The sequence below is a fragment of the Deltaproteobacteria bacterium genome (assembly GCA_026712905.1).
In the GTDB taxonomy this organism is placed as follows: Bacteria; Desulfobacterota; Binatia; order UBA9968; family JAJDTQ01; genus JAJDTQ01.
This window is the reverse complement of record JAPOPM010000241.1, coordinates 1-54784: the sequence shown is the minus strand read 5'-3', so window position 1 is coordinate 54784 and position 54784 is coordinate 1. Positions and strand designations below refer to the sequence as shown.

Here is a 54784-nt window from a genome sequence, read left to right as displayed (position 1 = left end):
GGCCGACCCGGGCATTGGTCACCGTGAAGTTGACCTTGCGGATCGGTGAGAACACGGCATCCATGAAGATCGTGTCGACGGGCAGTTCCTCTTCCCGGTTACGCTCCGCGGGCACGTATCCCTGACCCCCGCGCACCACCATGTTGGCGTTCAGGCGTCCTTCCTTGGAAAGGAACGCGATGCGGTGATCCGGGTTGAGCACCTCCACCTGCGCGCTCCGGATGATATCCCCGGCCAACACCTCCTTGGGCCCCGTTGCTTCGATACGAACGACCTCACGGTCGGTATCGTGCAGCTTGAGGCGCACCTCCTTGAGGTTCAGGATGATCTCGGAGACGTCTTCCGTGGCGCCCGGGATGGTGGAAAACTCATGCAGGGCGTTCTCGATCTGTACGGAAGTAATGGCGGCACCCCTGAGTGACGAGAGCAGGATGCGGCGCAGACTGTTGCCGATGGTCTGGCCGAAGCCTCGTTCGAAGGGTTCGCCGACAAACTTCCCATAGGTCGAGTCCAGGCTCTTCTCGTCAACCTCGATGCCTTCCGGCTTGATCAGTTCACTCCAGTGCTTCGACATGGGATCTCCAACACGGTTCACCGCCGGTTACTTGGAATACAACTCAACGATGAGCTTCTCGTTGATGGGCGTTGTGATGTCGCCGCGGCTCGGGAGCATCCTGACCGTGCCGGAGAAATTCTCCCGGTCCACCTCGATCCAGTCAGGCACGCCGCGCCTCTGGGCCCCTTCCATGGCGGTCAGCACGCGCTCGGACTTGCGGCTCTTCTCCGCCACCGCCACGACGTCCCCGACGCCCACGCGATAGGAAGGGATGGTCACCCGCCGGCCGTTGACGCGGACGTGGCCGTGCCGTACGAGAAGGCGGGCATCGCCACGGGAGCACGCAAAGCCGAGACGGTAGACCACGTTGTCGAGCCGTCTTTCCAGGATCACCAGCAGATTCTCGCCGGTGATGCCGCGGGCCTTTTCCGCGCTCTCGAAGCTTCCCTTGAACTGCTTTTCCAGCAGCCCGTACATCCGCTTGACCTTCTGCTTCTCCCGGAGCTGGAGGCTGTACTCGGAAAACTTGAGCCGCCTCTGTCCATGTTGGCCTGGCGGATAGTTGCGCCGTTCGATGGCGCACTTGTCCGTGTAGCACCGCTCTCCCTTGAGAAACAGCTTCAGGTTCTCTCGCCGGCATAGCCGGCACACCGGGCCATGATACCTTGCCACTGACGATCTCCTCTCACACGCGCCGGCGCTTGGGCGGCCTGCAGCCGTTATGGGGAATGGGGGTCACATCCTTGATCAGGCTGACGTGCAACCCCGCCGACTGGAGCGACCGCAACGCCGACTCCCGCGCCGAGCCCGGACCGCGCACGTAGACCTGTATGGAATGCATGCCGTGATCCATGGCCTTGCGCGCCACGTTGTCCGCGGCCTGCTGCGCCGCGAAGGGTGTTCCCTTGCGCGACCCCTTGAAGCCGATGGCGCCCGCGCTCGACCATGCCACCACGTTGCCCTGGGGGTCCGTGATGGTGATGATCGTATTGTTGAAGGTGGAGTGGATGTGCGCCACCCCTTCGGCGATGTTCTTTCGTCCGCGCCGTTTCCTCGGCGCCCGCGCGTCGCGCGCTCTCTTCGCGGCCTGGGCCATGGATGCTCCTGTTCTGGTTTACCTAACCCTTGGACGGCGGCTTCTTCTTCCCGGCGATGGCACGCCGAGGTCCCATCCGGGTGCGTCCGTTGGTATGGGTGCGCTGTCCCCGGACCGGCATGCCGCGCCGGTGTCTCAGTCCCCGATAGGTGCCGATGTCCATGTGGCGCTTGATGTCAACGGTGACATCGCGCCGGAGATCACCTTCCACCTTGATATCCTGGTCGATGATCCGGCGTATCACGACCACTTGATCGTCCGTGAGGTCATCGGACTTGATCTGGAACGCGATCCCCGCTTCCCGCAGGATGTTGCGTGACGTGGTCGCGCCGATGCCGTGAATGTAGGTCAGCGCGATATCCATGCTCTTGTTCTTGGGCAAGTCTACCCCAGCAATGCGTGCCATGAATCCTCCTGGTCGATCAGCCCGGACCGGCGTGTTCCGACGGTGACCGGAGCTAGCCCTGCCGCTGGGCGTGCTTGCGGGTGACGCATATCACCCGCACGACACCCTTGCGCCGAACTACCTTGCACTTGTTGCAGATCTTCTTGACCGATGCTCTTACCTTCACTTCCGATCTCCTACAGCCGGCTCAGCACATACGGCCCGTCGGCGGTGACGGCGATGGAATGCTCGAAATGAGCCGCGAGGCTCCGGTCCCTTGTCACGGCCGTCCAACCGTCATCCAGGATCGCGATTTCCTTCTTCCCCGCGTTGACCATGGGCTCCACCGCCACGACCATTCCGGCGCGCAACCGATGCCCCTTGCCCGGGTCGCCGTAGTTGGGAACCGGCGGCTCCTCGTGCAGCTTCTTGCCGATGCCGTGACCGACGAACTCACGCACCACGGAGTAGCCGGAGCGCTCGGCGATGCCCTGAATGGTGCTGCCCAGGTCCCCCAGCCGGTTGCCCTCGCGCAGCAATTCGATGCCCTCGCTCAGGGCGGTCTCGGTAACCCGCATGAGCCGCTCGGCCTCGGGGCTCACCTGCCCCAGGCCCACGGTCACCGCCGAGTCGCCGTAGAATCCCTCGTACTCCACCCCGAAGTCCATCCCCAGGATATCGCCTTCCTTGAGGACACGCTTCGAGGGAACGCCGTGAACGATCTCTTCGTTGACGGAGGTGCACAGGCTGTGTCTGAACACCCTGCCGGCGACCGCGTATCCCTTGAACGCGGGTCTGGCCCCCTTCTCATGGGCCAGCCGTTCCGCCAACTCGTCGAGCTCCAGGGTCGTCATGCCCGGTCGCACCGTCTCCTTGAGCGCCTCGAGCACCTCCGCCACGATGATGTTGGCCCGGCGCATGGTCTCGATTTCCGCCCGGGACTTGAGATAGATCATGATCGAGCGCCCACGATTCCCGAACATCGAAACCTGGTCCGACGCGGCAACCGACCTTTATCCCCTGCGGCCACGTATGCGGCCCCGCCTCATGAAACCCTCATAGTTTCGCGAAATCATGTGGGTTTCCATCTGCGAAACCGTGTCCAACGCGACCCCCACCACGATCAGCAGCGCGGTCCCGCCAAAGAAGAACGGGACGTTGAACTGAGAGATCAGGATCGTGGGCAGCAAGGCCACCAGGGACAGATAGATGGCGCCTCCCAGGGTGATGCGCGACAGCACCCGGTCGATGAACTCCGCGGTCCTCTTGCCCGGGCGGATCCCCGGCACGTAACCGCCGTACTTCCTCATGTTTTCCGCCACGTCCACGGGATTGAACACGATCGCCGTGTAGAAGAAGCAGAAGAACATGATCAGAGCGATGTACAACAGGTCGTGCAGCCATTGCCCCGGTGCCATGGAGCCCGCCAGCGTCTGCGCCCACGGGTTCTGCACGAACTGGGCGACGGTGGCCGGGAAGATCAGGACCGACGAAGCAAAAATGACCGGGATCACCCCGGAGGTGTTGATCTTCAACGGCAAGTGCGACGTCTGTCCCCCGTACTGGCGCCTGCCGACCACGCGCTTGGCGTATTGCACCGGGATGCGCCGTTGTCCCCGCTCCATGAAGATGATGACGCCCACCACCAGCACGACGAAGAGCACCAGCAGGATCACGAAGAAGATGCTCAGCTCGCCCTCGCGCACGAACTGGAACGTGGAAGTCACCGCCGACGGCAGCGCGGCGACGATGCCGGCGAAGATGATCAGGGAGATGCCGTTGCCGATGCCTCGATCCGTGACCTGCTCGCCGAGCCACATGATGAAGGCCGTCCCAGAGGTCAGCGTCAGCACCGTCATGAGGCGGAAGTTCCACCCCGGCTCGAGCACGATGGCTTCGCCGTTGGGACCCCGCGTACCCTCGAGCCCGAAGCTGATCATCAGCCCCTGGATGACCGAAAGTACGATGGTCCCGTAGCGCGTGTACTGCGTGATCTTCTTGCGTCCGACGTCGCCTTCCTTGGACAACCGCTCCAGGTACGGGAACACCACCGTCAGGAGCTGCAGGATGATCGACGCGCTGATGTAGGGCATGATGCCCAGCGAGAAGACCGAGAACTGCTCCAGCGCGCCGCCCGAGAAGAGATTGAACAGTCCGAAGATCGTCCCCTCGACCTGGGCGAAGAACGCCGCCAGCCCGTCGCGGTCGATGCCGGGCGTCGGGATCGCCACGCCGATGCGATAGACCGCCAGCATGGCCAAGGTGAACAGGATGCGTCGCCTCAGCTCCGGGATGCGGCTCGCGTTCTGGAAACCTTCAAGCATGAGAAAGAACTTCGACCGAGCCGCCCGCGGCTTCGATCTTCTGCCTCGCGCTCTGCGAGACGCCGTGCACCTTGACGGTCAACGGCCTGTCGATTTCGCCGCGGCCCAGGATCTTCACCAGGCCGCGTTTGAGTAACCCCTTCTCTCGCAGGGTCTCGCGAGAGACCTCCGCCCCGGCCTCGAACCCGCCGAGCCCGTCGAGATTGACGGGGGTGTATTCCGTGCGGAACAGGTTGTGGAAACCGCGCTTGGGCACGCGCCGGATGAGCGGCATCTGACCACCCTCGAACCCAGGCTTCACACCCCCTCCGGAGCGGGAGCCCTGGCCCTTGTGCCCGCGGCCGCTGGTCTTGCCCGTCCCGGACCCTTGGCCCCGGCCCACGCGCTTCTTGGCGTGCCTCGTCCCCTTCGCGGGATGCAGTTCGCTCAAATCCATGAACCGTTTCCTCTATCGGATCTCGGCCAGCGGCTTGCCGCGCAGGTCGGACACCTGTTCCGGAGACTTGAGGCTCTTCAGGGCTTCGAACGTCGCCTTCACCAGGTTGTGCGGGTTGTTGGAACCGATGCACTTGCTCAGGACGTTGGGGATTCCCGCCGCCTCGACCACGGCGCGCACCCCGGCGCCGGCGATGACTCCGGTTCCGGGAGCGGCGGGCTTGAGCAGCACGTGCCCGGCGCCGTAACGGCCCGTGACCTCGTAAGGGATACTGTCGTCCACCAGCGGCACCCGCAGGAGCGTCTTCTTCGCGTGCTCGACGCCCTTGCGTATCGCCTCGGGCACCTCGTTGGCCTTGCCCAATCCGTATCCCACCACCGAGGCTTCGTCGCCTATCACCACCAGCGCGTTGAAGCTGAAGCGCCGCCCGCCCTTGACCACCTTGGCCACGCGGCTGATGTGGATGACTTTCTCCTTGAGCTCCAGGCCCTGCGCATCGACTCGTTCCAAAGCAACCCCCGAATCAGAAGGAAAGGCCGGCCTCGCGCGCGGCCTCTGCCAATGCCTTTATCCGACCGTGAAAAAGAAACCCGTTGCGATCGAAGATCACCCGTTTGATCTGGCGCGCCTCGCACAACTCCGCGATCTTGCGCCCTACCTCCCGGGCCGCGTCGACTCCCTTGGCCTCCTCGGCCGCCGCCGCTTCCCCGGACAGTGTCGACGCGCTCGCCAGCGTGACGCCGCGGTCGTCGGAAATGACCTGCGCGTAGATGTGCTTGGAACTGCGGAACACGCAGAGGCGGGGGCGGGCGTCGCTGCCCTTGATCCGCTTGCGCACGCTGTGCTGCCGCCGCTTGCGATCCAGAACCTTCTTGCTTGTCATCGGCATGCGTTCACCCGATCCCGCCGGCTTACGCGGCACCGCCCATGGCCTTGCCGGCCTTCCTTATGATCACCTCACCCTGATACCGGATGCCCTTGCCCTTGTAGGGCTCGGGGGGCCGGAAACGCCGCACCTCGGCCGCCGCCTGGCCCAGCACCTGCTTGTCGTGACTCTCGAGGGTGATCAGCGTCTGGCGTTCCACCGAGGCGCTCACGCCTTCCGGCAGGCGGTACTCGACGGGATGAGAGAACCCCAGGGTCAGGTGCAGCGACTGGTCCTTCAGCTCGGCCCGATAGCCGACGCCGTTGATCTCGAGCACCTTCTTGAAGCCCTCGCTCACGCCCTGGACCATGTTGGCCAGCAACTTGCGCGTCAAACCGTGGAGTGACCTCACGGCCTTGGTTTCCGCGGTCCGGGTCACTTCGAGCGTGTCACCGTCGACGTTCACCTCGATGCCTTGCGGAATCCGGTGCGCCAGCGTCCCCTTGGGACCCTGAACCCGTATTTCCGCGCCATCCATGGCCACCTTGACGGTTCCGGGCACGACAATCGGCAGTTTTCCTACACGAGACACGAGACAACCTCTCCAGGGCCGGGGCCCACTAGCTTATCGAGCACAGCAGCTCGCCGCCGACCTTCGCCTTCACGGCCTCCCGATCCACGATGATTCCCTTGGGCGTGGACAGGACATGAGTGCCGAGGCCCTTGCGCAACGGCTGGATGTCCTTGTAGCCGAGATAGACCCGCCGTCCCGGGCGGCTGACCCGCTTCAGGTGGCTCATCACCGGGTGATGTTCCCTGTCGTACTTGAGCTGGATGCGCAGCGTGTCCTGCACCTGCCCTTCCACCTGGATGCGCCGGCTCTGGCGCACGTACCCCTCCTCCACCAGCACCTTCACGATATTTTCCTTGAGGCGCGACCATGGAACATCCACGGTTTCATGCTTCGCCATCCCGGCGTTGCGCATCCGCGTCAGCAAGTCCGCTATGGGATCGGTCATACTCATGCGCGACAGCCCCTCCTACCAGCTTGCCTTGATCACCCCGGGGAGTTCACCGCGGCGCGCGTACAGCCTGAGACAAATCCGGCACATACGGAACCGGCGGTAAAACGCCCGAGCCCTGCCGCACAAGGGGCAACGATTGTATTGGCGAACCTTGAACTTGGGAGTCCCGGCCGCCTTGATGCGAAGACACTTCTTAGCCACTGGTCCTACTCCCATCCGTGGCGAACGGCATTCCGAGATGGCGCAGCAACGCTCTCCCCTCCTCGTCCGTCGCCGCGGTCGTCACGATGGACACCGTCAGCCCGTGGAGCCGTTCCGCCGAATCCGGCCTCACCTCGGGAAAGATGATCTGCTCCCGGATGCCCAGCGAGTAATTGCCGCAACCGTCGAACGAGCGGTCCGAGAGCCCCTTGAAGTCTCTTACCTGGGGAAGCGCCACCTGTATGAGCCGGTCCAGGAACTCGTACATGCGCGTGCGCCGCAACGTCACCATGCATCCGATGGGATTGCCGCGGCGCAGCTTGAAGTTCGAGATGTCCTTCCGCGCCCGCGTCACCACCGGCCGCTGACCGCTGATGGCGCCCAGCTCGGCCACCGCGGCATCCAGCAGCTTGGCGTTCTGCACGGCCTCGCCGATGCACACGTTGACGGAGACGTTCTTGAGCCGCGGCACCTGGTGCCTGTTGCGATAGGCGAAGTCCGCCATCATCGCCGGCACGATGTCCTCGTGATATTTCTGTTCCAGCCTTACCATCGTTTAATCCAAAAGTTGCGGGGTGCCTAGCCCAAGCCCTGACCGCAACGCCGGCAGATGCGTACCTTCTCGCCGTCCTCGAGAAACTTGTAGCCCACGCGCACCGGGGCGTTGCACGGATCGCACATGAGCATGACGTTGGAGACGTGGATGGAGGCTTCCTTCTCCACGATTCCCCCGGGCTGCTGGGCGCTGCGCGGCTTGGTGTGCCGCTTCACGAGATTCACCCGTTCGATGAACAGGCGGCTCTTGCCCGGCAACACCTTGATGACCTTGCCGGTCTTCCCTCGTTCCCTCCCGGTCACGACCATCACGGTGTCATCTTTGCGGACGAACAGGCTCATCGCTACAAGACCTCCGGCGCCAGCGATACGATCTTCATGAAGCGTTTCGCGCGCAGTTCCCGTGCCACCGGACCGAAGATGCGCGTGCCCACCGGCTCCTTCTGGTTGTCGATCAGGACCGCCGAGTTGTTGTCGAAGCGAATGTACGAACCATCCACGCGGCTGAGCTCCTTCGCGGTCCGCACCACTACCGCTCTGGCCACGTGGCCCCTGGGCACCTTGGAATTGGGCATTGCTTCCTTGACGGACACGACGATCACATCCCCGACGGAGGCGTACTTCCGCCTTGTCCCGCCGAGCACCTTGATGCACTGTACCCGCCGGGCGCCCGAGTTGTCCGCCACGTCCAACACCGTCCCCACTTGTATCATCGCCTGGACCTCTGTGTTCCGATAGCCTGTGTCAGTCCGCCGCCGTGCCCGTCACCGCGCGGTTCAGGATGCGGCTCACGCGCCAGCGCTTCTCGCGGCTGAGGGGCCTGCACTCGGTGATCATGACGCGGTCCCCCACCCGACACTCGTCGCGCTCGTCGTGAACCTTCACCCGGGTGCGGCGCCGGAGGTATTTCTTGTAACGGGCATGCAGAACGATCCGCTCGAGCTCGACCACCACGGTCTTGGCCATGCGGTCCGTTCTGACGACGCCCTCACGCTGTTTGGTGACACCACGCTCACTCATGATCGTCTTTCCGCTCCGCGGCGCGCCGGAGCTCTCCCACGATCGTCTCGAGGCGTGCCAGATCGCGGCGCGACTGGCGCAGCTTCATGGGGCTCTCCAACTGCCCCGTGGCACGCCGCAGGGTCAGGTGGAAGATCTCGTCCTTGAACTCCGTGCGCTTCTGCTGCAACTCGTCGAGACCCAAGTCCCGCATTTCCTTGGCCTGCATCAACTCTTCTCCCGCCGTCTGGTGTCCTCTCGGTGAGACACGACACTAGCGCTCCACGAACACGGTGGCCAGACCCAGCTTGCGCGAGGCCAGACGGAACGCTTCCCTGGCGTCCTCCCGCTGGACCCCTTCCATCTCGAACAACAGCTTTCCCGGCTTGACCACGGCCACCCACGCATGCAGCGGGCCCTTGCCCTTGCCCATGCGTACCTCGGCGGGCTTCTTGGTGATGGGCTTGTCCGGGAACACCCGGATCCACACCTTGCCGTGCCGCTTCAGATGACGAGTCAACGCGACTCGCGCGGCCTCGATCTGGCGCGCCGTGATGTAACCGCGGTCGACGCACTTCAGGCCGTAGTCGCCGAAGGACAACTCCGACCCGCGGCCGGCGGAGCCGCCCCTGCGCCCCTTCTGTATCTTTCGGAATTTGACCTTCTTCGGCTCAAGCATGGTTCACGCCCCTATAATCCCAGGGATGCCTTCTGCTGCTCTTCCTGCTTCGTCAGAATTTCGCCCCGAAAGATCCACGCCTTGACGCCGATGACTCCGTAGGTCGTCTTCGCCTCGGCCAAGCCGTAGCTCACGTCGGCGCGCAGGGTATGCAGCGGCACGCGCCCTTCCCGGTACCACTCCGTGCGCGCGATCTCCTGGCCGCCCAGACGGCCGCCGCACTGGATGCGGATCCCTTGCGCGCCCATGCGCAAGGCGCGCGAAACACTCTCCTTCATGGCGCGCCTGAAAGCCACGCGGCGCTCCAGTTGCAGCGCGACGTTCTCCGCCACCAACTGCGCATCGAGATCGGGCCTGCGCACCTCGTGGATGTTGATGAACGCTTCCCGCGGCGACAGCTTCGCCAATTCTTCCTTGAGCTTCTCGATCTCCGCGCCCTTCTTGCCGATGACGATGCCCGGGCGCGCGGTGTGGATGTTGATCTTGGCCTTGTTGGTGGCGCGCTCGATCTCGATCTTCGAGATCCCCGCGTGGTGCAGCCGTTCCTTGAGGAACTTCTTGATCTTGAGGTCCTCGTGCAGCAGTTCGGGGTAGTCGTGCCCCGCGTACCACTTCGAGTCCCACGTCTCGATCACGCGCATGCGGAAGATCTTGGGGTGCGTTTTCTGTCCCATCCTCAGTCCCTTTCATCCACCACGACGGTCAAATGGCTCAAACGCTTGCGGATCCGGTTGGCGCGGCCCATTCCGCGCGGCATGAAGCGTTTCCACATCCCTGCCTGACCGACCTGCGCGCTCTTGACGTACAAGAGGTCCACGTCGACGCTCTGCGTGTTCTCGGCGTTGGCCACCGCGGAACGCAGCGTCTTGGCGACGATGCCGGCGCAGCCCTTGGGCACGAACTTGAGGATCGTCAGCGCGTCCTCCACGGACCGCCCCCGAACCTGGTCCACCACCAGCCGCATCTTGCGGGGCGAGACCCGGGCAAACTTCGTGACAGCATGCGCCTCCATCGCCTATCTCCTCACGCCCCTGGCGTCGCCCCGGCGATCGCCCGCGTGACTGTAGAACGTGCGCGTGGGCGAGAACTCTCCGAGCTTGTGGCCGACCATGTCCTCGGTCACGAACACCGGGAGAAACTTGCGCCCGTTGTGGACCGCGATCGTGTGTCCGATCATGTCCGGGGTGATGGTCGAGCGCCGCGACCAAGTCTTGACGACCCGGCGCGCCTGGGCGCGGTTCATCTCCTCGATCTTGCGCATCAGGTGGTCGTCCACGAAAGGACCTTTCTTGATCGAACGCGCCATGCCTACTGTCCCTTTCTGCGCTTCACGATGTATTTGTCGGAGGGCTTGACGCCACGGGTCCGGTAACCCTTGGTGGGCTTGCCCCAGGGAGTCTGCGGGTGGTTGCCCTTGGACCGGCCCTCGCCGCCGCCGTGCGGATGGTCCACGGGGTTCTTCGCGATGCCCCGGGTCACCGGGCGGCGCCCCAGCCAGCGCGTGCGCCCCGCCTTCCCGAACGTGATGTTCTCGAACTCGGCGTTGCCCACCTCGCCCACCGTGGCGCGGCACTCGGAGCGAACGTTGCGCAACTCCCCGGACGGCAGCTTGAGCAGCGTGTAGAAGCCCTCCTTGGCCATCACCTGGGCGGAGCCTCCGGCGCTGCGGACGATCTGTCCGCCCTTGCCGGCCTTGAGCTCCACGTTGTGCACGAGCGTGCCGGTGGGGATGTTCTTCAGCGGCAGGGAGTTGCCCGGCTGAATGTCGATGCCCTGGTCCCCGGCGATGATCCGGCCGCCGACCCTGAGTTTCTCGGGCGCGAGAATATAGCGCCGCTCGCCGTCGAGGTAGCAGATGAGCGCCACCCGGGCCGAACGGTTCGGGTCGTACTCGATGGCCTCGACCCGGCCCGGCACACCCATCTTGTCGCGCTTGAAGTCGATGAAGCGGTAGCGCCGCTTGTGCCCGCCTCCGCGATGATCCTTGGTGATGCGGCCCGTGTTGTTCCGTCCGCCGTGCCCCCTGAGGGGCCGCAACAACGGCTTGTGCGGCGACTCCTTGGTGATGTCGTCGAACCCGAAGCCTGAAGCAAAACGGCGGCCGGGAGAAGTCGGACGATGGTTCTTGATGGACATGGACTACGACCCCATCCTTAACCGACACCGAAGAAATCGATGCGGTCACCCTCCTTGAGGGTCACATATGCCTTCTTCCACAACGGCAACCGTCCGGTATTCCTGCCCACGCGGCGCATCTTGCCCAAGTAGCGCGCCGTGCGCACGTCCAGCACCGTCACCTTGAACAGGCGCTCCACCTGCTGCCGGATCTCGATCTTGTTGGCATCCGGACGGACCTTGAAGATCACCTGGTTGGTCGATTCGGCCAACATCGAGCCCTTTTCGGAGATCAGCGGACCGAGGACCGCATCGCGAACACCTCTCATTGCGAGAACCTCTCCTCGATCTTCCCCAGCGCGTCCCGGGTCAGCACCAGATGCTCGAAGCGGAGCAGATCGTAGACGTTCAGTCCCTCTGCCCTCAAGACCTTGACGTGCGGCAGGTTTCGCGCCGACAACTCCATCCGATCGTCCCTTTCCGCGATGACGATCAGCGCGCTTTCAACCCCCAACGCGGCCACGGCCTCGGCCATGAGCCGGGTCTTGATCTCGGATACGTCGGCGGGCTCCACCACCACGACCTTTTCTTCCTGGGACTTCAGGCTGAGGGCCGAGAGCAACGCCTGACGGCGCGCCGACTTCGGGATGCGGTACGAGTAGTCGCGCGGGGCGGGACCGAACGCGGTGCCGCCTCCGACCCAGATGGGCGAACGCACGCTGCCCGCGCGGGCTCTTCCCGAGCCCTTCTGGCGCCAAGGCTTCCTGCCGCTGCCCTGCACCTCGCCGCGGGTCTTGGTGGAAGCCGTGCCCGCGCGCCGGTTGTTCAACTGCATGACCACCGCCTGGTGCAACAGGTGGGGACGCACCGGGACGCCGAAGATGGATTCCGGAAGCTCGGGCTCGACTCGACGCAGTTCCATGCCCCTATCCCTTGACGGCGCGCCGGATGAGAACCATCCCGCCGTTGGCGCCCGGTATGGCGCCCTTGACCAGAAGAAGGTTTCGTTCCGGGCGCACGCCCACTACCCGAAGGTTCTGCACCGAGACTCTCTCGTTGCCCCACTGCCCGGCCATCCTCTTGCCCTTGAACACCTTGCCCGGATAGGCGCAGGCACCGATGGAGCCGCCGTGGCGAAAATACTCGTGCGAACCGTGGGTGCGGGAGACGCCGCGGAAATCCCACCGCTTCATGACTCCCGTGAAGCCGCGCCCCTTGGAGGTGCCGGTGACGTCCACCAGGTCTCCGGGTTCCGCGAGATCCGCCACCGTGAGCTCCTGGCCCACGTCGTAGCCCGAGACGTCGTCCACACGGAACTCGCGCAGGAAACGGAAGGAGCCCTTCTCCGCCTTGGCCATGTGGCCGCGCAGAGGGCGGTTCACCCGCTGGTTCTTCTGCTTGCCGAAGCCCAGTTGCAGCGCGTTGTATCCGTCCCTGCCGACGTCCTTCTTTTGCACCACCACGCACGGCCCCGTCTCCACGACGGTCACGGGAATCACGTTGCCCGTGTCGTCGAAGACCTGACTCATGCCGATCTTTGTTCCAATGAGACCCATCATTTTGCTGATCCTATTGAAGCTTGATCTCCACGTCGACGCCGGCGGCTAGATCCAGTTTGCCCAGGGCGTCGATGGTCTGCTGCGTGGGTTCGAGAATGTCCAGTAGCCGCTTGTGCGTGCGCATCTCGAACTGCTCCCGCGACTTCTTGTCCACGTGTGGAGATCGATTCACCGTGAACCTTTCGATGCGTGTCGGCAGCGGGATGGGACCGGCGACCCGGCCGCCCGTTCGCTTGACGGTCTCGACGATCTCGCCCACGGACTGGTCCAGGACCCGGTAGTCGTAGGCCTTGAGTCGAATACGGATTTTTTCGTTCACGCCCTCACCCCTGTCGCGTCACGTCGCATGGCCGCGCGTCAGGCGCGCGCCTCCCGGACGGCCCGATCGTCAATCACGCCTTCCGGCACTTCCTCGTAGCGCGAAAACTGCATCGTGTACGTCGCCCGGCCCTGGGTCCGCGACCGCAAATCGGTCGCGTAGCCAAACATCCGCGACAACGGCACGCGCGCCTCGATGACCTGGGAGTTGCCCTTGGAAGTCATTCCCTGGACTTTTCCCCGGCGCGAGCTGATATCGCCGATCACATCGCCCATGAACTCCTCCGGCACCACCACTTCCACGTCCATCACCGGCTCCAGCAGCACCGGCGAGGCCTTGCCCAGCCCCTCCTTGAACGCCATGGAGCCGGCGATGGTGAACGCCATTTCCGAGGAGTCCACATCATGGTAGCTGCCGTCGAGCAGCGTCACCTTGACGTCCACCACCGGATATCCCACCAAGCCGCCGTTGCTCATGGCCTGGACGACGCCGTTCTTGACCGCGGGGATGTACTCCTGAGGAATGGTGCCGCCCTTGATGGCGCTGACGAACTCGAATCCGGTGCCCGTGGGTTGAGGCTCCAGGCGCAGGTACACGTGGCCGAACTGCCCGCGGCCGCCCGACTGCCGCACGAACCGTCCCTCCTGGTCCACCGCGCGCCGGATCGTCTCCTTGTAGGCCACCTGGGGCTTGCCCACGTTGGCGCCCACCTTGAACTCCCGCAGCAACCGGTCGACGATCACCTCGAGATGCAACTCGCCCATCCCCGAAATCAGGGTCTGCCCGGTCTCCTGGTCGACGTTCACCCGGAAGGAAGGGTCCTCCTTGGCGAGCTTCTGCAGGGAGGTGGCAAGCCGCTCCTGGTCGTCGCGGGACTTGGGCTCGATGGCGATGGCAATGACGGGTTCGGGGAAATCGATGGATTCGAGGAGGATGGGGTGGGCTTCGTCGCACAGCGTGTCGCCGGTCTTGGCGCTGCGCAGGCCGACGGCGGCGGCGATGTCTCCGGCGCAGACCTCGTCGATCTCCTCGCGCTTGTTGGCGTGCATCTTGAGAATGCGGCCGACACGCTCGCGCTGGCCGGTGGATGCGTTGTAGACGAACGACCCGGAACTCCGGCTTCCCGAATAGACCCGGAAGAAGGTCAGCGTTCCCACGAACGGATCCGCCATGATCTTGAAGGCCAAGGCGGCGAACGGCGCGTCATCGGAGGTCTCGCGCACGGCGTCGTCGCCGCGGTCGGGCACCGTCCCGCGGATCGGCGGAACGTCGAGCGGCGACGGAAGATAGTCCACGACCGCGTCCAGCAACGGCTGTACGCCCTTGTTGCGGAAGGCCGCGCCGCACAGCACCGGCACGAGGTCCAGCTTCAGCCCGGCGCCGCGAATGGCCCGGACCAGCCGCTCCTCGGAGATTTCCTCGCCCTGGAGATAGGCGGTCATGATCTCGTCGTCGCAATCGGACAGCGTCTCCAGCAGCAGATCGCGATAATCGTCCGCCTGGGCGCGCAACTCCTCCGGTATGGGTGCTTCGCGGTAGCTGGCGCCGAGATTCTCATTGTCCCAGAGGAGGGCCTTCATCCGCACCAGATCCACCACTCCCTGGAAGTGGTCTTCCGCTCCCACCGGGAGCTGGGTGATCAGCGGCCGGGCTCCGAGCCTGTCCTCGATCATCTTCACTACCCGGAAAAAGTCGGCGCCGACGCGGTCCATCTTGTTGATGTACGCGATGCGCGGGACGCCGTACTTGTCGGCCTGCCGCCATACGGTTTCGGTCTGGGGCTCGACCCCTCCCACGGAGCAGAACACCGCGATGGCCCCGTCCAGCACCCGCAACGAACGCTCGACCTCGATGGTGAAGTCCACGTGGCCGGGGGTATCGATGATGTTGATCCGGTGGTCATGCCAGTGACAAGTGGTGGCCGCCGACGTGATGGTGATCCCGCGCTCCTGCTCCTGGACCATCCAGTCCATGGTCGCGGTGCCGTCGTGCACTTCCCCCAGCTTGTAGTTGATGCCGGTGTAGAACAACACGCGCTCCGTCGTGGTGGTCTTGCCGGCATCGATGTGGGCCATGATCCCGATGTTGCGGGTCCGGTCGAGTGGTATCTGTCTGCTCATTGGTGGCGTCTTCTGGACGACGGCAAAAAAAGGAGGCGGTTCAACCGCCTCCTTTACTGGACGATGTTTGTACTGGTGGCTACCAGCGGTAATGGGCAAAGGCGCGGTTCGCCTCGGCCATCCTGTGCGTGTCTTCTTTCTTCTTGACGGCGTTCCCGCGCTGGTTGGCGGCGTCCATCAACTCGGCGGCGAGCTTCTCGTCCATGGACTTCTCGCTCCTGGACCGGGCGGCGCTGATGAGCCAGCGCAGGCTGAGGGACAGGCGCCGATCCGGACGCACCTCCACCGGCACCTGGTAGGTGGCGCCGCCGACCCGCCGCGACCGGACTTCCACCATCGGTTTGGTGTTGTCCACCGCCCGCTTGAACACTCCCAGCGGCTCCGTCTTGGCCTTGTCCGCGATGATGTCCAGCGAACGGTACAGGATGCCCTCGGCGGTGCTCTTCTTGCCGCGGTTCATCATGTTGTTGATGAACTTCGTGACGAGCTTGTCCCCGAACTTGGGATCGGGCAGCAGCTCTCTTCGCTTTATTTCACCCTTGCGCGGCATTTCCCTACTTCGGCCTCTTGGCTCCGTACTTGGAGCGGCCCTGACGGCGCTCCTGAACACCGATGGAGTCCAGCGCTCCGCGAATGATGTGGTAGCGCACGCCCGGAAGGTCCTTCACCCGGCCGCCCCTGATCAGGACGACGGAGTGCTCCTGGAGGTTGTGCCCCATGCCCGGGATGTAGGACGTCACCTCGCTGCCGTTGGTCAACCGCACGCGGGCGACCTTGCGCAACGCCGAGTTGGGCTTCTTGGGGGTCGAGGTGTACACGCGCGTGCACACGCCCCGTTTCTGGGGACAGCCCTGAAGCGCGGGCGCCGTATTCTTCTTTCTCTGGAGCTCGCGCCCCTTGCGCACTAACTGATTGATCGTAGGCATACACGTTTCCCGTGGCGGTGAGTCAACTTGCAATAAACCGCCGATTTTATCGGAACTTCCGTAAGTTGTCAACCATCAGGCCACTTCCACCTCGGAGACGTCGATCTCCTCCAGTTCCTCGTCGGATTCGACGCGCAGGGCGTTGTACTCGGCCAGACCCGTGCCCGCCGGTATCAGCTTCCCCATGATCACGTTTTCCTTCAGCCCGGAGAGCGGATCGAGCCTGCCGTTGATGGCCGCCTCCGTCAGGACCTTGGTGGTTTCCTGGAACGACGCCGCCGAGATGAAGCTGTCGGTGGACAGCGACGCCTTGGTGATCCCCAGGAGAAGCGGTTCCGCCACCGCGGGCTTGCCGCTTTCCGCCAGCACGCGCTGGTTCTCTTCCTCGAAGCGCCACTTCTCCACCTGATCGCCCGCCAGGAACTCGCTGTCGCCGCTCTCCTTGATGCGCACGCGCCGGAGCATCTGCTTGACGATGACCTCGATGTGCTTGTCGTTGATGCGCACGCCCTGCAGCCGGTAGATCTCCTGAATCTCGTCCACGAGGTACTTGGCCAGCGCCTTCTCCCCGAGGATTCCCAGGATGTCATGCGGATTGGAGGAGCCCTGCATCAGCGCCTCGCCCGCGCGCACCCGGTCGCCCTCGTGCACGCTGATGTGTTTCCCCTTGGAAATCAGGTAGTCGCGCGGTTCGCCGATGTCCGGCGTCACCACGACCTTGCGCTTGCCCTTGGTGTCGCGCCCGAAGGACACGACGCCGTCGATCTCGCTGATGACCGCGAACTCCTTGGGCTTCCGCGCCTCGAACAGCTCCGCCACGCGCGGCAGTCCACCGGTGATGTCCTTGGTCTTGGTGGTCTCGCGCGGGATCTTCGCCAGCACGTCGCCCGCGGTCACCTCCTGATGCTCGACGACGTTGATGTGGGCACCCACCGGCAGCATGTAGCGCGCCTCGGCGTTGTTCGAGAGCCGGGCGGTCTTGCCGCCGTCGTCCTTGATGGAAATGCGCGGGCGCTTGTCGATGTCCTTGAAGTCCACGATGACCTTGGTGGAGAGGCCGGTGCGCTCGTCCACCTTCTCTTCCATGGTGGTGGCTTCGAGGATGTCGCCGAACTTCACGGAACCGGAGAGCTCGGTGATGATGGGGATCGTGTACGGATCCCACTCCGCCAGCAACTCGCCCGCCTTGACCGCGAAACCGTCCGGTTTCTTGAGCCGGGCGCCGTAGACCAGCGGGTAGCGCTCCCGCTCCCTTTCCCGGGACTTGTCCGAGCCACCCTCGGGGTAGTCGACGATGGCGATCTCGCCATTCCGGTTCATGACCACCAGCTCGCCGTCCCGGTCCGTGACGGTGCTCACGTTGATGAGCTTCACGTATCCGTCCGTGCGCGGTTCCAGGGTGGTCTGCTCGGCGCGCCGGCTCGCGGTGCCGCCGATGTGGAAGGTACGCATGGTGAGCTGGGTGCCGGGCTCGCCGATGGACTGCGCGGCGATGACGCCGATGGCCTCGCCGGCGTTCACCATCTCGCCGCGGGCGAGATCGCGCCCGTAGCACATCACGCACACGCCCTTCTTGGACTGGCAGGTGAGCACCGAGCGGATCCATATGCGCTCCAGACCCGCGTCCTCGATACGCTGCACCAGGGCCTCGTCGATCTCCTGGTTGGCCTTGACGATGACCTCGCCGCTGAACGGGTCCTTGATCTCCTCGAGCGCCACCCGCCCCAGGACGCGGTCGCCCAGGGGCTCGATTACTTCGCCGCCCTCCATGAGGGGCGCCATTTCGATGCCGTCCAGGGTGCCGCAGTCATCGGAGGTGATAATGGCGTCCTGCGCCACGTCCACGAGCCGCCGCGTGAGATACCCCGAGTTGGCGGTCTTGAGAGCGGTGTCCGCGAGACCCTTGCGCGCTCCGTGGGTGGAGATGAAGTACTGCAGGACCGTCAGCCCCTCGCGGAAGTTGGCGGTAATGGGGGTCTCGATGATCTCGCCGGAGGGTTTCGCCATCAGGCCGCGCATGCCGGCCAATTGCCGGATCTGCTGCGCGCTGCCGCGCGCGCCCGAGTCCGCCATCATGAAGATCGGATTGAAGTTGGGCACCCGCATGGTACGGCCATCTTCATCCGTGACGGTCTCCGTCCCGAGGTCGCGCAGCATCTCGTCGGATATCCGGTCGGTGACCTCCGCCCAGATGTCCACGACCTTGTTGTACCGCTCGCCGTCGGTGATGAGGCCGTTGTTGTACTGCTCGTCGATTTCCTGGACGCTGCCGTACGCCTGCTTCAGCAGCCGCTCCTTGCTGGCCGGGATCACCATGTCCTTGAGCGCGATGGACGCGCCGGCCTTGGTGGCGTAGCCGTAGCCCATGTCCTTGAGCCTGTCCGCGAAGATGACCGTGGCCTTGTTGCCCGCGAGCCGGTAGCTGAGGTCGATGAGATTCCCCAACTCCTTCTTCTTCATCACGTGGTTGACTTCACCGAACGAAATCTGCGGCGGCACGATCTCGTAGAGCAGCACGCGCCCCACCGTGGAATCGTGCATCTGGCCTTCGATGCGCACGCGCACGCGCGCCTGCAGGTGCACCTCGCCCTGATCGTAGGCGATGCGGACCTCCGCCGGGCTCGCCAGCACACTGCCCACTCCCTTGACGTTCGGACGCTCGCGCGTGAGGTAGTAGAGGCCCAGGACGATGTCCTGCGAAGGCACGATGATGGGCTTGCCGTTGGCCGGCGAGAGGATGTTGTTGGTGGACATCATCAACGCGCGCGCCTCCACCTGCGCTTCCACCGACAACGGCACGTGGACGGCCATCTGGTCGCCGTCGAAGTCCGCGTTGTAGGCGGCGCACACCAGCGGATGCAACTGCACCGCCTTGCCCTCGATCAGGACGGGCTCGAACGCCTGGATGCCCAATCGATGCAGGGTGGGTGCGCGGTTGAGCAGGACCGGGTGCTCCTTGATCACGTCGTCGAGGATGTCCCAGACCTCGGGCCGTTCCTTCTCCACCGCCTTCTTGGCGCTCTTGATGGTGGTGACGTAACCCCGCTCCTCCAGCTTGTTGTAGATGAAGGGCTTGAACAGCTCGAGCGCCATCTTCTTGGGCAGACCGCACTGATGCAGCCGCAGCTCCGGCCCGACGACGATGACCGAGCGGCCCGAGTAGTCCACCCGCTTGCCCAGCAGGTTCTGGCGGAAGCGGCCGGTCTTGCCCTTGAGCATGTCGCTGAGCGACTTGAGGGGGCGCCGGTTGGGACCGGTGATGGCCCGGCCGCGCCGACCGTTGTCGAACAGCGCGTCGGCCGCCTCCTGCAGCATCCGCTTCTCGTTGCGGATGATGATGTCCGGCGCGTTCAGCTCCATCAGCCGCTTCAACCGGTTGTTGCGGTTGATCACCCGGCGATACAGGTCGTTCAGGTCGGAGGTGGCGAAACGCCCGCCGTCCAGCGGCACCAGGGGACGCAGGTCCGGCGGGATGATGGGGATCACTTCCAGGATCATCCACTCGGGCCGGTTCTTGGAGCTTCGGAACGCGTTGAGCACCTTCAGGCGCTTGGCGAGCTTCTTCCTCTTGACCTCCGAATTGGCGTCACGCAGCTCGGTGCGCAACTCCTCCGAGAGCTTGTCCACCTCGATGTGGCCCAACAGCTCCCGGATGGCTTCCGCCCCCATGTGCGCCGTGAAATCGCTGCCGTACTCCTCGACCGCCCTGCGGTAGCGCGCCTCGGTGAGCAACTCCTTGTACTGGAGCTTGGTGGAGCCGGGATCCATCACGATGTAGGACTCGAAATACAGGACCTTCTCCAGGTCCTTGAGGGTCAGGTCCAGCAACGCGCCGATGCGGCTCGGCAGGCTCTTCAGGAACCAGATATGCGCCACCGGCGTGGCCAGCTCGATGTGCCCCATGCGCTCCCGGCGCACCTTCGACTGGATGACCTCGACGCCGCACTTCTCGCACACGACGCCGCGGTGGCGCATCCTCTTGTACTTGCCGCAATTGCACTCGTAATCCTTGGTGGGACCGAAGATCTTGGCGCAGAACAGACCGTCGCGTTCGGGCTTGAACGTCCGGTAGTTGATGGTCTCGGACTTGCGCACCTCGCCGTGGGACCACGACCGGATCTTGTCCGGGGAGGCGAGGGCAATCTTGATTCCCTGGAAGCTGAGCGGATTCTTGGGTTTCTCGAAGAGACTGTATACTTCTTCCATGACGCCTCCTTATTCCACCAACTCGAGGTCGAGGCACAGACTCTGCAGTTCCTTGACCATGACGTTGAAGGATTCAGGCAAACCCGGCTCGAGAAAGTGATCGCCCTTGAAGATGCCCTCGTACATGCGCGTGCGCCCGGCCACGTCGTCGGACTTGACCGTCAGCATTTCCTGCAGCGTGTAGGCGGCCCCGTACGCTTCCAGCGCCCAGACCTCCATCTCGCCCAGCCGCTGCCCGCCGAACTGGGCCTTGCCGCCCAACGGCTGCTGGGTCACCAGCGAGTACGGGCCGGTGGAACGCGCGTGGATCTTGTCGTCCACGAGGTGGTGCAGCTTCATCATGTACATGACGCCCACGGTCACCTTCTCGTCGAAAGACTCACCGTTGCGCCCGTCGTACAGCGTGACCTGGCCCGTCACCGGCAGGTCCGCCTTCTTCAGAAGGTTGAAGATCTCGCCCTCGCGCGCACCATCGAACACGGGCGAGGCCAGATGAACGCCTTGGCGGTACTTGTCCGCCAGACGGCGCACGTCGGTTCCCGGCAGGGAGTCTAGGCCGACCTTGTCCGACTCGTCGTCGCCGAGGCAATCCTTGAGCCGAACCGCAAGCTCGGACGACTTCTCGTCGAGCAGCACCTCGATCTGGCGTCCGAGACTGCGCGCGGCCCAGCCGAGATGGGCTTCGAGGATCTGCCCGACGTTCATGCGGGAGGGAACTCCCAGGGGGTTCAGCACCATGTCCACCGGGGTCCCGTCCTCCAGGTACGGCATGTCCTCTTCCGGCAGGATGCATGAAATCACGCCCTTGTTGCCGTGCCGTCCCGCCATCTTGTCGCCCACCTGCAGCTTGCGCTTGATGGCGACCAGCACCTTGACCATCTTGATCATGCCCGGAGGCAGATCGTCTCCGCTGGTGATGCGGCTGATCTTGTCCTGAAAGCGCATCTTGAGGGCATCCACCTGAGCCGATGTGCTCGCGATGATGCGGCTCGCCTCGCCCTCCAGCTCCGCGTCCTCCAGCTTCAGGTCCCCCAGGAAGGAGAGGGGGATGCTCTGCAGCAACTCCTCCGTCAGCTCGTCACCCTTGGCGATCAGCACCTTGCGGTTCTCATCGGTCAGCCGCGCGCCGGCGCGCCGGCCCACCAGCAACTCCTTCAGGCGCTTGACCGCGCCATCCTGGACGATGCGGATCTGGTCGTGCTGGTCCTTGGTGAGGCGCGCCACTTCCTCGTTCTCGATGAGCATGGTGCGTTCGTCCTTGGGCATGCCCTTGCGCGAGAAGATGCGCACGTTGATGACCGTGCCCTCGACCCCGGGGGGAACCTTGAGGGACGAGTCCCGCACCTCTCCGGCCTTCTCGCCGAAGATCGCGCGCAGCAGCTTTTCCTCCGGCGAGAGTTGGGTCTCCCCCTTGGGGGTGATCTTGCCCACGAGCACGTCGCCGGGCTTGACCTCCGCGCCGATGCGGATCACGCCGCTCTCGTCCAGGTCCTTGAGGGCCTCGTCACCCGCGTTGGGAATGTCCCGGGTGATCTCCTCCGGACCCAGCTTGGTGTCCCGCGAGACGCACTCGAACTCCTCGATGTGCACCGAAGTGTAGATGTCCTCCTTGACCACGCGTTCGCTGATCAGGATGGAGTCCTCGAAATTGTAGCCGCCCCAAGGCATCAGCGCCACGAGCAGGTTCCGGCCCAGGGCGAGCTCTCCGATCTCGGTGGAAGGCCCGTCCGCGACCACGTCCCCTTCGCCGACGTGATCGCCCACACGCACGATGGGGCGCTGGTTGATGCAGGTGTTCTGGTTGGAACGCTGGTACTTGACCAGACCGTAGATGTCCACTCCCGTGTCGGCGTAGGCGCCGGATGGCGTGTCCGCCTTGATGACGATGCGCGTGGAGTCGACGCTCTCGACGGTGCCGCCGCGCTCGGACACCACCGTGGCACCGGAGTCACGGGCGACCACGCGCTCCATGCCCGTGCCCACCAGCGGCGCCTCCGTACGGAGCAAGGGCACGGCCTGGCGCTGCATGTTGGAGCCCATCAGGGCGCGGTTGGCGTCATCGTGCTCCAGGAACGGGATCAGCGAGGCCGCCACGCTCACAAGCTGGTTGGGCGACACGTCCATGAAATTGACGTCTCCCGGATGGGCCATCACGAACTCGCCGGCCTTGCGCGCGGACACCAGGTCCTGGGTGAACCCGCCCTCGTCGTCGAGGGCCGCATTGGCCTGGGCGATGACGTGGTCCTCTTCCTCCAGGGCCGACAGGTAGTGGATGCGGTCGGTCACCTTGCCGTCCCCCACCTCCCGGTAGGGCGTCTCGATGAAGCCGAACTCGTTCACCCGCGCATAGGTCGACAGGGAGGCGATGAGTCCGATGTTGGGTCCTTCCGGCGTCTCGATGGGGCAGACCCGGCCGTAGTGGGTGGGATGGACATCGCGCACTTCGAACCCTGCCCGTTCCCGGGTCAACCCGCCGGGACCGAGCGCCGACAGCCGCCGCTTGTGGGTGATTTCGGACAGCGGGTTGGTCTGGTCCAGGAACTGCGACAACTGGCTCGAGCCGAAGAACTCCTTCAACGCCGCCGATACCGGCTTGTGGTTGATCAGCTCCTGCGGCATGAGCGTGTCGATGTCCTGGAGGCTCATCTTCTCCTTGATGGCCCGCTCCATCCGCACCAGCCCGACGCGGAAATGGTTCTCGACCAGTTCGCCCACCGGCCTCACGCGGCGGTTCCCCAGGTGGTCGATGTCGTCCACCGAGCCGTTGCCGTTTCTCAGGGTGATGAGGTAGCGGACCACCTCCAGAATGTCTTCCTTGCGGAGCGCTCCGTGCTCCAGAGGCACGTCCTGCTTGAGCCGGTGATTCAGCTTCAGCCTCCCGACCCTCGAAAGGTCGTAGCGTTCCGCGCTGAAGAACAGGTTGTTGAAGAAGGTCGTGGCGGTCTCCATGGTAGGGGGATCGCCTGGCCGCAGACGGCGGTAGATCTCCAGCAAGGCCTCGTCGCAGGACTGCATCTTGTCCTGCAGGAGCGTATTGCGCAGGTACGGCCCGGTATCCGCGTCATCCAGGAAGAACAGCTCCAGCCGCTTGACGCCGCTGTCGCGGACCTGCTCCAGCTTCTCCTCCGTGATGGCCTCGTTGCACTCGACGATGACGTGGTTGGTCTCGGGGTCGACGATATCGTGCGCCGCCACGCGTCCCAGGATATCTTCCCAGGCAATGGGGATCTGGCGAATGCCGGCGTTGTCCAACTGGCGCAAGACCGCGCGCGTGAAGCGGCGGCCCTCCCGGACGATCAGGTTGTTGGACTCGGGATCCCTGACGTCGCGGGTGGCCCGGAGCCCCGCGAGCTGGGGCGGCTTGACATCGAGCATCGGGCGCTCGGCATCACACAGTACCGTATCCGTCTTGTAGAAGGTGTTGAGCAGCTCCTCGGGCTGCATTCCGAGGGCGCGCAGCAGAACGGTGACGTGGAACTTCCGCCGGCGGTCGATGCGCACGAAGAGGATGTCCCGCGGGTCGAACTCGAAGTCGAGCCACGAGCCCCGGTAGGGGATGACCCGAGCGGAGTAGAGGAACTTGCCGCTGGCGTGGGTCTTGCCCTTGTCGTGCTCGAAGAAGACTCCGGGAGAGCGGTGGAGCTGGCTCACGATGACACGCTCGGTGCCATTGATCATGAACGTGCCGTTGCGCGTCATCAACGGCACCTCGCCGAAATAGACTTCCTGCTCCTTGACGTTACGGATGCTGCGCGAGTTGGTCTGGGCATCGACGTCCCAGAGCACGAGCTGCACCGTGACCTTGAGGGGCGCGGCGAAGTTCATGCCGCGCTCGTGGCACTCGTCCACGTCGTACTTGGGCTCTCCCAGCGAGTAATTGACGTACTCCAGGGAAGCGGTGTCGTTGAAATCCTTGATAGGGAAGACGGACTTGAAGACGGCCTGAAGACCGATGTCCTGGCGCTGGTCTTCCGGAACATCCCGCTGCAGGAAAAGGTCGTAGGAGTTCTTCTGGATCTCGATGAGGTAAGGAAGATCGATGATCTTCTTGATCCGCCCGAAATCCCGGCGCAATCTCACATTGTTGGCCACGTGGACCGGCATGGGCTCCCCTTTCACTCGACCCTGACAAACGGCACCCGGCAACGTGTCGCCGGGCCGTTCCCGAAGAATTCGTTAGAATACGTTGTTACTTGACCTCGACGCTGCCTCCGACCTCCTCGATCTTCGTCTTGATCTCTTCGGCCTCGTCCTTCGAAACGCCTTCCTTGACGTTCTTCGGCGCCCCGTCCACGAGGTCCTTGGCCTCCTTCAGGCCCAGGCCGGTGATCTCCCGGACCACCTTGATGACCTGAATCTTCTTCTCGCCGGAACTGGTCAGCACCGCGTTGAACTCGGTCTGCTCCTCGGCCTCGGCGGCTGCCGCGGGCGCCGCGGCCGCCATGGCCACGGGAGCCGCCGCGCTCACCCCGAGCTCCTCTTCCAACTCCTTGACCAGACTCGCGGCCTCCAACAAAGACATGTTCTTGATGAAGTCCTTGACTTGCTCCCGATTCACTTCCATTGGTGCGCTCCCCCTTCTACTGTCATTGTGTACGGATTTCCCGGATTTCCCTAAGACCGCGTCGCGTGCCGGCCCGGCCCTAATCCTTGCCTTCCTTGAGCGCGTCGAGGAGACGGACCAGTTGGCTTCCCGGCTCCTGGATCGTGCGCAACAGCCGGCTCGCCGGCGCCTGCATCAACGACAGCAACTGCGCTTGCAACTCCGGCAGGCTCGGCAGCGTGGCCAAACCCTTGACTTGCGCCGGCTCGATCAAGGTCCCGTCCAGGACCGCGCCCTTGATGGTCAGCGCGTCGTTCGCCTCGGCGAACTTGACCAGCGCCTTCGACAGGCTGACCGGGTCGTCGTAGGCGAACACCCAACCGTTGGGGCCGGTCAAGAGGTCCTCGAGTGCCTGGTACGCCGTGTCCTGGATCGCCAGCCGCACCAGGTTGTTCTTGGCGACCTTGTACTCGCCGGCCGCCTCGCGGACGTCGCTGCGGAGCTGCGTCATCTTGCCGACCGACAAACCACGATACTCGGTCAACACCGCCATGGTGGCGCTCCTGAACTTTTCCTGGAACGCCCCGACGACTGCCGTTTTTTCCTCTCGAGCCACGCTGTTCTCCAATCGCCGCTCAGATCGCCATGGTGCGAATTTCCGCGGGATCGATCCTGACCCCCGGTCCCATGGTCGCGGCCACGGCCACGCTCTTGATGTAGGTACCCTTGGCGGCGGCGGGCTTGGCCCGCACCAGCGCCCCCACGACGGCCTTGGCGTTGTCCAGCAGCGCATCGGCTTCGAACGACACCTTGCCGATGGGCAGATGGACGATGCCTGCCTTGTCCACCCGGTATTCGAGCCGGCCGGCCTTGATCTCCTGCACCGCCTTGCCGATCTCCATGGCCACCGTGCCCGAGCGCGGATTGGGCATGAGTCCGCGCGGCCCCAGAATCTTGCCGATGCGGCCGACCGCGCCCATCATGTCGGGCGTGGCCACCACCTTGTCGAAGTCGAGCCACCCCTCGGTGATCTTCTTGATCAGATCATCGTTGCCGACGAACTCCGCGCCCGCCTCCTGTGCTTCCCGCTCCTTCTCGCCCTTGGCGAACGCGAGCACGCGCACGGGCTTGCCGAGCCCGTGGGGCAGACCCACGGAACCGCGGATGTTCTGGTCGGCGCGCCGCGGATCGACCCCGAGCCGCACCGACAACTCGACCGTCTCATCGAACTTCGCCGTGGCGGTCTCCTTGACGACACGGATACCCTCGTCCAGCGGATACTTGCGCGCGTGTTCCACCTTGTCGGCGACGTTCTGGTACTTCTTGCCCTTGGTTTTCATGGCGCTCCCCGATCACACGACCTTGAGGCCGAGACTCCTGGCGGTGCCCTCGACGGTGTTCATCGCGGCCTCGATGCTGGCACTGGTCAGATCGGGCATCTTCATCTGGGCGATCTCCCGCACCTGCGCCTTGGTCACCTGGCCCTTGGTCTCCTTGCCCGGCTCCGCGGCGCCCTTGTCGAGTCCCGCGGCCTTCTTCAGCAACACGGCCGCCGGCGGCGTCTTGGTGATGAAGCTGAAGGTGCGGTCGGCGTAAACGGTGATGATGACCGGAATGATCATCCCCGGCTGATTCTGCGTGGCCGCGTTGAAGGCCTTGCAGAACTCCATGATGTTCACGCCCCGCTGGCCCAACGCCGGTCCCACCGGGGGACTCGGGTTCGCCAGCCCGGCGGGAATTTGCAACTTGATCTCGCCGATCACCTTCTTGGCCATGCCCAAAACTCCTTACGACCGCGGGCGAAGCCCGCGCGACACTAGCTCCGCTCCACCTGAATGAAATCCAGCTCCACCGGAGTCGCCCGCCCGAAGATGCTGATCAGCACCCGCAGCTTGCCCTTCTCCGGCTTGACTTCCTCGACCACGCCGTTGAACTCGGAGAACGGTCCGTCGATCACCTTGATGCTCTCGCCCACGGTGAATACCACCCGCGGCCGCGGGCGCACGGCCCCTTCCTCCATCTGCTGGGTGATCGCCCGCACCTCCTCCTCGCTGACCCACGGCGGCTGCGTGCCCCCGCCGACGAACCCGGTGACCTTGGGGGTGGACTTGACCACGTGCCAGGTCTCGTCGCTCATCTCCATGTGCACCAGGATGTACCCCGGAAAGAACTTCCTGGAGGACGTCCGCTTCTTGCCCTTCACCAGCTCGACGACCTTCTCGGCCGGCACCAGGATCTCGCCAAACCAATCCGTGTGGTCCCCGAGCGTCTTGATGCGTTCTTCCAGGGCGGCCTTGGCCTTGTGCTCGAACCCCGCGAACGTGTGGACGACGTACCAGTTCTTTGCCATGGGCTATCGCTATCCGGTTTCCCGTCTCAACGCCTCGTCTCAACGTATCAGCCACTGCCGCATGTACGAGAGCAGGATGTCCACCAGCCCCAAGTAGATGGCGAAAAAAATCACCACCAGCACGACGACTCCCGTGGCGGCGTAGGTCTCCCGCCGCGTAGGCCAATGGACCCGCTTCAGCTCCTGCCAAGCCTCGCGCACGAAGTCTGTCAACCTCCCCACGGAGGCGAACGAATCGGTCAGTTTTTCCATAGGCGGCGAAGAACTGGCGGGTCAGGCAGGACTCGAACCTGCAACAGCCGGATTTGGAGTCCGGTGCTCTACCAATTGGAGCTACTGACCCGGTCCCGTTGACTCAAACCCGGATTTCCTTGTGCACCGTGTGACTGCGACAACTCCCGCAGAACTTCTTGAACTCAAGCTTGTCCGTGATTCGCTTCTTGTTCTTGGTGGTCGTGTAGTTCTTGCGTTTGCATCGGTCACAGGCGAGTCCTACCAAGTCACGCATCGGTCCAACCTCCGCCTACTGAACGATCTCCGTCACAACACCAGCTCCCACGGTGCGGCCGCCTTCGCGGATGGCGAAGCGCAGGCCGTCGTCCATGGCAATGGGCGTGATGAGATCCACATCCATGTGAATGTTGTCACCAGGCATGATCATCTCGGTGCCCTCGGGCAACGTCGCCACGCCGGTCACATCGGTGGTCCGGAAATAGAACTGCGGGCGGTAGCCGTTGAAGAACGGGGTGTGCCGTCCGCCCTCCTCCTTGGTGAGGATGTAGGCCTCGGCCTTGAACTTGGTGTGCGGCGTCACCGTCTTGGGCTTCGCCAGCACCTGCCCCCGCTCCACCTCGTCGCGCTTGACGCCCCGGAGCAGCACGCCGATATTGTCGCCCGCCTGCCCCTCGTCGAGCAACTTGCGGAACATCTCGACACCGGTGGCCACGGTCTTATGGGTCTCCTTCAGACCGACGATCTCCACCTCGTCACCCACGTGCAGGATGCCCCGCTCCACCCGGCCCGTCACCACGGTGCCGCGGCCGCTGATGGTGAAGACGTCCTCCACCGGCATGATGAAGGGCCTGTCCACGTCCCGCACGGGATCGGGGACGTAAGAATCGACGGCGTCCATCAGCCTGCCGATGGACTCGACCCCCAACTCGGTGGCCTCGCCCTCCAGGGCCTGGAGTGCGCTGCCGGTGACGACCGGAATGTCGTCGCCCGGGAACTGGTACTTGGACAGCAACTCCCGCACCTCCAGCTCCACCAGCTCGAGCAGCTCGGGGTCATCCACCATGTCCGCCTTGTTGAGGTAGACGACGATGGAGGGCACGCCCACCTGCCGGGCGAGCAGGATGTGCTCGCGGGTCTGCGGCATGGGCCCGTCGGCCGCCGACACCACCAGGATCGCTCCGTCCATCTGGGCGGCGCCGGTGATCATGTTCTTCACGTAGTCCGCGTGTCCCGGGCAATCCACGTGGGCGTAATGCCGCTTGTCCGTCTGGTACTCGACGTGCGCGATGTTGATGGTGACGCCGCGTTCGCGCTCTTCAGGCGCCTTGTCGATCTGGTCGAAAGGCACGAAATCCGCCGAACCCTTTTCAGCCAGTACCTTGGTGATGGCCGCCGTCAACGTGGTCTTGCCATGATCGACGTGGCCGATGGTGCCGATGTTGAGGTGCGGCTTCGTACGCTGGAACTTCGCCTTGCTCATCTTCTCCTCCTGTGCCAATCACAATTTCGCGTTTCAATGTCTCACATACAGGCAAAGCCCAGGAGCGGGCTTGAACCGCCGACCTCGTCCTTACCAAGGACGTGCTCTACCTACTGAGCTACCTGGGCATGGGCATGGAGCGGGAAACGGGATTCGAACCCGCGACCCCGAGCTTGGAAGGCTCGTGCTCTAGCCAACTGAGCTATTCCCGCGTAACCGACTCCGTCGCCACGGAGCCTAAACTCGCGCCCTGTCGACCTGACAGGACAGTGGTAACTGATGGTGGAGAGGGGAGGATTCGAACCTCCGAAGCCGATCGGCGGCAGATTTACAGTCTGCTCCCTTTGTCCACTCGGGAACCTCTCCGCATTTCACCCCGGAATACACCGCGCGGACCAAACGGGACTCGACAGGCTCGATTCAACGAGTTCGCTCACTTGGAGCTGGCGATAGGATTTGAACCTACAACCTGCTGATTACAAATCAGCTGCTCTACCGTTGAGCTACGCCAGCGGAACCGTCCGTCGCCATCGCGCACGCAAGAACAAACAACAAAAAGCCACACTTACCCTGCCCCTCTTTCGGAAAACAGGGTAAGAAGACACGTCAACGATATAAAGCATTTGGCGGACCAAATGTCAACGGGGACAGTCAACGGAGGCTGTCAACCGGGACGCGGCACGGACGCGTCCATTCGCTGTTTCGCGACCTCGTAGGCGAATATACCCCATGCCACGCCCACGTTCAACGATCCGACCCGTCCCTCCATGGGGATGGAGACCAGATAGTCACAGCCGCGCCGCACCAGTGGCCTCAGGCCCCGTTCCTCACCCCCCAGCACCACGGCCAGGCGCGCCGGATACGTCTGCTCCCAAACCCGGTCCGGCGCCTCCGCGTCGAGGCCCACGACCCAGAAGCCACGCTCACGCAGGGCGGCGAGAGCGCGCGGGAGGTTGGGAACGCGGTAGACCTCAAGATGATGCGCCGCCCCGGCCGAGGCCTTGATCACGGCGCCGGTAACCCCGGCGGCACGGTCCTTGGGCAGGACGACACGGCGCACGCCCATGGCCTCGGCCGTACGCAGAATGCTCCCCAGGTTGCGCGGGTCGACGACGCCGTCGAGGAAGAGAATACAGTCGCCGGCCGTGTCCGACGGCCGGGACAGGAGGTCGTCGAAGGTCCCGTAGGCGAAAGGGACGGCCCGGGCCATGACCCCCTGATGCCGGCCACCGCGTGCCAGGGCGTCCAGCGCGCGTCCGTCCGTCTCCTTCACACGGCAGCCTTCCCGGAGCGCGGCCTGCTCCACCCGGCGCAGCGCGGGACCGCGGTCGCCCCGGACCATGAGGATTTCCATGATGTCGCCGGGGGCGGCGCGAAGCTTCTCCAGAACGGGATGGATCCCGTAGATGAGCACCGCTTCCGGTCGCTGACCGCCCGGCGTATTCCGCGTTGTGGAATTCATCAAAGAAGGCTACCATAGCCCGTGTGCATCGGACCCTGAGCGCCTATGTGACCGGTCAGATCATCCCGCCTTTTCTGGTAGGCCTCCTCGCCTTTACGCTCGTTTTCCTGGCCGGCCGTATCACCCGACTCATCGAGTTGGTGGTGAGCCGGGGCGCCCCGCTGGATCAGATCGCGAAGCTCTTCGCGTTGATCCTGCCGACGCTACTCGAAACGACGATGCCGATGGCCTTCCTGCTGGGGATTCTCTACGGCTGCGGCCGGCTCGCGCGCGACAACGAGACCCTGGCGTTCAAGGCCTGCGGCGTCGGGCCGGTCCACTTCCTGATACCGGTGTTGCTCCTGGGCCTGGCCGTTTCTCTCCTCACCCTCGGGTTGTCCATGCTCGTCCGTCCGGCCGCCAACCTGGCCGTCAAGAAAGAACTCTACGCGGTGGCCACGAACCGCGCCGGATCCCTGCTCAGGGAAAAGGTGTTCAACGACTTCTTCCCCAAGGTCCTGGTCTACGTCGACAGGATCGTCCCGCCCGGCAATACCTTCCAGGGCATCCTGATCATCGATCAACGCGATCCGGACGCGGAGCATCTTATCATCGGAAGGGTGGCGCTGCTACATTCCGACAACGTCGCCAACTCCATCAGCCTGCGGCTGTACGACGGCATGGTCCATGAACGGCGGTCCGACCGGTCGCACTTCAGCCAGACCTCCTTCAACGTCTACAACCTCAACCTGAAACTGGATCAACTGCCGGCGCTGGACGACGAATCCGGGAATCCCGAGGAGATGTCCATGCGGAGCCTTCGCGAGGCGATTCGCGCGAAGACCGCTCAAGGTCTCGGTGCCATACCGGAAATGATGGAACTGCACCGGCGGTTTGCTTTCCCGTTCGCACCGCTGGTGTTCGCCGTCCTGGGTCTCGCCATCGTGCTCGCGCCCAGCCGTTCGTCCGCCGGGCGTTCCCACGGCGTGGCGGCGTGCATCGCCTGGCTGTTCGCCTACTATGCCCTGTTCGCCGTCGGCACCGCCGTGGGGGAGAACGGCAAGATTCCGGCCGCGCTGGCGCTGTGGCTTCCCAACCTCGTGGTGGGGTGCATCGCGGTCTGGCTGTTCATCCGAACGCTCATGGATGCGCCGTCGCCGTTCAGTGTTGGCGCGGGGACCCGGCTTCGCGGGAGCGGCCGGGTGGCGGCGGGACGGCCCAAGGTGTAGGAAACCGGTCCCTATGATCTTCCTCACGGACCGTCTGTCGGCACCAGCGTTCGGAAGCACGCTCGACATCTATCTGCTGCGCAGGTTCGTGAGTGCCTTTTGCGCGACGCTGGTCGTCGTCATCCTGTTGCATCTGATGGCCGACGTGTTCGGCCGCGTCGACAACCTGATGGGCAACGACGCGACCTGGTCAAACGCCGTCCAGTTCTTTCTCTACCGGCTGCCCTTGCTGATATCCCGCAGCATCGGCTTCGCCGCGCTATTCGCCGCCTTCCTGAGCCTGGGTGCGCTGGCGCGTCAGAACGAGCTCGTGGCCCTGGGAGCATGCGGCATCAGCCTGCACCGGATCACCGTTCCGTTGCTCGTGGCCAGCCTCGCCATCAGTGCCGGAACGTTTCTCTGGAACGAGACCACGGTTCCACTCGCCACCCGCAATGCCAAGTTCGTCTACGACGTCAAGGTGCGGCAAGCACAGCTTCAGTCGGTCTTCCACGACAAGCAGATCTGGATCCGCAGCGGAGATTCCTTCATACGCGCGGACGACTTCGACGCGGAGGCGGGGAGACTGCGCGGTCTGTCGATCTACCGGACCACGCCACGATTCACGCTCGCGGGGCTGATCGAGTCGCCCGCGGCGTTGTGGGATGGAGACCGATGGGTCCCGGAGGGCGGCGCCGAATGGCGGTTTCTCGCCGACGGTACCGTGGAGAGGCATTCTCTCGATGGCAGGTTGCCGCTGAACGAACGCCCCGACGACTTCCACGTGTTCACACGCTCGCCCGACGAGTTCAGCTACGGAGAGTTGCGAGAGCGAATTCGAAGCCTGCGGCGGAAGGGAGTCGACACCCTGCGCGACACGGTGAACTTGCACACGAAGGTGGCGGTTCCACTGGTAATCCCCATCACCATCCTGCTGGCCCTGGCGCTTGCCGTGAAACCGGGGCGGAAAGACAGCATCGCCCTGAGTCTCGCACTCAGCGCCGTCATCGGCTTCTCGTACTGGGTGCTGCTGGGCTTCTGCGTCTCTCTGGGGAGGGCGGGGGCGATTCAGCCCTGGGTGGCGGCCTGGTTGCCCAACATGGTGATGGGTTCCCTGAGCCTGTTTCTCTACGCCGGGTCGGAGTAGACGGATCAGCGCTTGGAGAACTGCGGCCGCTTGCGCGCCTTGTGCCTGCCGTATTTTTTCCGCTCCACGGCACGGGGGTCACGCGTCACGTAACCGGCCTTTTTCAGCGGCGTGCGGTAAGCCTCGTCCACCTGCACCAACGCCCGGGTAATGCCATGCCGGATGGCACCGGCCTGACCCGAGATTCCACCACCCTTGACGTTGGCGACGATGTCGAAGTCGCCCAGCGTCCGGGTCACGTGAAAGGGTTGGTGCACGATCATCCGCGCGGTCTCACGCCCGAAGTAATCGTCGATCAAGCGGTTGTTGATGCGAATGGTGCCTTGGCCCCGCTTCAGATAAACCCGTGCGACCGAGGTTTTTCGTCTCCCTGTCGCGTAAATCAGATCTTCCGCCATGAGTACTGAACCTGTTAAACCGTCAAAGGCATCGGCAACTGGGCCTGATGCGGATGCTCGGGACCCGCGTAGACCTTCAGTTTGCCGAGCTGTCCTTTTCCGAGCCGGTTCTTGGGGAGCATCCCCTTCACGGCCAAGCGCACCACTGCTTCGGGTTTCTTCTCCCGCATCTCCGACAGCGTCCTGACCCGAAGCCCGCCGGGATAGCCGCTATGCCGGTAGTAGCGCTTGTCCGTTTCCTTGGAACCGGTCAGCTTGACGCGCTTGGCGTTCACCACGATGACAAAGTCGCCACCGTCCACGTGTGGACTGAAGGATGGTTTGTGCTTGCCGCGGAGAACCCGGGCAATCTCGGTGGCCATCCTTCCGAGCACTTGGCCTTCCGCGTCGATGACATACCACCGACGCTGGGCCAGAGACTCGGATTTTGTCATCTGAACCGTGCGCATGCTTGAAACCAATCTGGCGGGGCCGACGAGACTCGAACTCGCGACCTCCGGCGTGACAGGCCGGCGTTCTAACCAGCTGAACTACGACCCCGTATCGAACTTATAGCTTAACCCGTGGGCCACGGAATTGCAACCCGTACGCGGGCCAGTGGGCGGTACAGGACTTGAACCTGTGACCCCCGGCTTGTAAGGCCGATGCTCTCCCAACTGAGCTAACCGCCCACAGGCCCCCGGTGCACCGGACCGAACGCGCTCCACCGGCCATGCCCGCCCGGAAAGCGTCACGCGGGCGCCGGGTTGGCCCTCCGGTCACTGCGGAAGGCTGGGCCTCGGCTCTACGTCCTTCTTCCGGAACCCCGCGGCCGGAGCTTCACCCGCGTCGTCGTCCAGTTCGGACGCGGCGAAAAGCGCGTCCGGATCGCTCACCACCAGCGCCCGCTTGAGAACGTCGTCCATGTGCGAGACCGGGACCAACTCCACCCCCTTCAAAATGGTCGAGGGGATATCGTTGATGTCCTTCTTGTTCTCTTCCGGGATAAGGACGGTCTTGATCCCGCCGCGGTGGGCCGCCAGCACCTTCTCCTTCAGGCCGCCGATGGGGAGCACGTTGCCCCGCAGGGTGATCTCCCCGGTCATCGCCACGTCGTGATAGACGGGAATCCGGGTGAGAGCGGATACGAGCGACGTCGCCATGGTGATTCCCGCGGACGGCCCGTCCTTGGGGATCGCTCCCTCGGGCACGTGGATGTGGATGTCGTTCTTCTGATAGAAGTCGTTCTCCAATCCCAGGTCCCGCGCGCGTGAACGCACATAGCTCATGGCCGCCTGCGCCGACTCCTGCATGACGTCGCCCAGCTTCCCGGTAATCGTGAGCTGGCCCTTGCCCGGCATGATGGACACCTCGGTGGACAGCAACTCGCCGCCCAGCTCCGTCCATGCCAGGCCGGTGGTGGTGCCGACCCTGTGGCTTTCCTCGGCCATGCCGTAGCGGAACTTCGCCGGTCCCAGGTACTTCTGGAGATTCCGCCCCCCCACCGTCGTCCTGGACGCGCGGTCGTTCTTCACCACGTCCACGGCGACCTTTCGGCAAATGGAGGCGACTTCCCGCTCGAGGTTTCGTACGCCGGCTTCCTTGGTGTAGTGGCGCACGACCCCCATAAGCGCGCTGTCGGCGAGAGCGATGTTCTCCTCCGTCAGCCCATTGGCCTCCCGCTGCTTCACCACCAGGTACTTCTTGGCGATGTTGAGCTTTTCCAGCTCGGTGTAGCCGGCGATGCGGATGATCTCCATCCTGTCCTGCAAAGGACGTGGGATCCCGTCCAGCGTGTTCGCCGTGGTGATGAACATGACCTTGGAGAGGTCGTAGTCCAGGTCCAGGTAATGGTCGTTAAAAGCCTGGTTCTGCTCGGGATCGAGCACCTCCAACAGGGCCGAGGAAGGATCCCCACGGAAGTCCATGGACATCTTGTCCACCTCGTCCATGAGGAAGACCGGATTACTCGAGCCGGCCTTCTTGAGCGACTGGATGATCTTCCCCGGCAACGCGCCGATGTACGTGCGCCGGTGGCCGCGGATCTCGGCCTCGTCGCGCACGCCTCCCAGCGATACGCGGACGAACTTCCTTCCGGTCGCGCGGGCGATGGAACGCCCGAGGGAGGTCTTGCCGACCCCGGGAGGTCCCACCAGGCAGAGGATCGGGCCCTTGATCTTGCCCACGAGGCTCTGCACCGCCAGGTACTCGAGGATCCTCTCCTTGACCTTGTCCAGTCCGTAGTGGTCCTCTTCCAGGACCTGTTCGGCGTCCGTGATGTCCAGCTTGTCCTCGGTGTGCTCGTTCCACGGAAGGCTGAGGATCCAGTCGATGTAATTCCGCACCACGGTCGCCTCGGCGGACATGGGGGACATCATCTTGAGCTTCTTGAGCTCTTTCTCCACCTTCTCCTTGCCCTCGGCGGAAAGCTTCTTCTGCTTGATCTTCTCCTCTATCTCCTGCATCTCGTTCTTGAACTCGTCCTTCTCGCCGAGCTCTTTCTGGATCGCCCGCATCTGCTCGTTCAGGTAGTACTCCTTCTGGGAGCGCTCCATCTGCTTCTTGACGCGGGAACGAATCCGTCGCTCAACCTCCAGGATTTCGATTTCCGCCCGCATGTGTCCCAGCACCTTCTCGAGGCGCTCACCCGCGTTGACGGTCTCCAACAGAACCTGCCGTTCCTCCAGCTTGATCCCGAGGTGTCCGATGATCGTGTCCGCGAGCTTGCCGGGCTCCTCGATGGCGGACACCGACACCACCATCTCGGGCGGTATCTTCTTCTTCACCTTGACGTAGTTCTCGAACGCCCCGTGGACCTCGCGCACCACCGCCCCCGCCTCCGCGCCCTGTTCCGCCACGTCCTCGAGCTCCTCCACTTCCACCAGGAAGTACTCGGGATGTGTCAGGTAGCGCGAGATCTTGCCCCGGCGCTTGCCCTCGACCAGGACCTTGACGGTGCCGTCGGGCAACTTCAGCATCTGCACGACATTGCCGAGCGTACCGATGAGATAGATGTCGTCCTCGCCCGGTTCGTTGGTCCTGGCGTCCTTCTGCGATGCCAGAAAGATCGGCGTCTGGTTCCGGGACGCCTCTTCCAGCGCGCGGATGGACTTCTGCCGCCCGACAAAAAGTGGCACCACCATGTGGGGGAAGACGATGATGTCCCGGAGGGGCAGCAACGGCGCCTGCACCGTGTTGTCCGCTCCGCGCTCGTCATTGTCGTCCTTCTTGTCGCTGCGAAATAGCATCGGTACCCCCTTACGCGCTCTCCGCCGCCTTCGAGTAGACTACCATCGGAGGTTCCTTGCGGGTCATGACCTCCTCGGTGATGACCACCTCCTTGAGGTTGGGCTGGGACGGCATCTCGTACATCACGTCGAGCATGGTGTTCTCCATGATGGCCCTCAGCCCACGCGCTCCGGACTTCCGCTTCATGGCCTCCCGTGCAATAGCCCAAAGTGCCTCGTCTGTAAAGTTAAGATGCACTCCCTCCATTTCGAACAGCTTGCAGTACTGCTTGGTAAGGGCGTTCTTCGGCTCTTTCAGGATCTGTACCAGCGCTTCTTCACTGAGCTCGTCCAGCGTGGCGATCACCGGCAGCCGCCCGACGAACTCCGGGATCAGGCCGAACTTGAGGAGGTCCTCGGGCTGCACGTCATGCAGGGACCGCACCTCGGGCCGGACATCCACGTCCGTCCCGTTGCCGCCGAAACCCAACCGCCGGCGCCCGGTGCGCCTGCGGATGATGTCCTCGATGCCGACGAACGCGCCGCCGCAAATGAACAGGATGTTGGTCGTGTCGACCTGGAGGAACTCCTGCTGAGGGTGCTTCCTCCCGCCCTTGGGGGGAACGCTCGCCGTCGTGCCCTCGATGATCTTCAGCAATGCCTGCTGCACGCCTTCGCCCGAGACGTCCCGCGTGATCGACGGGTTTTCCGCCTTGCGCGAGATCTTGTCGATCTCGTCGATGTAGACGATGCCCCGCTGGGCCTTCTCCACGTCGTACTCGGCGGACTGCAACAGGTTGAGGATGATGTTCTCGACGTCTTCACCGACGTAGCCCGCCTCGGTCAGACTGGTGGCGTCGGCGATGGTGAAGGGCACCTGCAGGAGCCGGGCGAGGGTCTGCGCCAGCAGGGTCTTGCCGGAGCCGGTGGGGCCCAGCAGCAGGATGTTGCTCTTCTGCAGCTCCACGTCCCCGGCAAGCGCATGGTTGTCGATGCGCTTGTAGTGGTTGTGCACCGCCACGGAGAGGATCTTCTTGGCCGGCTCCTGCCCCACCACGTACTGGTCCAGCACGCGCTTGATCTCGACCGGCTTCGGCACGCCGGACGAAGCCGCGATTACCTCGTCGTGCTCGCACTCCTCCGCGATGATGTCGTTGCACAGGTCGATGCACTCGTCGCAGATGTAGACGGTGGGACCCGCGATCAGCTTGCGGACCTCGTCCTGGCTCTTGCCGCAGAAGGAACAGACGAGATTGCCGGAACGATCATCGCCATGCTTTGGCATTGAAATTCCCCCTCACCCCTTTGCGGTAACGTCAACGCGGCTGGTGATCACTTCATCCACCAATCCATACTCCAAAGCCTGCTGACCCGTCATGAACAGGTCCCGGTCGGTGTCTCGCTCGATCCTTTTCAGCGACTGGCCGGTATGCTTGACCAGGATCGCACCAAGCTCCTCCCGCATTCTCAGGATCTCCCGCGCCTGGATGTCGACGTCGGCGGCGGTCCCCTGAAAACCGCCAAGGGGCTGGTGGATCATGATGCGCGAGTGCGGCAACGCGTAGCGTTTGCCCTTTTCGCCCGCCGCGAGCAGCACGGCTCCCATGCTGGCGGCTTGACCCAGGCAAACGGTGGAAACCTGGGGACGGATGTACTGAATCGTGTCGTAGATAGCCAGCCCGGCGGTGACCGAGCCGCCCGGGGAATTGATGTAGAAGTAGATGTCGCGCTCCGGGTCCTCGGACTCGAGGAACAGCAACTGCGCGGTGATCAGATTGGCCACTTCGTCCACCACGGGGCTGCCCAGAAAGACGATGCGGTCCTTTAGAAGACGCGAGTAGATGTCGTAGGCGCGTTCCCCACGACCCGTCTGCTCAACGACGAAAGGAATGAAATTCATGCTGTGTAAACTCTAGCCGCTTTTGGGAGCGCCATCAAGTTGTTTCAGGCGGGTCCACCACCGTCACCGCGGCCTGCTCCAGAAGGAAGTCCAGCGTCTTTTCGGTGACCATCTGGGACCGGAGCGTGGCCCGCGCCCAATCCTGCCGGTAACGCTCACGCACCGACGCCGCCTGCTCGCCGCTGGCCCGCGCCACGGCATCGACGCGTCCTTCGACCTCCTCCTCGGAAACCGAAATCCCCTCGGCGGAGGCAATCTCGTCGATGAGCAAGGAGGCCTGGACCCGGCGTTCGGCCTCGGGCGTCCATTCCTCCCGAAGCTCCTCCGTGGTGGGCGAGGGCGCATCCGCCGCCGCCGACTCCCGCTCGGTGGCGGCCCGCCGCACGAGATACGACAGCTCCCGCTCCACCATCGACGGGGGAGTGTCCACCGAGTGGGTGTCCAGGAGTTGCTCGACGATTGCGTCGTGCAACCGGGTGTTCTGAAACCGCTCGACCTCGTCCTGCAACTGCGAGCGCACCTTGTCGCGCAACTCCTCCAGGGACTCGCACTCGCCGTAATCCCGGGCGAAGTCGTCGTCCAGCGGAGGCAGATCCTTGCGCCGTATGTCGCGCACCGTCACCGTGAACTCCGCCTTGCGCCCCGCCGGCTCCGACTCCGGTGAATCCGCCGGCAACTCCACCAGGAGCGTCCCCGGCACCCCCTTCTTCATGCCCACGAGTCCCCGTTCGAACTCCGGCAAGAACCGGCCCGCGCCGATGTCCACCGCGTAGTTCTCCGCCGAGCCGCCGGGGAACGCCTCGCCATCCAGCGTGCCGGCGAAGTCGATGAACACGTAGTCTCCGTCCTCCACCTGCTCCCGTTCCTCCACGGGCTCAAGCTGGGCATGGCGCTCCTGAAACGCCTGCAGCGTCCGCTCCACCTGTTCGTCGTCCACGTCGACGCGCGGCCGGTCGAGCGCGAGGCCGCGATAGTTCCCCAACTCGATCTCCGGCCTCACCTCCATCACGACGGAAAACGTGAACGGCTGCGCGTCGGACAGGTCCCCGGCGTCGAGCCGCGGCTCCGAGACGGGATCGAGGCCCTGTTCCTTCACCGCCTCGCCCAGCGATGCCTCGACGATCTCGGACAGCGCCTGTGCCTGGATGTCGGCGCCGTACAGCCCGCGCAGGACTTGTTGCGGAACCTTGCCCGCGCGAAACCCGCGCACGTTCGCGCGGCGCCCGAACTCACGGTAGATGCGGGAGAACGTTTTCGCCACCCGATCCGCCGGAACCTCCACGCGCAGCTTTCTCTGCGTGGGCGTCAAAACCTCGATGTCACATTTCATGCCTGTATGGGCCTCTGCCATGTCTCATGTCCCTGACGGTTTCCCCGCGGCGCCCGCGCTTCACGTCGAGAGCGCGGGCCGTTCCCACCCTGGTGCGAGAGGGGGGACTCGAACCCCCACGGTTGCCCGCTAGATCCTAAGTCTAGTGCGTCTACCAGTTCCGCCACTCTCGCACAGCGCATTCCCTGGGACCGTGTGTCCGGCGTGGTGCGTCCACCACCCGTCTCACGAAGCCCGCGGAGGAACCCCCGGAAGCCGGTTTCCTGTGTAACAATCCCGCAATCCGCAAGTCAAGATCGGATCGCTCGCACCAGCGCCGGCGGAGGCACGCGAAGAGATCGGCAGGCCCGGAGGCCTCGTGTGGAGGGAAGAGTGGGCCGCCGGAGACTCGAACTCCGGACCCGCTGATTAAGAGTCAGCTGCTCTACCAACTGAGCTAGCGGCCCACACGCGTTTTGGGGTGAGTGAAGGGACTTGAACCCTCAACCCCTGGAGCCACAGTCCAGTGCTCTAACCAATTGAGCTACACTCACCAGAACACCTCTGCTCTCGAAACTCTGGCGCGCCAGAAGGGACTCGAACCCCTGACCCACGGCTTAGAAGGCCGTTGCTCTATCCACCTGAGCTACTGGCGCGTCGAACCGTGTCCGCGAGACCCTCTCCGGGCAGGCGCCGTGTTTCGGTTCGGACAGCCCGCCCTCCGTGAACGGTCTCGACCTTGTCCGCATGGTCGGGGCGAGCCGATTTGAACGGCCGACCCCCTGCTCCCAAGGCAGGTGCGCTACCTGGCTGCGCCACGCCCCGTCACGAATCCTTGATTCTACCTCATGGGGCGGCGATATCAAGCCCGAAGCCCCGCGGCGCCGGAAATCGAGGGGTCCGCGGCACGGGCGAACGGCCGGCCGGGCCCCTAGGACGGCACGCGCCACTCCCGGAGCACCTCTTGCTGCATTTCGAGAATGCGTTCGATCCCGGTCTGCGCCAAGCCGATCAAGCGGCTGAGCTGCTCCGCGCTGAAGGGCTGCTTCTCGGCCGTCCCCTGCACTTCCACGAACCTCCCCGAGCCGGTCATCACGAAGTTCATGTCCACCTCGGCGCCGTTGTCTTCCGCCGCGTTGAGATCCAGCGCCGCCTCTCCGTCGACCACGCCGACGCTGACCGCGGCCACGCTGTCCTTGAGCAGGCGCTCGGGAACGGTCTTGCGGGCCGTCCAACCCGCGAGGGCGCAGGCCAGGGCCACGTAGGCGCCGGTGATGGAGGCGGTGCGGGTGCCGCCGTCGGCCTGGATGACGTCGCAGTCGAGCCACACCGTGCGCTCGCCCAGGCAGCCCAGGTCCGCCACGGACCGCAGGCTGCGGCCGATCAGCCGCTGGATCTCGTGGGTGCGGCCGCCCACGCGCGAAGTCTCCCGCGGAATGCGCACGGGCGACGACGACGGCAACATGCCGTACTCGGCGGTGATCCAGCCCTTGCCGGTCCTGCGCAGGAAGGGCGGCACGCGGTCCTCCAGCGCGGCGGTGCAGATGACCCGCGTATCGCCCATCTCGATCAACGCCGAGCCGTCGGCGCGCTTGATGAAGCCCGGCGTGATGTGGATCGCGCGGAGTTCCTCCTGTCCACGTCCGTCCGTTCGCATGTCTACGGCAACCTCCCCTCGGCCCGGCCGATGTCCGTCCCTACAGGTGGAAGACCACGGTCTTGAGCTCGGTCATCTCCTCGACGGCGTAGCGCGGCCCTTCCTTGCCGAACCCCGACTCCTTGAGCCCGCCGTAGGGCATCACGTCGGCGCGCCACTGCGGCCCCCAGTTGATGTGCAGGTTGCCGGACTCCACCTCGCGGGCGAAGCGCATGGCCCAGTCGACGTTCTGCGTAAAGATACCGGCCGAAAGCCCGAAGACCGTATCGTTGGCCAACTCGATGGCTTCGTCGATGGACGCGAAAGGCGTCACCGCCACGGCCGGCCCGAAGAGCTCGTCACGCGACAGCCGCATGTCGCGGGAAACGTCGGCGACCACGGTGGGCGCGTATACCGAGCCGTTGCGCGAGCCCCCCGCCAGCACGCGGGCGCCCTCGCCCACGGCCTCGTTGACCCATTCCTCCACCCTCACCGCTTCGGCTTCCTTGATCATGGGACCCACCTGCGTGGCCGTGTCGAGTTGGCTGCCGACGGCCAGCGCCTCGACCTTGGGCGCCAGCACGCCGAGGAAGTCCGCGTAGACGCGCCGGTCGGTGAGCACGCGCTGGGTGGAGATGCACACCTGGCCGGCATTGGCGTAGCCCGTCGCGGCCACGGCCGCGGCCACCTTGTCCAGGTCCGCATCCGGCATCACGATGAGCGGGCAGTTGGAGCCCAGCTCCATGGTGACTTTCTTGATGCCGGCGACGCGGCAGATGTTCTCGCCGACCTCGCGGCTACCGGTGAACGTGATCTTGCGCACGCGCGGGTCCGCCACCAGCGGATCGCCGATCTCCCCGCCGGAGCCGGTAAGGCACTGGACGCCCTCGGGCGGCAGTCCCGCCTCGAGCAGGATCTCGGTCAGCTTGAGCCCGGACAACGGCGTATCCGAGGCGGGCTTGATGACCACCGCGTTGCCCGCGGCGATGGCCGGACCAACCTTGTGGCACAGGAGGTTGAGCGGGAAGTTGAAGGGACCGATGGCCACCACCACGCCGCAGGGGACACGCAGCGTGAACGCCAGCTTTCCCGCACCCGAGGGGTCCGCGTCCAGCGGCACGGTCTCGCCGTGAATCCGCTTGGCCTCCTCGGCCGACGCGGTCAGGGTCTCCACCGCCCGGCGCACCTCGCCCTTGCCTTCCGCCAGGACCTTGCCTTCCTCCGCGGAAATGAGCGTGCCCAGCTCGTCCACCCGCTCCGCCATCAGCGCCGCCGCCCGGGTGAGCACCTGCCAGCGCTCGTAGGCGGTCATGCGCGCCATGACCGCGGCGCCGCGCTCGGCGAAGGCCAGGGCGCGGTCCACGTCGTCGCGTCCGGCCTTGGGCACGCTGTCGATGACGGAATCATCATACGGGTTGCCGACCTCCTGCATCCTCGGGCGATCAACCCACTCTCCGGCAAGAAACATCTTCATGAGCGTGACTCCTTCAATTCCTCCGACCCGCGTCAGACGAGACCGCGGATGGGCTCCAGCACTGTTGCGGACATTCCCTCCACCATGGCCGACAGCCGCGGCCGCCCCAGCGCCGCCACCGCGTCCACCGCCGCATGCTGGCGCGCGCGCATTTCGTGAACGGCGAAGGCCAGCGACCCCAGGCGGTCGAACAACTCGGCGGCCCGGTCCACGTCCGCGGCGGACGTCGCCTCCCGGTCCTTGTCGAGCACCTCGCGCAGCCATCGGGCGTCGTCCTGTGTCGCGTTCTCCAGGGCATGGACCGCCAGGACGCTGCGCTTGCCCTCGGCGATGTCGCCGCCGCGCTCGCTCCGGCCCTTGTCTCCGTAGAGGTCGAGCACGTCGTCCTGCACCTGGAACAGGATGCCGAGCTGGCGCCCCGCCTCCGTCAGCCCCTCGATGACGCGGCCTCCCTGGCCGAGCAACTCGGCGGCGCCGGCCATGGCCAGAACGAACAGGCGCGCGGTCTTCGCTTCGACCATGGCGAAGTACCGATCCATGGTCGGGCGCGGATCGGAGCGCAACGCGAATTCCTGCTCCTGCCCGTCGATGACCTTCAGGGTCTCGAGCAGCAGACTCCGCGCCAACGCCTCCCTCGCCTCGCCGCTCACCGGCGCGCGCTGAGCCAGCAACACCGCCAGATAGAACATCGCGTCGCCGAGGTCGATGGCGCGGGGCACGCCGAAGCGCCGCCACACCGTCTCCCGGCCCCTGCGCGTCTCGTCGCCGTCCTGCACGTCGTCGTGCACCAGGGTGGCGTTGTGCACCATCTCGCACGCGGCGCCCATGGCCAGCGCCTTGGCGGGATCCTCTTCCAGGCAATCCGCCACCAGCAGCGGCAGCAACGCGCGCAGCCGCTTGCCGCCCGTGTCGAACTGGTAGCGGCACATCTCCGCCAGCCCCGAAGCCGTCAGGCCGGCCTCGCCAACGACGTCCTCCAGAAGCGCGAGGACCTCCGGGAGATAGCGCCCGCGCAAACGCTCGAACTGTTCCGCGAACGTCCGCGTCGCCGCCACCCGACCGGGGTTCGCCGTGTCCGCCTGCCGGTCATCGCGCGTCATGATGGAGTCGGGGAAATGGGAACGCCGCGTCAGCGGAGCTTCATGCCGAAGGCGACCGGCCCCTTGTCGCCTGACCGGGTCTGGAACTGCACGCCGTCGCCTTCACTGAAATCCTCGAACTGGACCCTCGGAGCGCTGCTGCCGCGATGAAAGAAGACATCGTCGCCGCCGTCGTCCGGCTCGATGAAGCCGAATCCCTTGTCCCTGAGGATCTTCCTGATGGTTCCCGTCACTGCGTCTGCTCCGTTCCGGCTGGAAATGCACCGTCATGCCCCTCCGCACCCCTGGATTCCCGCTTCCGCGGGAATGACGTTTCGGGGGGAGGGCCGTGCCATCTCCTGTTCGAATGGGATTCGACACAGCCTCGTTTCATAATGCGCCGCCGCCCGTGAGTCAACAACGCGCCGCGCCAGGGCGGAGCGCAAACGCTGCCGCGGCGCAGGTTTGTTTCCCGGGACAATGTGCTATGGGTGAGGTGGCTGCGCAAGTCGGCCGGCCTCGCAAGATGTCCAAATCGCTCCATGTCGTCGACCTGCGGCGCCTCGAATACGAGGCGGCGCTGGCGGTGCAACACCGGATTCTCGAACGCAAGACCCGCGCGGCCGGGGACGACTGCCTGATCCTGGTCGAGCATCCGCATGTCTTCACCACCGGCCGGCGCGACGCGCGGGCGCATGTCCTAGACGCCGGCGCGGTTCCCGTGCTCGCCACGAGCCGCGGCGGCGACGTCACCTACCACGGGCCGGGGCAGCTCGTCGTCTATCCCATTATCGATCTCGAGTCGAAGCAGCGCCGCGCCGTCCACCGTTACCTGGCCGGACTCGAACAGGCGATCATCGACGTCCTGGCGTCCTTCGGCCTGGACGCTGGTCCCCGTCCGCCGTGGACCGGTGTATGGATCGACACGCGCAAGATCTGCGCCATCGGCATCGCCGTCAAGCGGGGCGTCACGTATCACGGCGCCGCCCTCAACGTGGCGCCCGACCTGGACTACTTCCGCAGGATCGTCCCTTGCGGGCTGGACTGGGCCGAGGTGACCTCCATCGAGCGGGAGGCGCACCGGCCCGTTGCCATGGATGAAGTCAAGGCCCTGGTGGTGCGGAGCTTCTGCCGCAACTTCGGGTACGACGAGGTGGTTCGGGACGAGGGTGGTGCGGGGCCGGCCGGGGACGCCGGCCCGGAGAGGGAACGCGGTACGGACGCCGCGGCTATTTCTGGAACCAATCGGCGTTGAGCTGGGTGTACTCCGCCCACTTCTCGGGCAGCGCCGCCTCCTCGAAGATGGCTTCCACCGGGCAAACCGGCTCACAGGCGCCGCAGTCGATGCATTCCTCGGGATCGATGTAGAGCATGTTCTCCTTCTCGAACACCTCGGGGTTATTCTTGGTCGGGTGGATGCAATCGACAGGGCAGACATCGACACAAGCGGTGTCCTTGACGTCGACACAAGGCTCTGCAATCACGTAAGTCATTCACTTCCTCCTGGGAATGCTGGCCCCGGCCTCATCCAACCCCGAGGACCCGGTAGTCGCGAGCAATGATATTCCGCGACGGTCTTCCGGCTCCTTGCGACGGCCGCGCTCTGATTTTGTCGGTAACAAATCGCCTTTTTCAAGTCAAGCGCGAGGCGGCTAGGAGGCCTGTCGGGCGGCCGTCCTGGCGGTTCGGGGGCGCTTGCGCGGCACCGTGTGGGTGGCGGTGCCGTAGAACGCTTCGGCGCATTCCATCAGGGTCTCGGACAGCGTCGGATGGGGATGCACGGACTCCGCCAGGTCCTTGGCGGTGGCCCCCATCTCGACGGCGAGCACGCCTTCGCCGATCAGCTCACCGGCGCTGGCGCCGGAGATGCCCACGCCGAGGATGCGCTCCGTCTCGGGTTCGAGCACCAGCTTGGTGAGGCCCTCGGGACGGTTCAGGGTGAGCGCCCGCCCGGAAGCGCCCCAGGGAAACTTCACGATCTCCACGGGTACGTCCCCGGCCTTGGCTTCCTGTTCCGTCAGGCCGCACCACGCCACCTCCGGGTCGGTAAAGACAACCGCCGGGATGACCACGTCCGCGATGGTGCTCGATTCGCCGGTGATGACCTCCACCGCCACCCGCGCCTCCTTGGTGGCGCGGTGCGCCAGCAACGCGCCGCCGTTGGCGTCGCCGATGGCGTAGATGGCCGGGTCCCCGGTCTGCTGCTCGTCGTTGCAATCGATGAAACCGTTGGCCCCGATCCTCACCGCGGTGTTTTCAAGGCCCAGGTCCTCGTAGCTCGGCGTGCGCCCGACGCTGACGAGCACCCGGTCGTAGGTCTCCTCGCGGGTGTTGCCGTTGACCTCCATGGCCACCTTGATCTTCCTGCCGCTGGTGGCCATGCGCAGCACCTTGGTCTTGAGACGGACCTCCTTGAACACCGACGCGGCCACCTTGGCCACTGGCCGCACGAGGTCCGGGTCCACGCCGGACAGCAGGTGGTCCAGCGCCTCCACCATGACGATCTCGCTGCCCAGCCGGGCATACACCATGCCCAGCTCCATGCCGATGTAGCCGCCGCCCACCACCAGCAAGCGGCCGGGCACGTCCTCCAGCTCCAGCGCCTCGGTGGAGGTCATGATCCGGCGGTTTCCGAGATCGAAGGCGGCCGGCATGGCCGGCTTGGAGCCCACCGCGATGATGGCCTTGTCGTAGTTGATGAACTGCTGTCCTTCGGCGGTCTCCACCCGCAGGGTGCGGGAGTCCTCGAAGTGGCCGCGGCCGTGAAGGCGCTTGACCCCGCGGCGGGCGCACAGGCCTTCCAGTCCCTGGGCCAGCTTGTCGATGATGGACTCTTTCCACTCCCGCAGCTTGTCGAGCTTGACCTTGGGCTTGCCGAAAGTCACGCCGCGTTCCGCCGACAGCTCCGCCTCGTCGATGACGTGCGTGGCGTGCAGCAACGCCTTGGAGGGGATGCAGCCGCGATTGAGGCACACGCCGCCCAGGCGCTCGTCCCGCTCCACCAGAAGCACCTTCTTGCCCAGGTCCGCCGCATAGAACGCCGCGGCATAGCCTCCCGGGCCGGCGCCCACGACGACGATTTCCGTTTGGATGGTTTCCACGGGTCTCCTAGTCGATGTCTTGTTCGGTGTATTCTTCCAGGAAGCGCACGATCTCGCGCAGGAAGCGCGCGCCGTCGGCGCCGTCGATGACCCGGTGGTCGTAGGAGAGCGCCAGCGGCAGCACCAGCCGCGGCGTCACCTTCTTCTCCCGCACCACCGGACGGAGCACTCCCCGTCCCATTCCCAGCACCGCCACCTGCGGGCTGTTGACGATGGGCGTAAAGTGGGCTCCCCCGATGCTTCCGAGATTCGAGATGGTGAAGGTCGCCCCCTGCATCTCGTCCGCCGACAGCTTGCGCTGCCGGGTCCTCTCGGCCAACTCGTCAAGCTCCCTGGACAACTCCAGCAGGTTCTTCTTGTCCACGTCGCGGATTACCGGGGCGAAGAGCCCCGCCTCGGTATCCACCGCCACGCCGATGTGGACGTAGTCGCGGGCGACGATCTCCAGCGCCTGGTAGTCGATGCTGGTCTTGAAGGCGGGATACTTCTCCAGCGCGGACACCGACGCCTTGATGGCGAAAGAAGTCAGCGTCAGCCGGGCGCCCGCCTTCTCGTAGGCGCGCGCGTGCTGCTTCCGAAGAGCCATGAGGTCGGTGATGTCGGCGTCGTCGAACTGGGTGACGTGCGGCACCGTGGTCCAGGACTCGGTCATGCGTTGCGCGATGGTGCGCCGCAGCGGCGACATGCGTTCGCGCCTGCTCGGCCCCCACTTGGCGAGGTCCAGGGTCTGCAAAGCGTCGCCCCGGGGCGCACCGGCCGGCGCCGGGGGCTTGAGCGCCATTTCCTGAAGCCCCTGGATGTAGGCGCGGACATCCGCCATGACGATGCGCCCGCCGCGCTGGCTGCCCCGCACCCGCGCGAGATCGATGCCCAGCTCGCGCGCGATCTTGCGGATCGCGGGCGCGGTCGGCGGCGGCGCGCCGCTGCTGGAAGCATGGAGTTGCGCATCCGGTGCGGCCGCGGCCGGAGCGTCCGTCTCGGCGGCGGGTGCCGGGGCCGGCGCTGCCGCGGAGGCGGGCACTTCCGCCGCCGGCACCACTCGCGGCGGCCGCGGCGTGGCCGCCGCTCCGTCGTCGATGGTCACCAGCACCTGACCCACCGAAACGACCTGGCCCACCAGGACGTGGACCCGCGCCACCGTGCCCGCGCCTGGGGACGGGATGGGGGCCACCGCCTTTTCGTTCTCGAGTTCCAGCAGGGTCTGGTCCAGTTGAACCTGCTCGCCTTCGGCGACCAGGACGTTGACCACGGTGCCGGAGTCCGCCCCTTCGGCCAGTTTGGGAAGCGTTACGTCCATGGGATTCAGTGTCGTGTGACCCGGGGTCTTCCTCGCGTGGTGCCCGCCGCCGGGGGCGACCGCAGGTCGCCCCTACAAGTCATCGAGCCTTGCCGACGACAAGAAAACCCTCGCGGATTCATCGAGCTGTTTGTGATGCAGCACACTAGATTGCCATTCCGGGATGCGGCTTGGACGGATTGTAGCGCAGCTCGCGCAAGGCCCTTTCCACCACCGTCTTGTCGATCTTGCCCTTGCGGGCCAGGGCGTGCAGCGTGGCGATGACCACCGACTCGGCGTCCACCTCGAAGTAGCGGCGCAACCGCGCGCGCGTGTCACTCCGCCCGAAGCCGTCCGTCCCCAGGGTGACCAGTCCGCCGGGCACCCACGGCGCGATCTGGTCGGGCACGATCTTCATGTAGTCCGAGACCGCCACGAAGACCCCGGTCTCGGGCTCCAGCAGCGATTCCACGTAGGACTTGCGCGGCTCCTCCGCAGGGTGGAGGAGGTTCCAGCGCTGGACCGCGTGGGCGTCCCGGCGCAGCAGGTTGTAGCTCGTGGCGCTCCACACGTCCGCGGCGACGCCGTAGCGTTCTTCGAGGATCTGCTGGGCGCGCAACGCCTCGAACAGCAGCGGACCGCTGCCCAGCAGGTGCGCGCGCTGCTTGTGGCCGGACTCGGAGCGCCTGAACTTGTAGAGCCCCTTGACGATGCCTTCCTCCACCCCCGCGGGCATGGCCGGCATCTCGAGGTTCTCGTTGTACAGCGTGAGGTAGTAAAAGACGTCCTCGCGCCGCTGGTACATACGCCGGAGGCCGTCCTGGACGATGACCGCCACCTCGTAGGCGAAGGCCGGATCGTACGTGAGCAACGCGGGAACGGTGCTGGCCAGCACGTGGCTGTGACCGTCCGCGTGCTGCAGGCCCTCCCCGTTGAGCGTCGTGCGCCCGGCGGTGGCGCCGAGCAGGAATCCCCTGGCGCGGCTGTCCGCCGCGGCCCACATGAGGTCGCCGATGCGCTGGAAGCCGAACATCGAATAGAACGTGTAGAACGGGATCATGGGCGCGCCGTAATTGGCGTGGGCCGTCCCCGCGGCGATGAAGGAGGACATGGCCCCGGCCTCGCTGATCCCCTCCTCGAGAAGCTGCCCGTCCTTCGCCTCCTGGTAGAACAGCAGCGTCTCGCGGTCCACGGGCTCGTAGAGCTGGCCCTTGGGCGAATAGATGCCCACCTGGCGGAAGAGCGCGTCCATACCGAAGGTGCGCGCCTCGTCCGGGATGATGGGCACGACGTTCTTGCCGATGCCGGGATCGCGCAGGAGCTTGCTCAGGAGCCGCGCGAGGGCCATGGTGGTGGAAACGCGGGTCTCGGCGGAACCCTTGTGGAACTCCTCGTAGGTCGCCGCCCCCGGTACCGCCAACGCCTCCGTCTTGGCCGCGCGCGCGGGCAGGAACCCTCCCAGGCTCTTGCGCCGCTCCAGCAGATAGCGGGTCTCTTCGCTGTCGAGGGGCGGACGATAGAACGGCGTCTCCACCACGTCCTCGTCCGGCAGCGGCACGCCGAAGCGCGTGCGGAAGTCGCGCAGCTCCTTCTCGTTGAGCGCCTTCTGCTGGTGGGTGATGTTGCGCCCCTCGCCCGCCTCGCCGAGGCCGTAGCCCTTCACCGTCTTCGCCAGGATCACCGTGGGCCCGCCTTCGTGGCGCAGGGCGGCGGCGTACGCCGCGTACACCTTCTGCGGATCGTGCCCGCCCCGGGCCAGACGGCGGATGTCGTCGTCGCTGAGATGGTTGACCATCTCGAGCAGCTCGGGATGGGTGCCGAAGAAGTGCTTCCGCGTGTAGCTGCCGGGCGCCACCACGTACTTCTGGTAGTCGCCGTCCACCGCCTGCTCCATCCGTTCCGCCAAGAGCCCCTTGGTGTCGGCGGCGAGCAGCGGGTCCCAGTCCGAGCCCCAGATCACCTTGATCACGTTCCAGCCGGCGCCGCGGAACACGGCCTCCAGCTCCTGGATGATCTTGCCGTTGCCGCGCACGGGGCCGTCCAGCCGCTGCAGATTGCAGTTGACGACCCAGACGAGGTTGTCCAGGTTCTCGCGCGACGCCAGCGAGAGGGCACCGGTGGCCTCGGGCTCGTCGGACTCGCCGTCGCCCACGAAACACCACACCCGCGGCTCCCGCGCCAGCATTCCTCGGGTGCTCAGGTAGCGGGCGAAGCGCGCCTGGTAGATGGACATGATGGGCGCCAGCCCCATGGACACCGACGGAAACTGCCAGAAGTCGGGCATGAGATGCGGGTGCGGGTAGGACGGCAGTCCGCCTCCCTTGGCCAATTCCTGCCGGAAGAGGTGGAGCTTGCGCGCGCTCATGCGGTGTTCCACGTAGGCGCGCGCATAGTTGCCCGGTGACGCGTGGCCCTGGAAATAGACCAGGTCGCCGGGAGCGCCGTCGTCACCGCCGCGCAGGAAGTGGTTCAGGGCGACCTCGTAGAGGTTGGCCGCGGAGGCATAGGTGGAGATGTGCCCACCGATGCCCGGCTGGAAGCGGTTGGCCTTGACCACCATGGCCATGGCGTTCCAGCGCACGTAGCTCTTCACCTGACGCTCGATGCGGCGGTCGCCGGGATACGGCGGTTCCTGTTCCCTCGGGATAGTGTTGAGATACGGCGTGTTGAGGCTCGCCACGGGGACCTGCTGGCGCTCGCGGATGCGCGTCAACAGTTGCGCCATCATGGCGTCGACCTGCTTGGGCCCTTCGCGCACGACCTCCCCGAGCAAGGATTCGAGGGAATCCAGCAGCCGGTCGTTGGAGCGCGCGCCGACGGCTCCCGCTCCGGGTTCGGACACGGCGCCCGTCTCCTCCGTCGTGGCGGCGTGGGGGGCAGTCCTGATGTCTTTGGCGTTCATGATCTTCAGCGATATTATAGGACACGACCGCGGATGCAACACGTGAGGGAGGCAACATATTCAGCGCCGCCCACGTGTGTCAAGTCCTGTCTCGGGTTCTTTTGAACCGAGCGTCCGAGCGTCCGAATACCGGCTCCCGGCGGCGCGCCGCCCGAACCGAAGACTCGTCATGCAATGTCTCGATCTGACGCTCCCCACCCCCGAAGAAAACCTGGCGTGCGACGAGGCGTTGCTCGACGAATGCGAGGCCGGTGCGGATCGGGAGGTGCTCCGGTTCTGGGAGTCCCCCCGGCCCTTCGTGGTCCTGGGCATGGCCAGCCGGCGCGAGCGGGAAGTCCGCCTGGCCGCGTGCGCGGCCCGCGGCATCCCGGTCCTGCGGCGTTGCAGCGGCGGCGGCACCGTGGTCCAGGGGCCGGGCTGCCTGAGCTACACCCTGGTGCTGCGGATCGCCGGCAACGGCCTGCTGGAACACATCGATTCCACCAATGCGTTCGTCATGGAACGGCACCGGCGCGCGCTGGCCGAAGCCACCGGCCTGCCGATCCTGCGGCAAGGCGCCACCGACCTGGCGGTGGGGCAGCGGAAGTTTTCCGGCAACGCGCAACGGCGCCGGCGCCGCTGCCTGTTGTTCCACGGCACCTTCCTGCTGGATTTCCCGATCCCGTTGGTGGAAGAGCTGCTGCCGTATCCGCCCAGGGCGCCCGACTACCGCGGACGCCGTTCCCACCGCGCCTTCCTCGCCAACCTGGGCGTTCCGGCATCGCGCATGAAGGACCTGCTGCGGCGCGCCTGGAACGCCACGCAAGGCGGCGACGTCCCGGGCGAGGCCATCGCCTCGCTGGTGGCGCGCCGGTATTCCGATCGAAGCTGGAACGAGCGCTGTTGATACAGGAGCCTCTCAGGGGTTCCCGACGAACGGTCACGAGTGGCCGAACCATTCCCACTCGCCGTGCGTCCCGAGTCCTTCGACAAGCCCAGGACGGGCTACGCGGAGCGAAGTCGAAGGACGCGAACTCTCAAGGACCCCGGTCACACGAACGTCAGCCAGTGATGGTAGCCTTCGGTGCGGCCGCGGATGACGTCGAAGAAGGCCTGCTGCAGGTCCAGGGTCACGGGTCCCGGCTTGCCCTCGCCGATGGTGCGGTCGTCCACCTCCCGGATCGGCGTCACCTCCGCGGCCGTGCCCGTGAGGAACGCCTCGTCGGCGATGTAGAGGGCATCGCGGGCGAAACGTTCCTCGATCACCTGGTACCCCTTGGCGCGCGCCAACTCGATGACGCTGGCCCGGTTGATGCCCGGAAGGATGGAGGTCACGGGCGCGGTCCTGAGCTGCCCGTCCTTCACGATGAACAGATTCTCGCCGCTGGCCTCGGAGACGCACCCCTCGGGGTCGAGCATGATGGCTTCGTCGTAGCCCGCGAGCTTGACCTCGTGCTTGGCCAGCACGGAGTTGACGTAGTTGCCCGAAACCTTGCTGTTGGTCATCATCACGTTGACGTGGTGGCGCGTGTAGGAAGAGACCTTGGCGCGGATACCCTGTTTGAGCCCCTCGTCGCCCAGGTAGGCGCCCCAGGCCCACGCCGCCACGATCACCCGCACGGGGTTGTTGAGCGCGTACAACCCCATCTCGCCGTCGCCCACGAAAGCCAGCGGCCGGATGTAGCACTCCTTCAAGCGGTTCACCCGGATCACTTCCAGCACCGCCTCGGTCATCTCGTCGATGCCGTAGGGCAGCGGCGTGCCCAGGATGTGACCGGAATCCCGCAGCCGACGCAGGTGCTCGGCCAAGCGGAAGACGGCCGAACGCGCGTCGTCCAGCGCGTAGCAGCGAATCCCCTCGAAGTACGCGGTGCCGTAATGGAGCGCGTGGCTCATGACGTGGAACCTGGCGTCATCCCAGTTCACCATCTCGCCGTCCACCCAGATCTTCTCGCTCCTCACGGCCATCGACACTCTCCGGCGCGTTCCGCGTTCCCTTCACGCTCGCGCATTAAAACGACAAAAGGCCACCAAGCCGACGCCATGGTGGCCGCCAACACCGCTTTTCTCGTGTCGTGGTATTTCTCCAGATTTCGGGCGCGATGTCAATCTTTGCGGGGCGGGACGGACGTGTCCGCGGGCCGTGGAACCGGGCCTGCCAAGCAAGCGCTGATCGATTACCGCTTCGAATTGCGGCGTCGTTCAAGTGGGCGGCCTTCGACTTCGCTGCGCTACGCTCAGGACGAACGGTGGTGGGGAGCCCTTACCCGGTTAGGGACTTTCATCCGTTGGTCCGGAGCGTAGCGCAGCGAAGTCGAAAGACGTGGTCGCAATGGAACCGGTTCTCCCTGACCGGAGGTCCGTCCCTCCATCGTGGGGTGCGTGATCAAGAGGGCGCTACTTGCCCCAGTCGCGGGAGTAGCGGAAGTCGCGGTCGATGGTGCGGTGGGAGACCTTGGCGATGACGGGGAGGCGGCGCTTGAATTGGGAGGTCTGGATGCGCCGGGCGATGTCGTCGACGAACTCGGGCGCGAAGCCGGCGTCGATGAGCTCCGCGCGGCCGTAACGCTGGTCCACCATGAGGTAGAGCAGGTCGTCCCCCTGGCGGTAGCTGAAGCCCAGCTCGGCCTCGTCGGTCTGCCCGGTCCACAGGTCGGCGGAGGGCTGCTTCGTGACGATGACGTCGGGGACGCCCACGGCCTCGCTCAGGGCCCAGACCTGGGTCTTGTAGAGGTCCCCCAGGGGATTCAGCGCCGACGCCATGTCGCCGTGCAGGGTGCCGTAGCCCAGCAGCAGTTCGGTCTTGTTGCTGGTGCCCGCCACCAGCGCATCCCAGCGCGCGGAGTGGTCGTAGAGGATGGTCATGCGCTCCCGCGCCATCTTGTTGCCCCGGCGCTTGGGGTCCGCGTCCGGGAAGGCGGCGAAGTAGGCGTCGATCTGCGGCGTGATCTCCACCGTCGCGGCGTGGATGCCGCTCGCCTCCACCACCAGGCGGGCGTGCTCCAGGCTCTCGGCGCTGGAGGCGCGGTACGGCATCATGATGCCCAGCACCTGCTCCGCGCCCAGCGCTTCCGCCGCCAACATGGCGCTCAGGCTCGAGTCGACCCCGCCGGAAAGGCCCACCACCACGCGTTCGAGGCCGACCTTGCGCACCTCGTTGCGGATGAACGCCACCAGGATGCGGCGCATGAGGGAGACGTTGGTGGGAATCACGGGCTTCTCCACGATCCTGCCCTGCTCCACCGCTGGATTCCCGCTTGCCAAGCTGTGTCGAAACTGCACCTGGCCACGACCCGGCAGCGCCACCCCGAAGAGTCATTCCCGCGAAAGCTTGCCCTCGACTCCGATCGGAAGCGGGAATCCAGGGGCGGTGAGGCGGGGAAACGCCGCTGCAATGCCCCTCCACCGCCCCTGGATTCCCGCTTCCGCGGGAATGACGTTCTGTTACGTTGTTGCCTCATGTGGTTTGACACAGCCGGTTCCGCGGAACTGACCGTGCGGAGCGTGGGTGTCTCGCCGGGCATGATACTAGTGTGGTGTCTGGTTAATTCGCATAACAATCTGCGGGTCTTTTCTGCATTGAAATCGTTTTTTGGCTTGTTTATCAGTATGTTAGGAGCAGGCTCATTTGAGCCGTCATCGATATGTAACCCCATTCAACCAATACTCAGTCCCCGCAAGCGCGCGTATGTCCTCAAGTCAGTTTGGTGCCTCGGAGAAAGTCACCGTAGCGTCCCGCCGGGCCGAGGTCAATT

General features: G+C 64.9%; 60 protein-coding genes, 12 tRNA genes and 1 pseudogene (1 of these 73 cut by a window edge). 4 read left to right on the top strand and 69 right to left on the bottom strand.

What is annotated here, in order from left to right:
* The 46 genes from OXF11_20535 to rlmB all read right to left on the bottom strand — a co-directional run.
* A protein-coding gene (locus OXF11_20535) for a DNA-directed RNA polymerase subunit alpha (protein ID MCY4489477.1) crosses the window boundary here: on the bottom strand, nt 1-574 show its 5' portion. The gene continues 449 nt to the left of window position 1, outside the view; the window shows 574 of its 1023 coding nt (coding positions 1-574); the start codon lies at nt 572-574; its stop codon lies off the left edge, out of view.
* 27 nt (nt 575-601) lie between these two features.
* On the bottom strand, nt 602-1228 hold the full coding sequence (gene rpsD, locus OXF11_20530; protein MCY4489476.1) for a 30S ribosomal protein S4: 627 nt from the start codon (nt 1226-1228) through the stop codon (nt 602-604).
* A gap of 13 nt (nt 1229-1241) precedes the next feature.
* Nucleotides 1242-1652: a 30S ribosomal protein S11 gene (gene rpsK / locus OXF11_20525; protein ID MCY4489475.1), complete on the bottom strand. Its 411-nt coding sequence runs from the start codon at nt 1650-1652 to the stop codon at nt 1242-1244.
* 22 nt (nt 1653-1674) lie between these two features.
* A complete protein-coding gene (gene rpsM / locus OXF11_20520) occupies nt 1675-2058 on the bottom strand; it encodes a 30S ribosomal protein S13 (protein ID MCY4489474.1) in 384 nt (127 codons plus the stop codon).
* Between the two features lie 52 nt (nt 2059-2110).
* Nucleotides 2111-2224: a 50S ribosomal protein L36 gene (gene rpmJ, locus OXF11_20515; GenBank protein ID MCY4489473.1), complete on the bottom strand. Its 114-nt coding sequence runs from the start codon at nt 2222-2224 to the stop codon at nt 2111-2113.
* Between the two features lie 10 nt (nt 2225-2234).
* Nucleotides 2235-2993: a type I methionyl aminopeptidase gene (gene map / locus OXF11_20510; protein ID MCY4489472.1), complete on the bottom strand. Its 759-nt coding sequence runs from the start codon at nt 2991-2993 to the stop codon at nt 2235-2237.
* 57 nt (nt 2994-3050) lie between these two features.
* A complete protein-coding gene (gene secY, locus OXF11_20505; protein MCY4489471.1) occupies nt 3051-4361 on the bottom strand; it encodes a preprotein translocase subunit SecY in 1311 nt (436 codons plus the stop codon).
* Nucleotides 4354-4797: a 50S ribosomal protein L15 gene (gene rplO, locus OXF11_20500; GenBank protein ID MCY4489470.1), complete on the bottom strand. Its 444-nt coding sequence runs from the start codon at nt 4795-4797 to the stop codon at nt 4354-4356. Before rplO ends, secY begins: the two co-directional genes overlap by 8 nt.
* 12 nt (nt 4798-4809) lie before the next feature.
* A complete protein-coding gene (rpsE, locus tag OXF11_20495) occupies nt 4810-5307 on the bottom strand; it encodes a 30S ribosomal protein S5 (protein MCY4489469.1) in 498 nt (165 codons plus the stop codon).
* A gap of 13 nt (nt 5308-5320) precedes the next feature.
* Nucleotides 5321-5686, bottom strand: a complete 366-nt coding sequence (gene rplR / locus OXF11_20490) for a 50S ribosomal protein L18 (protein ID MCY4489468.1) — start codon at nt 5684-5686, stop codon at nt 5321-5323.
* Between the two features lie 22 nt (nt 5687-5708).
* Nucleotides 5709-6254 (bottom strand): 50S ribosomal protein L6, encoded by a 546-nt coding sequence (gene rplF / locus OXF11_20485; GenBank protein MCY4489467.1) that lies wholly within the window; start codon nt 6252-6254, stop codon nt 5709-5711.
* Nucleotides 6255-6282: 28 nt separating this feature from the next.
* Nucleotides 6283-6687: a 30S ribosomal protein S8 gene (gene rpsH, locus OXF11_20480; GenBank protein MCY4489466.1), complete on the bottom strand. Its 405-nt coding sequence runs from the start codon at nt 6685-6687 to the stop codon at nt 6283-6285.
* Nucleotides 6688-6702: 15 nt separating this feature from the next.
* A complete protein-coding gene (locus OXF11_20475) occupies nt 6703-6888 on the bottom strand; it encodes a type Z 30S ribosomal protein S14 (GenBank protein ID MCY4489465.1) in 186 nt (61 codons plus the stop codon).
* Nucleotides 6881-7441 carry a 50S ribosomal protein L5 gene (rplE, locus tag OXF11_20470; GenBank protein ID MCY4489464.1) on the bottom strand — a complete coding sequence of 187 codons (561 nt, stop codon included), beginning with the start codon at nt 7439-7441 and terminating at the stop codon, nt 6881-6883. The genes OXF11_20475 and rplE overlap by 8 nt, the downstream gene beginning before the upstream one ends.
* 26 nt (nt 7442-7467) lie before the next feature.
* Nucleotides 7468-7785: a 50S ribosomal protein L24 gene (rplX, locus tag OXF11_20465; protein ID MCY4489463.1), complete on the bottom strand. Its 318-nt coding sequence runs from the start codon at nt 7783-7785 to the stop codon at nt 7468-7470.
* Between the two features lie 2 nt (nt 7786-7787).
* Nucleotides 7788-8156: a 50S ribosomal protein L14 gene (gene rplN / locus OXF11_20460; GenBank protein MCY4489462.1), complete on the bottom strand. Its 369-nt coding sequence runs from the start codon at nt 8154-8156 to the stop codon at nt 7788-7790.
* Nucleotides 8157-8187: 31 nt separating this feature from the next.
* Nucleotides 8188-8463, bottom strand: coding sequence for a 30S ribosomal protein S17 (gene rpsQ, locus OXF11_20455; GenBank protein ID MCY4489461.1), 276 nt, complete (start codon nt 8461-8463; stop codon nt 8188-8190).
* Nucleotides 8456-8671 (bottom strand): 50S ribosomal protein L29, encoded by a 216-nt coding sequence (gene rpmC / locus OXF11_20450; GenBank protein MCY4489460.1) that lies wholly within the window; start codon nt 8669-8671, stop codon nt 8456-8458. Before rpmC ends, rpsQ begins: the two co-directional genes overlap by 8 nt.
* A gap of 45 nt (nt 8672-8716) precedes the next feature.
* Nucleotides 8717-9121: a 50S ribosomal protein L16 gene (rplP, locus tag OXF11_20445; protein ID MCY4489459.1), complete on the bottom strand. Its 405-nt coding sequence runs from the start codon at nt 9119-9121 to the stop codon at nt 8717-8719.
* Nucleotides 9122-9132: 11 nt separating this feature from the next.
* A complete protein-coding gene (rpsC, locus tag OXF11_20440) occupies nt 9133-9795 on the bottom strand; it encodes a 30S ribosomal protein S3 (GenBank protein ID MCY4489458.1) in 663 nt (220 codons plus the stop codon).
* A gap of 2 nt (nt 9796-9797) precedes the next feature.
* Nucleotides 9798-10133: a 50S ribosomal protein L22 gene (rplV, locus tag OXF11_20435; GenBank protein MCY4489457.1), complete on the bottom strand. Its 336-nt coding sequence runs from the start codon at nt 10131-10133 to the stop codon at nt 9798-9800.
* A gap of 3 nt (nt 10134-10136) precedes the next feature.
* Nucleotides 10137-10427: a 30S ribosomal protein S19 gene (rpsS, locus tag OXF11_20430; GenBank protein ID MCY4489456.1), complete on the bottom strand. Its 291-nt coding sequence runs from the start codon at nt 10425-10427 to the stop codon at nt 10137-10139.
* Nucleotides 10428-10429: 2 nt separating this feature from the next.
* Complete coding sequence (gene rplB / locus OXF11_20425) at nt 10430-11257, bottom strand: 50S ribosomal protein L2 (GenBank protein MCY4489455.1); 828 nt, start codon at nt 11255-11257, stop codon at nt 10430-10432.
* 17 nt (nt 11258-11274) lie between these two features.
* Nucleotides 11275-11565 carry a 50S ribosomal protein L23 gene (rplW, locus tag OXF11_20420; GenBank protein ID MCY4489454.1) on the bottom strand — a complete coding sequence of 97 codons (291 nt, stop codon included), beginning with the start codon at nt 11563-11565 and terminating at the stop codon, nt 11275-11277.
* The gene (gene rplD, locus OXF11_20415; GenBank protein ID MCY4489453.1) at nt 11562-12158 is read right to left on the bottom strand and encodes a 50S ribosomal protein L4; all 597 of its coding nucleotides are present in this window, start codon (nt 12156-12158) and stop codon (nt 11562-11564) included. The genes rplW and rplD overlap by 4 nt, the downstream gene beginning before the upstream one ends.
* A 4-nt stretch (nt 12159-12162) precedes the next feature.
* Nucleotides 12163-12804: a 50S ribosomal protein L3 gene (gene rplC / locus OXF11_20410; protein ID MCY4489452.1), complete on the bottom strand. Its 642-nt coding sequence runs from the start codon at nt 12802-12804 to the stop codon at nt 12163-12165.
* 1 nt (nt 12805) lies between these two features.
* Nucleotides 12806-13114 carry a 30S ribosomal protein S10 gene (gene rpsJ, locus OXF11_20405; GenBank protein ID MCY4489451.1) on the bottom strand — a complete coding sequence of 103 codons (309 nt, stop codon included), beginning with the start codon at nt 13112-13114 and terminating at the stop codon, nt 12806-12808.
* A gap of 38 nt (nt 13115-13152) precedes the next feature.
* The gene (fusA, locus tag OXF11_20400; protein ID MCY4489450.1) at nt 13153-15234 is read right to left on the bottom strand and encodes an elongation factor G; all 2082 of its coding nucleotides are present in this window, start codon (nt 15232-15234) and stop codon (nt 13153-13155) included.
* Nucleotides 15235-15313: 79 nt separating this feature from the next.
* A complete protein-coding gene (gene rpsG / locus OXF11_20395; protein ID MCY4489449.1) occupies nt 15314-15784 on the bottom strand; it encodes a 30S ribosomal protein S7 in 471 nt (156 codons plus the stop codon).
* A gap of 4 nt (nt 15785-15788) precedes the next feature.
* Nucleotides 15789-16160: a 30S ribosomal protein S12 gene (gene rpsL / locus OXF11_20390; protein ID MCY4489448.1), complete on the bottom strand. Its 372-nt coding sequence runs from the start codon at nt 16158-16160 to the stop codon at nt 15789-15791.
* Between the two features lie 75 nt (nt 16161-16235).
* The gene (gene rpoC, locus OXF11_20385; GenBank protein ID MCY4489447.1) at nt 16236-20366 is read right to left on the bottom strand and encodes a DNA-directed RNA polymerase subunit beta'; all 4131 of its coding nucleotides are present in this window, start codon (nt 20364-20366) and stop codon (nt 16236-16238) included.
* A 9-nt stretch (nt 20367-20375) separates the two neighbouring features.
* A complete protein-coding gene (rpoB, locus tag OXF11_20380) occupies nt 20376-24470 on the bottom strand; it encodes a DNA-directed RNA polymerase subunit beta (GenBank protein MCY4489446.1) in 4095 nt (1364 codons plus the stop codon).
* 85 nt (nt 24471-24555) lie between these two features.
* The gene (gene rplL, locus OXF11_20375; GenBank protein ID MCY4489445.1) at nt 24556-24930 is read right to left on the bottom strand and encodes a 50S ribosomal protein L7/L12; all 375 of its coding nucleotides are present in this window, start codon (nt 24928-24930) and stop codon (nt 24556-24558) included.
* Nucleotides 24931-25009: 79 nt separating this feature from the next.
* Nucleotides 25010-25525, bottom strand: a complete 516-nt coding sequence (gene rplJ / locus OXF11_20370; protein ID MCY4489444.1) for a 50S ribosomal protein L10 — start codon at nt 25523-25525, stop codon at nt 25010-25012.
* A gap of 19 nt (nt 25526-25544) precedes the next feature.
* On the bottom strand, nt 25545-26249 hold the full coding sequence (gene rplA / locus OXF11_20365; GenBank protein ID MCY4489443.1) for a 50S ribosomal protein L1: 705 nt from the start codon (nt 26247-26249) through the stop codon (nt 25545-25547).
* A 12-nt stretch (nt 26250-26261) separates the two neighbouring features.
* A complete protein-coding gene (gene rplK, locus OXF11_20360) occupies nt 26262-26684 on the bottom strand; it encodes a 50S ribosomal protein L11 (GenBank protein ID MCY4489442.1) in 423 nt (140 codons plus the stop codon).
* Between the two features lie 41 nt (nt 26685-26725).
* Complete coding sequence (gene nusG, locus OXF11_20355; GenBank protein ID MCY4489441.1) at nt 26726-27259, bottom strand: transcription termination/antitermination protein NusG; 534 nt, start codon at nt 27257-27259, stop codon at nt 26726-26728.
* 39 nt (nt 27260-27298) lie between these two features.
* A complete protein-coding gene (secE, locus tag OXF11_20350; GenBank protein ID MCY4489440.1) occupies nt 27299-27511 on the bottom strand; it encodes a preprotein translocase subunit SecE in 213 nt (70 codons plus the stop codon).
* Nucleotides 27512-27525: 14 nt separating this feature from the next.
* Nucleotides 27526-27602: transfer RNA gene (locus OXF11_20345), tRNA-Trp, on the bottom strand.
* 12 nt (nt 27603-27614) lie between these two features.
* Nucleotides 27615-27767, bottom strand: a complete 153-nt coding sequence (gene rpmG / locus OXF11_20340; GenBank protein ID MCY4489439.1) for a 50S ribosomal protein L33 — start codon at nt 27765-27767, stop codon at nt 27615-27617.
* 15 nt (nt 27768-27782) lie between these two features.
* Nucleotides 27783-28973, bottom strand: a complete 1191-nt coding sequence (gene tuf, locus OXF11_20335) for an elongation factor Tu (GenBank protein MCY4489438.1) — start codon at nt 28971-28973, stop codon at nt 27783-27785.
* 55 nt (nt 28974-29028) lie between these two features.
* Nucleotides 29029-29101 (bottom strand) — tRNA-Thr (locus OXF11_20330).
* A 7-nt stretch (nt 29102-29108) separates the two neighbouring features.
* Nucleotides 29109-29185: transfer RNA gene (locus tag OXF11_20325), tRNA-Gly, on the bottom strand.
* Between the two features lie 68 nt (nt 29186-29253).
* A tRNA-Tyr gene (locus OXF11_20320) sits at nt 29254-29339 on the bottom strand.
* A gap of 72 nt (nt 29340-29411) precedes the next feature.
* A tRNA-Thr gene (locus OXF11_20315) sits at nt 29412-29486 on the bottom strand.
* Between the two features lie 151 nt (nt 29487-29637).
* The gene (rlmB, locus tag OXF11_20310; protein MCY4489437.1) at nt 29638-30435 is read right to left on the bottom strand and encodes a 23S rRNA (guanosine(2251)-2'-O)-methyltransferase RlmB; all 798 of its coding nucleotides are present in this window, start codon (nt 30433-30435) and stop codon (nt 29638-29640) included.
* Between the two features lie 23 nt (nt 30436-30458).
* On the opposite strand from rlmB, the gene OXF11_20305 reads away from it, so the two are divergent.
* Together OXF11_20305 and lptG are read left to right on the top strand one after the other, a co-directional pair.
* Nucleotides 30459-31643, top strand: a complete 1185-nt coding sequence (locus tag OXF11_20305; GenBank protein ID MCY4489436.1) for an LptF/LptG family permease — start codon at nt 30459-30461, stop codon at nt 31641-31643.
* Nucleotides 31644-31656: 13 nt separating this feature from the next.
* Nucleotides 31657-32769, top strand: coding sequence for an LPS export ABC transporter permease LptG (gene lptG, locus OXF11_20300; GenBank protein ID MCY4489435.1), 1113 nt, complete (start codon nt 31657-31659; stop codon nt 32767-32769).
* 5 nt (nt 32770-32774) lie between these two features.
* On the opposite strand, the gene rpsI is transcribed toward lptG, so the two are convergent.
* The 17 genes from rpsI to OXF11_20215 all read right to left on the bottom strand — a co-directional run bounded on the left by rpsI (nt 32775) and on the right by OXF11_20215 (nt 44025).
* Complete coding sequence (gene rpsI / locus OXF11_20295) at nt 32775-33167, bottom strand: 30S ribosomal protein S9 (GenBank protein MCY4489434.1); 393 nt, start codon at nt 33165-33167, stop codon at nt 32775-32777.
* A 14-nt stretch (nt 33168-33181) separates the two neighbouring features.
* Entirely contained in the window at nt 33182-33601 is a 420-nt protein-coding gene (gene rplM, locus OXF11_20290) for a 50S ribosomal protein L13 (GenBank protein ID MCY4489433.1), read from the bottom strand.
* 29 nt (nt 33602-33630) lie between these two features.
* A tRNA-Asp gene (locus tag OXF11_20285) sits at nt 33631-33707 on the bottom strand.
* 58 nt (nt 33708-33765) lie between these two features.
* Nucleotides 33766-33838 (bottom strand) — tRNA-Val (locus tag OXF11_20280).
* Between the two features lie 87 nt (nt 33839-33925).
* Complete coding sequence (gene lon / locus OXF11_20275; GenBank protein MCY4489432.1) at nt 33926-36394, bottom strand: endopeptidase La; 2469 nt, start codon at nt 36392-36394, stop codon at nt 33926-33928.
* Nucleotides 36395-36404: 10 nt separating this feature from the next.
* Nucleotides 36405-37658, bottom strand: a complete 1254-nt coding sequence (clpX, locus tag OXF11_20270; GenBank protein ID MCY4489431.1) for an ATP-dependent Clp protease ATP-binding subunit ClpX — start codon at nt 37656-37658, stop codon at nt 36405-36407.
* Nucleotides 37659-37670: 12 nt separating this feature from the next.
* Nucleotides 37671-38273: an ATP-dependent Clp endopeptidase proteolytic subunit ClpP gene (gene clpP, locus OXF11_20265; GenBank protein ID MCY4489430.1), complete on the bottom strand. Its 603-nt coding sequence runs from the start codon at nt 38271-38273 to the stop codon at nt 37671-37673.
* 34 nt (nt 38274-38307) lie between these two features.
* On the bottom strand, nt 38308-39603 hold the full coding sequence (tig, locus tag OXF11_20260; GenBank protein MCY4489429.1) for a trigger factor: 1296 nt from the start codon (nt 39601-39603) through the stop codon (nt 38308-38310).
* Nucleotides 39604-39693: 90 nt separating this feature from the next.
* A tRNA-Leu gene (locus tag OXF11_20255) sits at nt 39694-39776 on the bottom strand.
* 200 nt (nt 39777-39976) lie between these two features.
* Nucleotides 39977-40049: transfer RNA gene (locus OXF11_20250), tRNA-Lys, on the bottom strand.
* Nucleotides 40050-40059: 10 nt separating this feature from the next.
* Nucleotides 40060-40136: transfer RNA gene (locus OXF11_20245), tRNA-His, on the bottom strand.
* A gap of 25 nt (nt 40137-40161) precedes the next feature.
* Nucleotides 40162-40238: transfer RNA gene (locus OXF11_20240), tRNA-Arg, on the bottom strand.
* A gap of 92 nt (nt 40239-40330) precedes the next feature.
* A tRNA-Pro gene (locus tag OXF11_20235) sits at nt 40331-40407 on the bottom strand.
* Between the two features lie 106 nt (nt 40408-40513).
* Nucleotides 40514-41239 (bottom strand): ribonuclease PH, encoded by a 726-nt coding sequence (gene rph, locus OXF11_20230; protein ID MCY4489428.1) that lies wholly within the window; start codon nt 41237-41239, stop codon nt 40514-40516.
* A 40-nt stretch (nt 41240-41279) separates the two neighbouring features.
* Nucleotides 41280-42692, bottom strand: a complete 1413-nt coding sequence (locus tag OXF11_20225) for an aldehyde dehydrogenase family protein (protein MCY4489427.1) — start codon at nt 42690-42692, stop codon at nt 41280-41282.
* Between the two features lie 32 nt (nt 42693-42724).
* Nucleotides 42725-43792 carry a polyprenyl synthetase family protein gene (locus tag OXF11_20220; GenBank protein MCY4489426.1) on the bottom strand — a complete coding sequence of 356 codons (1068 nt, stop codon included), beginning with the start codon at nt 43790-43792 and terminating at the stop codon, nt 42725-42727.
* A 29-nt stretch (nt 43793-43821) separates the two neighbouring features.
* Nucleotides 43822-44025: a cold shock domain-containing protein gene (locus OXF11_20215; protein MCY4489425.1), complete on the bottom strand. Its 204-nt coding sequence runs from the start codon at nt 44023-44025 to the stop codon at nt 43822-43824.
* 272 nt (nt 44026-44297) lie between these two features.
* Here OXF11_20215 and lipB point away from each other — a divergent pair, with 272 nt between their 5' ends.
* Complete coding sequence (lipB, locus tag OXF11_20210; protein ID MCY4489424.1) at nt 44298-45026, top strand: lipoyl(octanoyl) transferase LipB; 729 nt, start codon at nt 44298-44300, stop codon at nt 45024-45026.
* On the opposite strand, the pseudogene OXF11_20205 reads toward lipB, so the two are convergent.
* The 4 genes and pseudogenes from OXF11_20205 to aceE all read right to left on the bottom strand — a co-directional run bounded on the left by OXF11_20205 (nt 45004) and on the right by aceE (nt 50942).
* Nucleotides 45004-45264, bottom strand: a pseudogene (locus OXF11_20205) (ferredoxin family protein). The gene lipB and the pseudogene OXF11_20205 sit on opposite strands and share 23 nt — an antisense overlap.
* Before the next feature lie 159 nt (nt 45265-45423).
* A complete protein-coding gene (gene lpdA, locus OXF11_20200) occupies nt 45424-46872 on the bottom strand; it encodes a dihydrolipoyl dehydrogenase (GenBank protein MCY4489423.1) in 1449 nt (482 codons plus the stop codon).
* A 7-nt stretch (nt 46873-46879) separates the two neighbouring features.
* Nucleotides 46880-48169, bottom strand: coding sequence for a 2-oxo acid dehydrogenase subunit E2 (locus OXF11_20195; protein ID MCY4489422.1), 1290 nt, complete (start codon nt 48167-48169; stop codon nt 46880-46882).
* A gap of 145 nt (nt 48170-48314) precedes the next feature.
* Entirely contained in the window at nt 48315-50942 is a 2628-nt protein-coding gene (aceE, locus tag OXF11_20190; GenBank protein ID MCY4489421.1) for a pyruvate dehydrogenase (acetyl-transferring), homodimeric type, read from the bottom strand.
* 277 nt (nt 50943-51219) lie between these two features.
* On the opposite strand from aceE, the gene OXF11_20185 reads away from it, so the two are divergent.
* The gene (locus OXF11_20185; GenBank protein ID MCY4489420.1) at nt 51220-51936 is read left to right on the top strand and encodes a lipoate--protein ligase family protein; all 717 of its coding nucleotides are present in this window, start codon (nt 51220-51222) and stop codon (nt 51934-51936) included.
* Between the two features lie 143 nt (nt 51937-52079).
* Here OXF11_20185 and OXF11_20180 read toward each other — a convergent pair whose 3' ends face one another.
* Together OXF11_20180 and OXF11_20175 are read right to left on the bottom strand one after the other, a co-directional pair.
* Complete coding sequence (locus OXF11_20180; GenBank protein ID MCY4489419.1) at nt 52080-52997, bottom strand: branched-chain amino acid transaminase; 918 nt, start codon at nt 52995-52997, stop codon at nt 52080-52082.
* Nucleotides 52998-53426: 429 nt separating this feature from the next.
* Nucleotides 53427-54242, bottom strand: a complete 816-nt coding sequence (locus OXF11_20175; GenBank protein ID MCY4489418.1) for an NAD+ synthase — start codon at nt 54240-54242, stop codon at nt 53427-53429.
* Between the last annotated feature and the right edge of the window lie 542 nt (nt 54243-54784).

Excerpts from the sequence above, each read along its gene's own strand:
- rpsM (MCY4489474.1), bottom strand. The coding sequence starts at position 2,058 with ATGGCACGCATTGCTGGGGTAGACTTGCCCAAGAACAAGAGCATGGAT.
- rpsQ (MCY4489461.1), bottom strand. The coding sequence starts at position 8,463 with ATGAGTGAGCGTGGTGTCACCAAACAGCGTGAGGGCGTCGTCAGAACG.
- fusA (MCY4489450.1), bottom strand. The coding sequence starts at position 15,234 with ATGAGCAGACAGATACCACTCGACCGGACCCGCAACATCGGGATCATG.
- rplP (MCY4489459.1), bottom strand. The coding sequence starts at position 9,121 with ATGCTTGAGCCGAAGAAGGTCAAATTCCGAAAGATACAGAAGGGGCGC.
- rpsH (MCY4489466.1), bottom strand. The coding sequence starts at position 6,687 with ATGAGTATGACCGATCCCATAGCGGACTTGCTGACGCGGATGCGCAAC.
- rpsG (MCY4489449.1), bottom strand. The coding sequence starts at position 15,784 with ATGCCGCGCAAGGGTGAAATAAAGCGAAGAGAGCTGCTGCCCGATCCC.
- rplV (MCY4489457.1), bottom strand. The coding sequence starts at position 10,133 with ATGGAGGCGCATGCTGTCACGAAGTTTGCCCGGGTCTCGCCCCGCAAG.
- OXF11_20225 (MCY4489427.1), bottom strand. The coding sequence starts at position 42,692 with ATGAAGATGTTTCTTGCCGGAGAGTGGGTTGATCGCCCGAGGATGCAG.
- lipB (MCY4489424.1), top strand. The coding sequence starts at position 44,298 with ATGTCCAAATCGCTCCATGTCGTCGACCTGCGGCGCCTCGAATACGAG.
- rplM (MCY4489433.1), bottom strand. The coding sequence starts at position 33,601 with ATGACAAAATCCGAGTCTCTGGCCCAGCGTCGGTGGTATGTCATCGAC.
- OXF11_20195 (MCY4489422.1), bottom strand. The coding sequence starts at position 48,169 with ATGGACGTAACGCTTCCCAAACTGGCCGAAGGGGCGGACTCCGGCACC.
- tig (MCY4489429.1), bottom strand. The coding sequence starts at position 39,603 with ATGAAATGTGACATCGAGGTTTTGACGCCCACGCAGAGAAAGCTGCGC.
- rplN (MCY4489462.1), bottom strand. The coding sequence starts at position 8,156 with ATGATACAAGTGGGGACGGTGTTGGACGTGGCGGACAACTCGGGCGCC.
- rlmB (MCY4489437.1), bottom strand. The coding sequence starts at position 30,435 with ATGAATTCCACAACGCGGAATACGCCGGGCGGTCAGCGACCGGAAGCG.
- rpmC (MCY4489460.1), bottom strand. The coding sequence starts at position 8,671 with ATGCAGGCCAAGGAAATGCGGGACTTGGGTCTCGACGAGTTGCAGCAG.
- rpsS (MCY4489456.1), bottom strand. The coding sequence starts at position 10,427 with ATGGCGCGTTCGATCAAGAAAGGTCCTTTCGTGGACGACCACCTGATG.
- rplO (MCY4489470.1), bottom strand. The coding sequence starts at position 4,797 with ATGGATTTGAGCGAACTGCATCCCGCGAAGGGGACGAGGCACGCCAAG.
- nusG (MCY4489441.1), bottom strand. The coding sequence starts at position 27,259 with ATGGCAAAGAACTGGTACGTCGTCCACACGTTCGCGGGGTTCGAGCAC.
- rplX (MCY4489463.1), bottom strand. The coding sequence starts at position 7,785 with ATGAGCCTGTTCGTCCGCAAAGATGACACCGTGATGGTCGTGACCGGG.
- rplE (MCY4489464.1), bottom strand. The coding sequence starts at position 7,441 with ATGGTAAGGCTGGAACAGAAATATCACGAGGACATCGTGCCGGCGATG.
- clpX (MCY4489431.1), bottom strand. The coding sequence starts at position 37,658 with ATGCCAAAGCATGGCGATGATCGTTCCGGCAATCTCGTCTGTTCCTTC.
- rph (MCY4489428.1), bottom strand. The coding sequence starts at position 41,239 with ATGCGAACGGACGGACGTGGACAGGAGGAACTCCGCGCGATCCACATC.
- rpsC (MCY4489458.1), bottom strand. The coding sequence starts at position 9,795 with ATGGGACAGAAAACGCACCCCAAGATCTTCCGCATGCGCGTGATCGAG.
- rpoB (MCY4489446.1), bottom strand. The coding sequence starts at position 24,470 with ATGCCGGTCCACGTGGCCAACAATGTGAGATTGCGCCGGGATTTCGGG.
- rpsI (MCY4489434.1), bottom strand. The coding sequence starts at position 33,167 with ATGGCGGAAGATCTGATTTACGCGACAGGGAGACGAAAAACCTCGGTC.
- rplA (MCY4489443.1), bottom strand. The coding sequence starts at position 26,249 with ATGAAAACCAAGGGCAAGAAGTACCAGAACGTCGCCGACAAGGTGGAA.
- rpoC (MCY4489447.1), bottom strand. The coding sequence starts at position 20,366 with ATGGAAGAAGTATACAGTCTCTTCGAGAAACCCAAGAATCCGCTCAGC.
- OXF11_20180 (MCY4489419.1), bottom strand. The coding sequence starts at position 52,997 with ATGGCCGTGAGGAGCGAGAAGATCTGGGTGGACGGCGAGATGGTGAAC.
- rpsL (MCY4489448.1), bottom strand. The coding sequence starts at position 16,160 with ATGCCTACGATCAATCAGTTAGTGCGCAAGGGGCGCGAGCTCCAGAGA.
- secE (MCY4489440.1), bottom strand. The coding sequence starts at position 27,511 with ATGGAAAAACTGACCGATTCGTTCGCCTCCGTGGGGAGGTTGACAGAC.
- lon (MCY4489432.1), bottom strand. The coding sequence starts at position 36,394 with ATGCTATTTCGCAGCGACAAGAAGGACGACAATGACGAGCGCGGAGCG.
- rplL (MCY4489445.1), bottom strand. The coding sequence starts at position 24,930 with ATGGAAGTGAATCGGGAGCAAGTCAAGGACTTCATCAAGAACATGTCT.
- map (MCY4489472.1), bottom strand. The coding sequence starts at position 2,993 with ATGATCTATCTCAAGTCCCGGGCGGAAATCGAGACCATGCGCCGGGCC.
- tuf (MCY4489438.1), bottom strand. The coding sequence starts at position 28,973 with ATGAGCAAGGCGAAGTTCCAGCGTACGAAGCCGCACCTCAACATCGGC.
- secY (MCY4489471.1), bottom strand. The coding sequence starts at position 4,361 with ATGCTTGAAGGTTTCCAGAACGCGAGCCGCATCCCGGAGCTGAGGCGA.
- rplK (MCY4489442.1), bottom strand. The coding sequence starts at position 26,684 with ATGGCCAAGAAGGTGATCGGCGAGATCAAGTTGCAAATTCCCGCCGGG.
- rplB (MCY4489455.1), bottom strand. The coding sequence starts at position 11,257 with ATGTCCATCAAGAACCATCGTCCGACTTCTCCCGGCCGCCGTTTTGCT.
- clpP (MCY4489430.1), bottom strand. The coding sequence starts at position 38,273 with ATGAATTTCATTCCTTTCGTCGTTGAGCAGACGGGTCGTGGGGAACGC.
- rplD (MCY4489453.1), bottom strand. The coding sequence starts at position 12,158 with ATGGAACTGCGTCGAGTCGAGCCCGAGCTTCCGGAATCCATCTTCGGC.
- OXF11_20220 (MCY4489426.1), bottom strand. The coding sequence starts at position 43,792 with ATGACGCGCGATGACCGGCAGGCGGACACGGCGAACCCCGGTCGGGTG.
- rpsK (MCY4489475.1), bottom strand. The coding sequence starts at position 1,652 with ATGGCCCAGGCCGCGAAGAGAGCGCGCGACGCGCGGGCGCCGAGGAAA.
- lptG (MCY4489435.1), top strand. The coding sequence starts at position 31,657 with ATGATCTTCCTCACGGACCGTCTGTCGGCACCAGCGTTCGGAAGCACG.
- rplR (MCY4489468.1), bottom strand. The coding sequence starts at position 5,686 with ATGCCGATGACAAGCAAGAAGGTTCTGGATCGCAAGCGGCGGCAGCAC.
- OXF11_20185 (MCY4489420.1), top strand. The coding sequence starts at position 51,220 with ATGCAATGTCTCGATCTGACGCTCCCCACCCCCGAAGAAAACCTGGCG.
- rpmG (MCY4489439.1), bottom strand. The coding sequence starts at position 27,767 with ATGCGTGACTTGGTAGGACTCGCCTGTGACCGATGCAAACGCAAGAAC.
- rplW (MCY4489454.1), bottom strand. The coding sequence starts at position 11,565 with ATGAGAGGTGTTCGCGATGCGGTCCTCGGTCCGCTGATCTCCGAAAAG.